Raw genomic sequence first — 56,857 nt, forward strand, 5'->3', positions numbered from 1 at the left:
TCCTGTCCCCGCTACTCAGTAGCAACGAAGGCCCGGAGGACTCGTCCTCCGGGCCTTCGTCGTTTGTTCGCAAGGACGGCCGGGAACGCTCCGGTACCATCGAGCGTCGCCAAGGACGACGGCTACGGGGTTTGTGAGGGGCGAGTGTCGGGAAATCGACAAAGCGCCGAAGCAATCTCGTCGGCTCAGGTCCGCCTCGCCGAAATCGGCCGGGGCAGGTGTACGCGGGTTGCGGGTGATGCGACGATGGGACACATGGGGGACGTTGCACGGCCGCTGACCGGCCGTCGGGTCGATGCGGCCCCCGTGGAGCGCCCCCGGCCCAGGGCCGGAGGACGACGCCGCGACACTCTGGGGGAGCGGGAGTCGGCATGAGGCTGATCGGCAGGAACGGGACGGGAGCAGGGCCGGCGGCAACCACCGAGGCGGACACCGAGACCTGGGCGGAGAGCCCCGAACGGCGGCCCGGCGCCCTGCCCGCGCAGCGCACCAGCGGTCTGGCCGAGCGCCGGCCCGCGGGCGGCTACGGCCCGGACTCCCTGGTGCACGTCCCGGCCGGCGGCCTCGCCGCCGCGCTCGGCGCCCACGGCGCGTCCGACGGCCAGGCCGGCCCGGACGTGGAGGGCGACCCCGGCTTCGACTCGGCGAGCTTCGAGACCGCGCTGGCCGCCCGCGAGCAGGCCGCCCTGGAGGCCCGGCACCGGCGCGCCGCCGACGACGGCGACCCGGACGCGGCCGCCCGGCTCGGCACCCTGCTGCTGCGCCGCGGCGACCTGGCGGACGCCGAACCCTATCTGCGGGCCGCCGCCGCGGCGGGCCTGCGCGCGGCCGCCAACAACCTGGGCGTGCTGCTGCACCAGCGCGGCCACCGGGCCGAGGCCGCCCAGTGGTGGCGCCAGGCCGCGGTGGCCGGCAGCGCGCCGGCCGCGCACGCGCTCGGCCTGCAACTGCGCGACCAGGGCGAGGAGGAGGCGGCCGAGTACTGGCTGCACTTCGCCGCCGACCACGGCCACCCGCTGGGCGCCTACGCGCTGGGCGACCTCATGGAGCACCGCCGGGACGTCCGCGCCGAGCGCTGGTTCAAGGTGTCCGCGGACGCCGGGCACCGGGAGGGCGCCTACCGGCTGGCCCGGATGCGCGAGGCGGCGGGGGACAAGGAGACCGCCGAGGCCTGGTACCGGATCGCCGCCGCCCGCAGCCACGCCCGGGCCGCGCTGCGGCTGGGCGTGCTGCTGGAGGACCGGTCCGGCGGGGAGCCGCCGCTGCTGGACGAGGCCGCCCGCTGGTACCGGCAGTCGGCGCAGAACGGCGAGCCGAGGGCCGCGTGCGCGCTGGGCTACCTGCTGCGCGACTCCGGGGACCTCGGTGCGGCCGCCGAGTGGTGGCAGGAGGCCGCCGAGGCGGGCGACGGCAACGCCGCGAACGCGCTGGGCGCGCTGCACGCCTCGCGCGGCGCGGCCGCCGAGGCGGAGCGCTGGTACCGCAGCGCGCTGGAGGCCGGCGACCACAACGGCGCGTTCAACCTGGGGCTGCTGTGCGCCGGGGCGGGCCGCGACCAGCAGGCCGAGCAGTGGTACCGCCGGGCCGCGTACGCGGGGCACCGGGAGGCCTGCAACGCGCTGGCCGTGGTGCTGCTGCAGCGCGGTGACGAGTCGGGCGCCGAGCCGTGGTTCTCCAGGGCGGCCGAGGCCGGCAGCGTCGACGGTGCGTTCAACCTGGGCGTGCTGCACGCCGGGCGCGGCGAGCAGCGGCAGGCGCAGGAGTGGTACGCGCGGGCCGCCGCGGAGGGGCACGGCGAGGCGGCGCTGCAGCTGGCGGTCGTGCAGGAGCAGCGGGGCAACGCGGTCGGCGCGCTGGAGCGCTACCGGCAGGCGGCGGCGGGCGGCTCGGCGGAGGGCGCGTTCCGGCTGGCCTCGGTGCTGGACCGGCGCGGGGACGCGGACGCGGAGGCCGAGCACTGGTACGCGTCGGCGGCGGACGCGGGGCACCGGCGGGCGCAGGTCCGGATGGGGGTGCGGGCGGCCGAGCGGGGGGCGCTGGAGATCGCGGAGAGCTGGTACCGGCGGGCGGCGGAGGCGGGCAGCCGCAGTGCGGCGTTCAACCTGGGGCTGCTGCTGGCGCGGCAGGACAGCGAGGCCGAGGCGATGCTCTGGTACACCCGGGCGGCGGACGCCGGGCACGGGCGGGCGGCGCTGCGGCTGGCCCTGCTGGCGCTGCGCCGGGGGGAGCCGGTGCAGGCGGAGGGCTGGTGCCGGCGGGCCGCGGACTACGGTCCGGCGGAGGTCGCCGAGCGGGCGGGCCGGCTGCTGGGCGCGCTGCACGCGGAGCTCAGCGCGTAGCGGTTCCGGCACGGCGGTTCGGCCGTGGTGGTCCCGGCGGCCCCGGCGGGACAGCTCGGCTCAGGGTCTGTTCGTGCACTGCGGACAGAGGCCGCGGTAAGTGATCTCGGCGCCGGAGACGGTGAAGCCGAACCGTTCGGCCTCGGGCAGCGCGGCCAGCGGGTCCCCCAGCGGATGGACGTCGCGGATGGCGCCGCAGCCGGAGCAGATCAGGTGCTGGTGCGCGTGGTGGGCGTTGGGGTCGTAGCGCTTGGCGCGGCCGTCGGTGGCGACCTCCAGCACCTCGCCGATGCAGACGAGTTCGCCGAGCGTGTTGTAGACGGTGGCCCGGCTGATCTCGGGCAGCCGCTCCACCGCGCGGGCGTGCACCTCGTCGGCGGTCAGGTGCACATGCTCGCCGTCGAGGACCTCGGCCACGACCCGGCGCTGCGCGGTCAGCCGCCATCCACGTCCACGAAGTCGTTCCAGCAGGTCACTCATGGATCAAGGGTAAGTGAGACTCCGAGTTTGGTTCCAGTGTTGACTTGGACAAAGTCCAAGTTAGGATCGGTTCGTCACGACCGGATCACGCGGAGGCCCCTCACATGACTACCCAGGACGAGCTGCGCCCCACCCTCACGACGGAGGCGGGTGCCCCCGTCGCCGACAACCAGAACACCGAGACCGCCGGTGTCGGCGGTCCGGCGCTGATCCAGGACCAGCTGCTGTTCGAGAAGCTCGCGCACTTCAACCGCGAGCGCATCCCGGAGCGCGTGGTGCACGCCCGCGGCGCCGCCGCCTACGGCACCTTCACGCTGACGGCCGACGTCTCGCGCTGGACCCGGGCGGCCTTCCTCTCCGAGGTCGGCAAGCAGACCGAGACCTTCCTGCGGTTCTCCACCGTGGCGGGCAACCTCGGCTCGGCGGACGCGGTGCGCGACCCGCGCGGCTTCGCGCTGAAGTTCTATACCGAGGAGGGGAACTACGACCTCGTCGGCAACAACACCCCGGTGTTCTTCATCAAGGACGCCATCAAGTTCCCGGACTTCATCCACACCCAGAAGCGGGACCCGTACACCGGCTCGCAGGAGGCGGACAACGTCTGGGACTTCTGGGGCCTGTCGCCCGAGTCCACCCACCAGGTGACCTGGCTGTTCGGCGACCGCGGCATACCCGCGTCCTACCGCCACCTGAACGGCTACGGCTCGCACACCTACCAGTGGCAGAACGAGGCCGGCGAGTACTTCTGGGTGAAGTACCACTTCAAGACCGACCAGGGCATCAAGAACCTCACCCAGGACGAGGCCAACCGGCTCGCCGGCGAGGACCCGGACAGCCACCAGCGCGACCTGCGCGAGGCCATCGAGCGCGGCGAGTTCCCGACCTGGACGGTGCAGGTCCAGATCATGCCGGCCGAGGACGCGGCGAACTACCGCTTCAACCCGTTCGACCTGACCAAGGTCTGGCCGCACGAGGACTACCCGCCGATCGAGATCGGCAAGCTGGAGCTCAACCGCAACCCCGACAACGTCTTCGCCGAGGTCGAGCAGTCGATCTTCTCCCCGGGGCACTTCGTGCCCGGCATCGGCCCGTCCCCGGACAAGATGCTGCAGGGCCGCCTGTTCGCCTATGCGGACGCCCACCGCTACCGCGTCGGCATCAACGCCGACCACCTGCCGGTGAACCGCCCGCACGCCACCGAGGCGTTCACCAACAGCCGGGACGGCCACCTCTACGACGGCCGCCACGGCCGCCGCAAGAACTACGAGCCGAACAGCTTCGGCGGCCCGGTGCAGACCGGCCGCCCGCTGTGGGCCCCGACCCCGGTCACCGGGGCCACCGGCACCCACGAGGCGCCCCTGCACACCGAGGACGACGACTTCGTGCAGGCGGGCAACCTCTACCGGCTGTTCTCCGAGGAGGAGAAGCAGCGGCTGGTCGCCAACCTGGCCGGCTTCATCGCCAAGGTCTCGGCCGACCGCGACGACATCGTCGAGCGGGCGGTCGAGAACTTCCGCAAGGCCGACGCCGACTACGGCCGGCGTCTCGAGACCGCGGTGCGGGAACTGCGCAAGCAGGGCTGACGCACCGCGCGGCGGGGCCCGGTGAGGGGCTCCGCCGAGCAGCGGGCCCCGGGTGCCGAGGAGAACCGGCACCCGGGGCCCGCGCCGTCCTGGGGGACACCCCCAGGACGGTCAGACGCTCAGACGGTCCAGGGCCTCCTGGTGGAGCAGGCCGTTGGAGGCGACGGCATCGGCGCCGCCCGGGCCCGGGACGCCGTCCAGGCCGGTGAAGCGGCCGCCGGCCTCCTCGACGATGACGCTGTTCGCCGCCATGTCCCACAGCGACAGCTCCGGCTCGGCGGCGATGTCCACCGCGCCCTCGGCGACCATCATGTAGGACCAGAAGTCCCCGTAGGCGCGGGTGCGCCAGCAGGCCCGGGTGAGGTCCAGGAACGGCTCCAGCCGGCCGCGCTCCTCCCAGCCGGACAGCGAGGAGTAGGAGAACGAGGCGTCCTCGATCCGGGAGACGCCGGACACGTGGATCCGGGAGGCCTTGGCGAGGCTGCGGCCCGCGTACGCGCCGAGGCCCTTGGCGGCCCACCAGCGGCGGTTCAGCGCGGGGGCGGAGACGATGCCGACGACGGGGCGCTCCACGCCGTCCGGGCCGTCCTCCAGCAGCGCGATCAGGGTGGCCCAGACCGGGACGCCGCGGATGTAGTTCTTGGTGCCGTCGATCGGGTCGATCACCCACCGGCGCGGGCCCGTGCCCTGCAGGCCGAACTCCTCGCCGAGCACCGCGTCGCGCGGGCGGGCCCGCTGCAGGATGCTGCGCACCAGCTCCTCGGCGGCCTTGTCGGCGTCGCTGACGGGCGTCAGGTCGGGCTTGGTCTCGACCCGCAGGTCGAGTGCCTTGAAACGCTCCAGGGTGACCGAGTCGGCCGAGTCGGCGAGGACATGGGCGAGTCGGAGATCGTCGTGGTAGTCGGCCATGCCGGAAACCCTAGCGCGGACCCGCCCCCGGACCCTGGCTCCGGCCCCGGCGGGTGTCCGTCAGTGGGCGGAGCCGCTGAGCTGGAGGCCGATCACCCCGGCGATGACCAGGGAGATCGAGACCAGCTTGAGCACCGAGGTGGTCTCCTCCAGGAAGAGCATGCCGTAGATCGCGGTGCCGGCGGCCCCGATCCCCGTCCACACCGCGTAGGCGGGGCCCACCGGGAGCGTCTTCAGCGAGATGGTCAGCAGGCCGAAGCTGCCCAGGGCGAAGACGCAGAAGCTGACGGTGGGCCAGAGCTTGGTGAAGCCGTCGCTGAGCTTGAGGTTGATCGCGAAGCCGGTCTCCAGCAGTCCGGCCAGGATCACCAGGGCCCATGCCATCGCGTGCTCTCCCTGCGGGTCGGGGGATCGGTCGGGATCGGTCGGGTCCGGTCGGCGGGACCGGGTGCCGGGTGGACCGCGATCCGGCCCGACTTTCCTATGATCACCACGAGCGGGCGCTCCGACACCTCGAACACCGGAACCGGATCGACGCACCGGCCGTCAGTCGTCCTCCCGGGCCTCCTTGCTGGCGAGCAGCCGGCGCAGCGAGTAGAGCCGGGCCTGGTCGGCGTGGCCGTCGGCGACCCAGGCGTCCAGCGCGCAGTCCGGCTCGTCGTGGCTGCACGCGCGCGGGCATTCGGCGGTGCCGGGCTCCAGGTCGGGGAAGGCCAGGATGACCCGGGACGGGTCGATGTGGGAGAGGCCGAAGGAGCGGAAGCCGGGGGTGTCGATCACCCAGCCGGTGTCCAGCGCCTTCTTCGAACCGGGCTTGGCACCGGGCGGCGGCGGCAGCCGCAGCGCGAGCGCCGACACTGTGGTGTGCCGGCCCCGGCCGGTGACGGCGTTGACGTGGCCGGTGACCCGCTGCCGCTCCGGGACGAGCGCGTTGACCAGGGTGGTCTTGCCGACGCCGGAGTGACCGATGAACACCGTGCTCAGCCCGCGCAGGTGCGCCCGGACGGCCTCGGCCCCGGCGCCCTCCAGTTCGTCCCTGCGGGTGACCACGTAGTCGATGCCGAGCGGGGCGTAGGACTCCAGCAGCGGTTCGGCCGGGGCCAGGTCGGCCTTCGTCAGGACGAGCAGCGGCTGCATGCCGGCGTCGTAGGCGGCGACCAGGCAGCGGTCGATCAGCCGGGGCCGGGGCTCCGGGTCGGCCAGCGCGGTGACGATGGCGAGCTGGTCGGCGTTGGCGACGACGATCCGCTCGTACGGGTCGTCGTCGTCGGCCGTGCGCCGCAGCACCGAGGTGCGCTCCTCGACCCGGACGATCCGGGCCAGGGTGTCGGCGTCCCCGGAGAGGTCGCCGACCAGGGAGACGATGTCGCCGACGACCACGCCCTTGCGGCCCAGCTCACGGGCCTTCATGGCGAGTACCTGGCGCTCCTGCTTGGTGCCCGGGTCGACCAGGCAGGTCACCCGGCCGCGGTCGACGGTGAGCACCATCGCCTCGTCGGCGTCCTCGTGCTTGGGCCGGATCCGGGTCCGCGGCCGGGAGCCCCGGCGGGCGGGGCGGTTGCGGATGTCGTCCTCGTCGGCGTCCTTGCCGTAGCGGCGCATGTGCCCAGTCCCCGCTCAGCCGCCCGCCACCGGTCCGGTGAGCAACTCGTCCCACATGGCGGTGAAGTCCGGCAGGGTCTTGGCGGTGGTGGCCACGTTCTCGACCTGGACGCCGGGCACGGCGAGGCCGACCACGGCGGCGGCGGTCGCCAGCCGGTGGTCCTCGTAGGTGTGGAAGACGCCGCCGGTCAGCTTGCGCGGGCGGATCCGCAGACCGTCCTCGGTCTCGCTGACGTCGCCGCCGAGGCCGTTGATCTCCTTGGCGAGCGCCGCGAGCCGGTCGGTCTCGTGCAGCCGCAGGTGGGCGATGCCGTAGAGGTGGGACTCGGAGTCGGCGAGGGCGGCGACGGCGGCGATCACCGGGGTGAGCTCGCCGACGTCGTGCAGGTCGGCCTCGATGCCGTGGATCCGGTCGCCGCCGGTGAAGCGCAGGCCCTCGTCGGTGAACTCGCAGCTGCCGCCCATCCGGGTGTACAGCTCGCGCAGCTGGTCGCCGGGCTGGGTGGTGTGCCGGGGCCAGTCGCGGACGGTGACCCGGCCGCCGGTGACCAGGGCGGCGGCGAAGAACGGCGCGGCGTTGGAGAGGTCCGGCTCGACCACCAGGTCGCGGCCGAGCAGGGCGCCGGGGGTGACCCGCCAGACGTCCTTCTCACCGCCGTCCTCGGGGGCGTCGACCTGGACGCCGGCCAGGCGCAGCATGTCGACGGTCATCCGGATGTGCGGCAGCGAGGGGACGGGGCCGCCGACGTGCCGGACCTCGACGCCGTTGTTGTAGCGGGCGCCGGAGAGCAGCAGCGCGGAGACGAACTGGGAGGAGGCGGAGGCGTCGAGCTGGACGGTGCCGCCGTCGAGGGCGCCGGTGCCGTGCACGGTGAGCGGGAAGCTGCCGCGGCCGCCGTCCTCGATCCGGGCGCCGAGCGCGCGCAGGGCGTCGATCACGCCGTGCTGGGGGCGCTCGTGGCTGCGCGGGTCGCCGTCGAAGTGGACCGGGCCGTCGGCGAGGACGGCGAGCGGGGGAAGGAAGCGCATGACCGTGCCGGCGTTGCCGACGTCGACCGAGGCGGGGCCGCGCAGCACGGGGGCGGGGATGACCCGCCAGGCCTCGCCGCCACCGGTGCCGCCGGTGTCGTTGTTGACCTGCTCCTCGATGGTGACGCCGAGGGCGCGCAGACCGTCGGCCATCAGCTGGGAGTCGCGGCTGCGCAGCGGGCGGCGGACCCAGCCCGGTCCGTCGGCGAGCGCGGCCAGCACCAGGGCCCGGTTGGTGACCGACTTGGAGCCGGGGATGGTGACGGTGGCGTCCACGGGGGTGGTCGCGACAGGGGCGGGCCACAGGGTCTCGGTCATGCCGCCAGTCTAGGGGCCGTGGTGGGGCTCGCCCGTTCGCCTCCGATGCGCGGACCGGGGCGGGCGGCGCGGGTCGGCACGTGGTCGGTACGTGGTCGGCGCGGGTCGGCGTGCGGGGGTCGGGCCCGGGGCTCAGAGCGGGCGCAGCAGCCAGTCGGCGCCGAGGGCGAGGGCGGCGAGGGCGGTGACGAGGAAGAGCGTGACCCAGGCGAGGCCGGGGACGCCGGTGAGCCGGGCGAGCTGGTCGGCGTCGGAGTCGTCGGCCTGCCCGTGCCGGCGCTGCCGCTGGAGTTCCAGGACCGGGCGGACGGCGCCGAACAGCAGGAACCAGGTGCCGAGGTAGGCGAAGCCGGCCTGGACCTGGGCCGAGCCGAACCAGGTGACCAGGAAGAACGCGCCGCCGGTGAGCAGCACGCTGAGGAAGCCGAAGGCGTTGCGGATCCGCACCAGCAGGGCCAGCAGCAGGGCGATGGCCAGCCACAGCAGCAGGGTGATCCGGTCGGCGGCGAGCAGGGCGGCGCAGCCGAGGCCGAGCAGGGCGGGGGTGAGGTAGCCGGCCGCGGCGGTGAGGACCATGCCGGGGCCGGTGGGGCGGCCCCAGGACAGGGTGAGGCCGGAGGTGTCGGAGTGCAGCCGGATGCCGGCCAGTTTGCGCCTGGTGGCGAGGGCGGCGAGGCCGTGGCCGCCCTCGTGGGCGATGGTGACGGCGTTGCGGGCGATCCGCCACAGCGGGCGGACGAGCACGGTGAGCAGCGCGGCGGCGCCGGCGGCGAGGACGAGCCAGCCGGGCGGGTCGGGCTGGGTGCCGGTGACGGCGCTCCACAGCTCGTCGAGGGTCCTGGCGTCCATGGGTCTCCTCCGCCTCGGTTCGGCCGCTCCTGCGGTACGGCAGCCTGTCATGGAGGGGACGGCGGCCCCGGGGCGGGTGGTTCTGGGGGGCGGCCGGAGCCGTGGCAAGCTGACGGCATGTGTGGTCGCTTCGCCGCGAGTAGCAGGCCCGAGGACATCGTCGAGCTGTTCGGCGTGCAGCAGTGGGATCCGGCCGAGACGCTGGACCCGAGCTGGAACGTCGCCCCCACCCAGAGCGCCCTGGTGGTGCTGGAGCGGCTGCCGAAGGGGGCGGCGCGGCCGGTGCGGCAGCTGCGGGCGCTGCGCTGGGGGCTGGTGCCGCAGTGGGCGAAGTCACCGGAGTCGGCGGTGAAGATGATCAACGCCCGTTCGGACACGGTGCACGAGAAGCCCTCCTACCGGCAGGCGTTCGCGGCCCGCCGGTGCATCCTGCCGGTGGACGGTTATTACGAGTGGCAGACGGTGCCGGCGGAGCGGGGCCGACCGAAGAAGAAGCCGTTCTTCGTGTCCCGGGCGGACGGCGCGCCGCTCGCGCTGGCGGGGCTGTACGAGTTCTGGCGCAACCGGGCGGTGCCCTCGGACCACCCGGAGGGCTGGTTGGTGACGTTCACCGTGGTGACGACGGAGGCGGAGGAGCTGCTGGCGCCGATCCACGAGCGGATGCCGCTGTTCCTGGACCCGGGGTCGTTCGACGCCTGGCTGGACCCGGGGCTCGACGACGGGGAGGCACCGGAGCTGCGGCGGCTGCTGATACCCCCGCCGCCGGGCGTGCTGCGGGCGACGCCGGTGTCGCCGGACGTCGGCAGCATCCGCAACAACCACGCCGGGCTGACCGAGCCCTATGTCGAGGTCGAGTACGAGACCACGCTGTTCTGACCCCACGCCGTTCTGACCCCACGCTGTTCTGATCCCCGCGCTTGTTCCGACCCGCGCGCGCACGCTTGGGCGTGCCGCCGCCGATCCGAGAGGACCGCAGTCGCCGTGACCGCCGACCCCGCCCCCGTCACCCGGGAGCTCGTGCCCACGCCCGCCGGGGACGCCCGGATCACCCTGCACCCGGCGGCCGCGCCCCGGGCGGTGCTGGCGCTGGGCCACGGCGCCGGCGGCGGGATCGAGGCGCGGGACCTGGCGGCGCTGGCCGCCGGACTGCCGGCCCGGGGGGTGTCGGTGGCGCTGGTGGAGCAGCCGTGGCGGGTGGCGGGGAAGAAGGTGGCGCCCGCGCCGCGCACCCTGGACACCGGGTGGACGCCGGTGGCCGAGCGGCTGGTGGCGGCCGGTCCGCCGCTGGTGGTGGGCGGCCGCAGCGCGGGCGCGCGGGTGGCCTGCCGGACCGGGGCGGCGACCGGGGCGGTGGGGGTGGTGGCGCTGGCGTTCCCGCTGCACCCGCCGGGGAAGCCGGAGCGCAGCCGGGCGGACGAACTGCTGGGTTCGGGGCTGCCGACGCTGGTGGTGCAGGGGGCGACGGACCCGTTCGGCGGTCCGGCCGAGTTCCCGGAGCTGCCGGCCTCGCACGAGCTGGTGGCGCTGGAGTACGGCAACCACGGCTTCGAGGTGCCGAAGCGGGCGCCGGTGGGGCAGGAGGAACTGCTGGAGCTGATCGTCGCCGCGGTGGGGGACTGGGTGCTGCGGCTGGTGTGAGGCGGACCCGGCGGGCGGTGCGGACAGGCGGTGCGCGCGGCGTGCGGCGGGCCGCGCGGAGGTGGCGCGGATCCGCCCGTGGGGGCCGGGAATGCGCGCGGGGCCGGCGTGGTTGACGCCCTTGTCAGCATGAGTCCCGGTGGAAGGCAGGGCAGATGGGTTCGATCGCGTGCCCCGAGCGGCTTGAGCAGCACGAGGCCGAGTCGGCGTTCGTGCCCTCCTGGTCGGACTGGATCGCCGCGGGCGAGAAGCCCGTCGGCCCGATATCCTCGCTTTCGGGGCGGCCCGCCGTGGGCCGTGTCCGTCATGCCGAGGAGGTGGGTCCGGTCGTCGGGACCGAGCACGAGGCCGAGCCGGGCCGGGGCCCGGACGAGAGCCTGCCCACGGGCGAGGCGCTCACCGGTGAGGAGCTGGCCGAGGCGATCGGTGAGGACACCTTCCGGGTGTCGGCCGAGGAGACCGAGGAGGCCCGGCGGGAGCGCTTCGAGCGCGACGCCCTGGGCTACCTGGACCCGATGTACTCGGCGGCGCTGCGGATGACCCGCAACCCGGCCGATGCGGAGGACCTCCTCCAGGAGGCGTTCGCCAAGGCGTACGCGTCCTTCCACCAGTTCCGCGAGGGCACCAACCTCAAGGCCTGGCTGTACCGCATCCTCACCAACACGTTCATCAACTCGTACCGCAAGAAGCAGCGGGAGCCCCAGCGCACCGCCGCGGAGGAGATCGAGGATTGGCAGCTGGCCCGGGCCGAGTCGCACATGTCGACCGGTCTGCGCTCGGCGGAGACCCAGGCCCTGGACCACCTTCCGGACAGTGATGTGAAGGACGCCCTCCAGGCCATTCCGGAGGAGTTCCGCATCGCCGTCTATCTCGCGGACGTCGAGGGCTTTGCGTACAAGGAGATCGCGGACATCATGGGTACTCCCATCGGTACGGTGATGTCCCGACTGCACCGCGGCCGCCGTCAGTTGCGCGGCATGCTGGAGGACTACGCCCGCGAGCGCGGGCTGGTCCCGGCCGGTAGCGGGGCAGGGCAGGAAGCGAAGGGCTCGGGTTCATGAGCTGCGGCGATCCGCACGACACCGAGTGTGGCGAGGTCCTCGACCACCTCTACGAATTCCTCGACAACGAGATGGCCGAGGGCGACTGCGACAAGCTGCGGGTGCACTTCGAGGAGTGCTCGCCCTGCCTGAAGCAGTACGGGCTGGAGCAGGCGATCAAGGCGCTGATCAAGCGTTCCTGCGGCTGCGACGACACCCCGGCCGATCTGCGCGGCAAGGTGCTGGCCAGGATCGATTCGATCCGGGCCGGGCAGCGGACGGGCGAGGCGCTGGTGGTCTCGGTCGAGACGACGATCGAGGTGCGCCGATCCGGACCGTGCCGCACAGGCGGCGGCCGGCGGCTAGCGCGGCGCGTCGCACGGCGAACGGCGTACATCGGGACGGCCCCGGGAGCATCCGCTTCCGGGGCCGCTCCGTGTCCGCGCCCCTTCCACTCGGATGCGCCGTCACTCGTTCGAGTGAGTTGGTGGTGTGCCAGCAGCGGCATTGCGCGATCATGCGTCCCCGTGCCGGAGTGGCGCCCTATCCTCCTGACGGACGCTCACCGTCGCCCGTCCGCCGCCCTTCCGGCGTGCGACCGGCCGACGGGCCAGGACGGCGCGGGCCAGGACGCGGGGAGGTCGAGATCGCTACCGACAGCGTGGACACGGACCTGCCGCAGGGCGCCGCGGGCTACCTCGTGGCGGTGCCGGTGGCGGCGCTCTGCTGCCTGCTGCCGCTGCTGCCGCTCCCCCCGGTGGCCGGGGCGCACTGGCTGGGCGCCCCGGTGGACTGGCCGAAGGTCGGACTGCTGGCCTTCCTGCACGGCTGCTGGGAGTCGCTCGCCCAGGGGCTGCCCAGCCCCTGCCTGCGCCTGGTCCGGCTGCTGCTGCGCCGTCCGCGGCCGCACGGCCGCCCGCCGGCCCGGCCCGATGTCAACGCCTTCTTCCCGGTGCTGTTCGCCGGGGTGCTGATGCTGCCGCCGGCCGCCGCCGCGCTGGTCGCGGCCCCGGCCGCGCTGCTCGGCGCCGCCGAGCCGACCTGCCGGCGCCGCCAGGTGTGGAACGGCTCGCAGCTCGCGCTGTCGGCCTTCGTGGCCTCGGTGGTGTTCCACCGGCTGGCCGGCCCGCAGCTGCTGCTCGGTTCCCGGTTCCCCGCCGCACTGCTGCCCGGGTGCGCCGCGCTCGCCGCGTTCTGCCTGGTCAACGGGGTGCTGGTGGGCGCCATGCGGCTGCTGGCCGAGGGCCCCCGGCGCCCCTCGGCGCACCGTCCCCCGGCACACCATCGCCGTGCGGCCGCCGTTCCCGGTCTGCCGGTGCTGGTGCACGCGGCCGGCGGGCTGATGGTGGCGGTGCTGTGGCAGGGGCCGTACGGCGCGTTCGCGGCGCTGCTGGCCCTGCTGCCGCTGTCCATCTCGGCATGGGTGTTCGCCCAGGGGCACCGGGAGCGCGACGCCCACCAGGCCACCGTCCAGGCGCTGGTCCAGGCGGTGGAGATCAAGGACTCGTACACCCGGGGCCACAGCGAACGGGTCGGCCGGGCCTCGGTGCTGATCGCCGGTCAGCTCGGCATGGAGGCCGAGCGGCTGCGCACCCTGCGGTACGCGGGCGTCCTGCACGACGTCGGCAAGCTCGGCGTCGCCACCGAACTGCTCCGCAGAAACGGTCCCCTCACCGAGGCCGAGCGGCGGGCGGTCGAGGTGCACCCGGTGCACGGCTACGAGCTGGTGCGCGGGATCGCCTTCCTCGGCGAGGCGCACGCGGGGATCCTGCACCACCACGAGCGGATGGACGGGCGCGGCTACCCGAGCGGGCTGGCGGGGGAGCAGATCCCCGAGTTCGCCCGGATCATCTCGGTCGCCGACGCCTTCGACTCGATGACCTCCACCCGCTCCTACCGGCGCGGGCGGCCGGTCACCGAGGCGGTCGCCGAGCTGGAGCGCTGCTCGGGCAGCCAGTTCGACCCGGTGATGGTGCGGGCGCTGGTCGACGCGCTGGCCGTGCACGACTGGCAGCCGGTGCTGCCGCCGCCCGACACGATCAGGGCGGTGCCGGACATCCCGCTGGGCGTCCCCGAGCCGGTCCGGGCCGCGCCGCGCGGGGTGCCCGCCCAGGGCGGCGGCTCCGTGCCGACGGCCGGGCCGTCGTGAGCGCGCGGCGGGGCGCGGGTCCGACGGCGGGCGCCGGGCGCGGCGGGGACTCCGAGGGGTGCGCCGGGGTGGTGTGCGCGGTGCACGGAGTGGCGCTCGCGCTGCTGGCCGCGTCCTTCGGGGCGGTCGCGGTGCGGGGGCTGTCCGCGCCCGGGGTGGCGCTGGCGTTCATGCTGCTGATCGCGCTGGGCGAGTGCGTCCGGATCACCCTTCCGGGCGATCGCGAGCAGGCGCCGATCGGGGCGGCGGGGGCGCTGGCGTACGCGCTGCTCGGTCCGCTGCGCGGGCTGCCGACCGGGCACGGGGTGCTCCAGGTGGTGGCGGTGACCGGCGCGGGCCTGCTGCTGGCGCTGCTGCCCGGGGCGCTGGCGCCGGCGCTGGGGCCGAGGCACGGGGTCCGCCGGCGGGTGCGGGCGCCCTGGCGGGAGCGGGCCCGCCGGGACGGCGCGGCGCGGCGGCTGCTCGGGGCGGCGTTCGCGGCCGCCGTGTTCCAGCCGCTCTACAACAGCGGGGTGGTGGACCGGTTCTCCGCCGACGGCCCGGCGTACGGGGCGTTCCTGACCGCCGTGGCCGCGCTGGCCGCGCTGTGCGACGCGGTGCTGGCGGCGGTGCTGCGGCGGGCCCGCAGCGGGCTGCGGTTCCCGGCCGGGCTGGAGGACGAGCTGCGCTCGCTGTTCGGGATCGGCTCGGCGATCGCGGCCACCGGGATGCTGGTCAGCCTGGCCGCCGGGGAGGTGGGCCTGTGGGCGCTGCCGCTGTTCTGCGCGCCGCTGCTGCTGGCGCAGGTGTCGTTCCGGCGGGCGGCGGCGGTGCGGGCCACCACCGGGCAGACCATCGCCAGTCTGGCCAAGGCCACCGAGGTGGCGGGCTACACGCCGCCGGGGCACGCCCGCCGGGTGGCCGACACGGCCTGCGCGGTCGGCCGGGAGCTGGGCCTGGGCACCCGGGAGCTGGCCCTCCTGGAGTACGCGGCGCTGATGCACGACGTGGGGCAGCTGTCGCTGGTGGAGCCGGTGCCGGGCGGGGCGACGGCGCTGCTGCCGGACGAGGAACAGCAGCGGATCGCCCGGCTGGGCAGTGAGGTGATCCGGCGCACCGGGGTGCCCCGGCAGGTGGCCGAGCAGGTCGCCCGGCTGGCCGATCCGCACCCCGGGCCGGAGGGCGGCGGGCGGGCGGTGCCGCTGGCGGCGCGGATCATCCGGGTGGCGAACGCGCACGACGACCTGCTGACGGCGGCCCGGGGGCGCGGGCTGGGGGAGGCGGTCGGCCGGTTGGAGGTGCTGGAGGCGCTGCGGCTGGGGCGGGGGCGGTTGTACGACGCCCGGGTGGTGGACGCGCTGGTCCGGGTCCGCGGCTGAGGGCGGGGCGGTCGGCGGCCCGGGGCGGCAGGTCCGCCGGGAGGGGTGCCGCGGGGGCGCTCGCGGGCGTCCGCGGGCGCTCGTCGGGTGGCGGCGCGGCGCGCGCGGGGCGGGCGCGGAGCGGGCGGGAGCCCGGGCCGGCCAGGTCCGGCCCGGGGTTGAGGAGCCGGGGCGGGGCGGGCAGGCTGGGGTGGGGGCCGGTTACGGGCAACCTCGGCGGTGGGGAGCGCGGGCGGCGGCCGTCGTGGTTGGATGCGGTCGTAGCGTGGAACACCGACCCGGGGCGCCGGGCCCGTGACGCGGGAGCGGACACGGGAGCGGACGCGGGACTTGAGCGGACGACGACGGCAGGGACGAACGTGAGGATCTTCCACCGGGCACGGCACCGGCCGTCCGCCACCTGGCGGCAGACGACCGATCGGGCATTCACGCTGATCGGCGACGGACGCTACGAGGACGCCGGCGCGCTGCTGGTGATGGCGGCCGACCTGGAGCCGTGGCTGTCGGACTCGTGGTTCAACCTGGCGCTGCTGCACAAGTTCCGCCGCGACTGGGAGCAGGCCCGGGCCGCCGGGCTGCGGGCGGTGGCGCTGCTGGACCGCGAGCAGGGCGCCCCCGACTGGTGGAACCTCGGCATCACCGCGACCGCGCTGCAGGACTGGCCGCTGGCCCGCCGGGCCTGGCAGGCGTACGGGCTGCGGCTGCCGGGCGGCCCGAACGCGCACGGCGACGGCCCGGTCAGCCTGGACCTGGGCACCACCCCGGTGCGGCTCTCCCCGGAGGGCGAGTCCGAGGTGGTGTGGGGCCGACGGCTGGACCCGGCCCGGATCGAGGTGCTGTCGATCCCGCTGCCGTCCTCCGGCAGACGCTGGGGCGAGGTGGTGCTGCACGACGGCGCCCCGCACGGGGAGCGGGTCACCGACGGGGTGGCGTACCCGGTGTTCGACGAGATCGAGCTGTGGGCGCCGTCACCGGTGCCGACCTACGTGGTGCTGCTCCAGGCGGCGACCGAGGCGGACCGGGACGCGCTGGAGCGGCTGGTCGCGGACGCCGGCTACGCGGCCGAGGACTGGACGTCCTCGGTGCGGCTGCTGTGCCGGGCCTGTTCGGAGAGCCGGATGGCCACGGACGACGGGCACACCGCCCACCACGACCCGCACGACGACGGGGACGCCGCGCACCCGGGCCACCTCAGCCATCTGAGTCCGGGCGCGGGCGGGATGTCCTGGCTGGCCGAACGCGAGTGCGGGATCGCCGCGCCCGCGCACCTGGTGCGGACCCTGCTGGACCGCTGGGCGGCGGCCGCCCCCGGGACCCGGGCGTACCGGGATCTCGAAGAGGTCTGCTGAGTACCCTGGTGAGGTACGCGTAGACCTATGGAAGCGGAAGACATGGCCGAGCAGCACGACCACGAGCACGAGCACGACGTGGAGGGGGCGGCGCCCGAGGCGCCCGTGAAGGTGGTCGGATCGGAGCCGGACCTGACCAAGGGCACCGCGCGTCCGATCACGGTCTTCGGCAACCCCGTGCTGCACCGTGAGGTGAAGGACGTGACCGCCTTCGACGGCGAGCTGTCCGCACTGATCGACGACATGTTCCAGTCGATGTACGCGGCGGAGGGCGTGGGCCTGGCCGCCAACCAGATCGGCGTCGACCTCAAGGTCTTCGTCTACGACTGCCCGGACGACGAGGGCGTGCGCCACATCGGGCACATGATCAACCCGGTGCTGGAGGAGTTCCCCAAGGACCGCCAGCGGGTCCTGGACGACGGCAACGAGGGCTGCCTGTCGGTGCCGACCGCCTACGCCGAGCTGCCCCGCCCCGAGTACGCCGCGGTGACCGGCCAGGACAAGGACGGCAACCCGATCCGCGTCGAGGGCACCGGCTTCTTCGCCCGGTGCCTCCAGCACGAGACCGACCACCTGTACGGCTTCCTCTACATCGACAAGCTGTCGAAGCGCGACCGCAAGGACGCGCTGAAGCAGATGGGCGAGGGCACGCCGCGCTACGCGACCGTCCCGAACGTGTAGTCGGAGCACGGAAGTCGGCGAAGGCCGGTGCGGGCAGGGCGCCCGCACCGGCCTTCGCGCTGTTCGCGGGCTATTGGACGAACAACCACTCCGGGCCGTAGGTGAAGCGGGGGTCGGCGGGGAGCTTGACGCCGTTGATCTTCTGGGCGGTGCGGCGCAGATCGCCCATCAGGCCGATGGCCGGGAAGATGTCCGCCCCGGTGGGGCCCCACGCGTCTTCGAGGGCGTGCAGCATCTCGCTGTACTGCTGGTTGAAGGTGTGCAGGAGGTCAGCGGTGGTGGCGTCGGGCTCGTTGCCCGGGGAGTTGGCCCAGCCGCCCCGCGGGACGCGGGCGACGGGGGAGGTGCCGGGCAGCGGGACGTCGGGGCCGATGAAGTCGTACTTCCCCGTCTGCTCGTCGCGGACGAGCTTCTTGCCGACGGCGATCTCCTTGAAGGCGTAGTAGTGGGCGAGTTCGCCCGGGGCGCCGGGGAAGGGGTTCTCCGGGGAGGCGTCGGTGCCCTCGCCCTGGCTCTGGATGATGTGGATGGCGCCCAGGACGTCGTCGATGGTGTTCATCGCGACGATGTTGTTGCCGGCGCCGTGGCCCGACCCGAGCGGGAAGGTCACCTGCTGGCGCCCGGTGAGCAGGTCGGCGAACTTGGGGAAGACATTGGCGATGCGCTGGTAGAAGGCGCCGATGGTGTTGCCGTCGGTGGCGAAGGCGAGCGGGTGCTCGGGCTTCTCGATGTCGGCGAAGAGGGCGGCCGACTCGCGGGTCAGGCCGCTGAGGTAGACCTCCAGCCCGGGGTTGACGCCGCCGGGCAGCTCACCGGGGTACTTGGGGACGGTGGCGGGGTCGGTGAGGACGACGGTGCCGCCGATGCTGGTGAGCATGTTGCAGACGAGGCCGAAGTGCGACATCTCGTCGAAGACGATCTCGCGGATGGTGTGCCGGACCGGCTTGTTGTTGTCCGGGTCGGTGATCGACCACAGCGCGGTGGCGTAGGGCGGGATGGTGGAGAGCTCCAGCATGATGGCGCGCTGGAGCGCGTCCTTGAGTTCCTGTTCGGTCCAGTCCTCCTCCGCCATGTTCATGAGCTGGACGATCGCGTCGCTCTCGTAGTCGCGGATTCCGGTCGTCACGGTGGGGCCCCTTTTCGTTCGGCTGTGCGGCGGACCGTAGTCGGGGGCGGGTCGTGTACGGACGCATGTCGCCGGTGCGGCCCGGGAGTTCATCCGGACGGGCGGCGTGAGGGGTCGCCAGGCGCGAAAGAGGCGCCCCCGCCCGGCGGCCCGGGCGGGGGCGCGTGCCTCAGGCGGCCGCCTCGGCGGAGATGTGGCACCAGACGAACTTGCCGATGCCGCCGGCGCGGGGGCAGCAGCCCCACTGGGCGGCCAACTCGTGGACGAGGAGCAGCCCTCGGCCGGCCTCGTCGGAGTCCGAGGCGTCGCGGAGGGCGGGCTTCTCGCTGTCGGCGTCGTGGACCTCGATGCGGAGGAGGCTGTCGGCGAGGCCGAAGCGGATCTGGATCAGGCGCCCCCGGGCCGTGCGGGCGTGCTGGACGGAGTTGGTGACCAGCTCGGAGAGCAGCAACTCGCCGGTCGGGAGCAGGTTTTCGCTGTCGGGGTGGTCGGCGAGGAAGGAGCGCAGCTCCCGGCGGGCCGCGCCGGGGGACTTCCGGTGGCGGGGGAGCCAGCAGGTGTGTTCGGCGGGGGAGGGGGGAGTGGCGGAGACGGTTTCAGGCATGGCGGGGCCACCTCCGAGGGGCGTGGGGTGAAGACGGCTGAAGAAGGCATGGGAATGCACGGGTGCCGATCCGCCATGATCACCTTGTGTCATATGGCGGACTACGTTGAGTAGCATGCTCCTGGCGACTTCTAAGGTGCAAGTCCCCACTTTGGAAGTGATCAAAGATTGTTGACGGATGGCAGGGGAGGGCAGACTGGCAGATCACAGAAGTGGGGAGGTCGCGACGGTGCCCGTGAACCGGAATCCGACCGTTCGGCAGCGGCGGCTGGCCCGAACGCTCAAGGAGATGCGGACAGAAGCGGATCTGACGATCGCCCAGTCGGCCAGGCAACTTGCCTGCGCCGAGAGCAAGATCAGCCGAATCGAGGCCGCGCAGTCGGGTATCCGTCTGGTGGATCTTCGGCTGCTGCTTGATCTGTACGGGGTAGCGGAGCCGGCGACGCGAAGTCGGCTGGAGGCCCTATCGCGCGAGGGGCGTCTGCGCGGATGGTGGGATCGGTACTCGGACACACTGTCGCCGCTCTATGCCGACTTCATCGCGCTGGAATCCGATGCGTCGGACATGTACAGCATCCAGACGTTTCTGGTGCCGGGGCTGCTGCAGACGGAGGACTACACGCGCGCGGTGGTCCGTGCCCAGATAGAGGATGCGACTCCGGAGCAGGTCGAGCGGCTCACGAAGGTTCGTCAGGAGCGACGTGCAGTACTGACGCGGGAGGCTCCACTGCGGATGTGGGTAGTCCTCTCGGAATCCGTGCTGAAACACCGGATCGGTGGCCGGTCGGTCATGCGGGAACAGCTCGATTTCCTGGTGGCGAGTGCCGATCAGCCGAACATCAACATCCAGGTCCTGCCGGAGGAGTCTGACGTTCATGCCGCGCTCTTCGGACCTGTCGCGATCCTGAGCTTCCCCGAAGCGACGGAGACGGACGTGGTCTACGTCGACAGTCTCCTCAGCACGCTCTACATCGAGGAGCCGGAGGAAGTGTTCAAGTACACCAACCTGTTCCGCCGTGCCCTGGCGGAATCGCTGCCGCGCACCGAATCGGTCGCACTCATCGAGCGCGCAAAGGACAAGGTCTAGAAATGGCGAGTATGTTCCTGCTGTCTGCGTCCGCTGCCGGACTCGGGTGGCACAAGTCGTCCTACTCGGGTGCGCAGAGCGACTGCGTTGAGGTAGCGGAGGTCGTTCCCGCCATGATCGTCGGAGCTGGTTGGCGCAAGAGCAGTTACAGCGCCCAGGCGAACGACTGTGTGGAGACCGGGCCTTTGGTGCTGGGCGGTATGGCAGTCCGTGACTCCAAGGACCCGGACGGGCCCGCGCTGATGTTCCCCGCGGATGCGTGGGCAGCCTTCGTGGGAGCGGTAAGGGGCGGGGAGTTTCCGACCGGCTGAAACAACAGAGGTGCCCCGCACGGGCTGTGGCCGTGCGGGGCACCTCTATCAGTTCTTCTGCTTCTTAGAAGTCGTCGTCGAAGGCGACCGAGCCCTCGACCGCGACCTGGTACGCCGACACCCGGCGCTCGAAGAAGTTGGTCAGCTCCTGCACGTTCTGGAGCTCCATGAAGCCGAACGGGTTCGTCGATCCGTACCGGATCGGCATCCCCAGCCGCGCCAGACGCTGGTCGGCCACCGCCTGGAGGTACTCCCGCATCGACGCGGTGTTCATACCCGGCAGACCCTCGCCGCACAGGTCCTGGGCGAACTGGAGCTCGGCCTCGACGGCCTCCTCCAGCATCTCCGTCACCTGCTGGGCCATCTTCTCGTCGAAGAGGTCCGGCTCCTCCTCGCGCACGGTGTCGACCACCGACATCGCGAAGTCCATGTGCATGGACTCGTCGCGGAACACCCAGTTGGTCCCGGTCGCGAGACCGTGCAGCAGACCCCGGCTCCGGAACCAGTACACGTACGCGAACGCGCCGTAGAAGAACAGCCCCTCGACACACGCCGCGAAGCAGATCAGGTTCAGCAGGAACGCCCGCCGGTCGTCCTTGGTCTGCAGCGAGTCGATGTGGTCGACCGCGTTCATGTACTTGAAGCAGAACTGGGCCTTCTGGTGGATCGACGGAATGTTCTCCACCGCCGCGAAGGCCGCGTTGCGGTCCTCCGGGTCCGGAAGGTAGGTGTCCAGCAGCGTCAGGTAGAACTGGACGTGCACAGCCTCCTCGAACAGCTGACGGCTCAGGTACAGCCGCGCCTCCGGGGAGTTGATGTGCTTGTACAGGCTCAGCACCACGTTGTTGGAGACGATCGAGTCACCGGTCGCGAAGAACGCGACCAGCCGGCCGATCATGTGCCGCTCGCCCTCACTCAGCTTCGCCAGGTCGGCGACGTCCGAGTGCAGGTCCACCTCCTCCACCGTCCAGGTGTTCTTGATGGCGTCGCGGTACCGGTCGTAGAACGACGGGTAGCGCATCGGGCGCAGGGTCAGCTCGAACCCGGGGTCGAGCAGCATCTTCTCGCGGTCGTCGGACATTACTGGCACGCCTCGCAGGACTCGGGGTTCTCCAGGGAGCAGGCCAGCGCGGCCTCTTCCTCGGGGGTGAGGGTCGGGGTGCCGACCGGGATCGTGTCGGCCGTCACCGTCACCGGCGCGGCGGCGCGGGCGGCACCCGAGGCGGCCTGGGCGATCCGGGTGGCCGGGCGCGAGCGCAGGTAGTAGGTGGTCTTCAGACCGACCTTCCACGCGTAGGCGTACATCGAGCTGAGCTTGCCGATGGTCGGCGCGGCCATGAACAGGTTCAGCGACTGGCTCTGGTCGATGTACGGCATCCGGGCGGCGGCCAGGTCGATCAGCGCGCGCTGCGGCAGCTCCCAGGCGGTGCGGTACAGCGAGCGGACCTCCTCGGGCAGCCAGCCGAGCTCCTGCACGGAGCCGTTGGCGTCGCGCAGCGCGTCCCGGGTCTGCTGGTCCCAGACGCCGAGCTCCTTGAGCTCGCGCACCAGGTACGGGTTGACCTGGAGGAACTCGCCGGAGAGGGTCTCGCGCTTGAACAGGTTGGACACCTGCGGCTCGATGCACTCGTAGACGCCGGCGATCGAGGCGATCGTGGCGGTCGGCGCGATCGCCAGCAGCAGCGAGTTGCGCAGGCCGGTCGTGGCGATCCGGGTGCGCAGCGACTCCCAGCGGTCGGCCCACTCGGGCGCGGCGCTCGGGAAGTGGTCGATGTGCAGCTCGCCGCGGGCGGCGCGGGTCTCCTCGTACGCCTCGTGCCGGCCCAGCTGCTCGGCCAGGTCGGCGGAGCGCTCGTAGGCGGTGAGCATGATGCGCTCGGCGATCAGCGTGGAGAGGTTCTTGGCCTCGGCCGAGTCGAAGTCGATCCGCAGCTGGAAGAAGACGTCCTGCAGGCCCATCACGCCGAGGCCGACCGGGCGCCAGCGGGAGTTGGAGGCACCGGCCTCGGGGGTCGGGTAGAAGTTGATGTCCACCACGCGGTCGAGGAAGGTGACGGCGGTGCGCACGGTGGCGTCCAGCCGGTCCCAGTCCATCGCGTTCAGCAGGTCGGCGGCGGTGGCGCCGGCGGCGACGTGGGCGCCGAGGTTGACCGAGCCGAGGTTGCAGACCGCGGTCTCGGAGTCGTCGGTGACCTCCAGGATCTCGGTGCAGAGGTTGGAGCTGTGCACCGTGCGGCCGGGCAGCGCGGTCTGGTTGGCGGCGCGGTTGGAGGCGTCCTTGAAGGTCATCCAGCCGTTGCCGGTCTGCGCCAGGGTGCGCATCATCCGGGCGTAGAGGGTCTGCGCGGGGATGGTGCGGACGGCCTTGCCGGCCAGCTCGGCCTTCAGGTACGCCTCGTCGAACTCGGCGCCCCACAGGTCGACCAGCTCGGGGACGTCGGCGGGGGAGAACAGCGACCAGTCGGCGTTGGCGTTGACCCGGCGCATGAACTCGTCCGGGATCCAGTGCGCCAGGTTCAGGTTGTGGGTGCGGCGCGCCTCCTCACCGGTGTTGTCGCGCAGCTCGAGGAACTCCTCGATGTCCGCGTGCCAGGTCTCCAGGTAGACGCAGGCCGCGCCCTTGCGGCGGCCGCCCTGGTTGACGGCGGCGACCGAGGAGTCGAGGGTGCGCAGGAACGGCACGATGCCGTTGGACTTGCCGTTGGTGCCGCGGATCAGCGAGCCGCGGGAGCGGATCCGGGAGTAGGACAGGCCGATGCCGCCGGCGTGCTTGGACAGCCGGGCGATCTGCGCGTAGCGGGAGTAGATCGAGTCCAGGTTGTCCAGCGGCGAGTCCAGCAGGTAGCAGCTGGACATCTGCGGGTGCCGGGTGCCGGAGTTGAAGAGGGTCGGCGAGGAGGTCAGGTACTCCAGCCGGCTCATCAGGCGGTACAGCTCGGCCACCTCGCGCACCGACTGCTCGGTGTCGCCGACCGCCAGGCCACAGGCGACACGGAGCAGGAAGTGCTGCGGGGTCTCGACGACCTTGCGGGTGATCGGGTGGCGCAGCAGGTAGCGGCTCTGGACGGTGCGCAGACCGAAGTACTCGAAGCGGTCGTCGCCCTTGGCGTCGATCAGCGCGTCCAGGGTGGCGGAGTGCTTGGTGACGAAGGCGGCGGTGGTGTCACCGATCAGGCCCTCGGCGTGGCCGACGGCGATCGAGGTGGAGAACGAGACCACCTGCTGGGTCGCCGCCTCGTCGACGATCTCCAGCGCGAGCAGTCGGGCCGCGAGCTTGGAGTACTGGGGGTCCTCGGCGATCATCGACGCGGCGGCGTCGACGGCCAGTCCGCGCAGCTCGGCGAAGTCCGAGCCGGCGTGCCGGCCGCGGAGCGCGGCGGCGGCGACATGACCGGGGTCCACCTGGGGGAGGTCGGCGCTGCGGTCGGTGAGAAGGCGCAGGAGCGCACCGCCGGGATCGGCGACCGTCGGGTCGGCGGGGACGGAGCTGGAACCCTGGGCGGGCAGGACGACTGAGGCAGCGGTGGTCAAGGCGCTTCTCTCCTGGCGGCGGTCGACGGCGGTGGATCGGGGGCCGGGCCGTTCGGGCAGGGGAGTACGCCGCGCGGGCCCGTGGGCGTCGCGCGCGATTCGTCCCCGGCCCGCCCGCGAGGCCCGGAAATGGTGCTGGTGCGCATGGCCTCTGCGGGGAGGCGCCGGCACGCCGTCGGCAGGTACTCGGACTCGCGGGCTCCCTGGGGAGGCGGCCGCACACCGCTGCGGGGCAGTCCCGGATTCGCACCGGGTTCCCCTGCTTCGACAGCAGGAGTGAGCATACATCTAGTGGCGCTCGTCCGACGAAGCCCCACATGTAGTGTCGCGAGGCTGCGTGTCGCGGGTCGGTTGCGATAGGCTGCGGGGGCTTTCGGCGCCCCTCAGAGCGGCCTGTGCCACTCCTGGGCGGGCTTGGTGGCGCACAGCCGCATCCGCACCTGGGGGCCGTTCCCGGTGCCCGTGGGGCCGGTCGCGGGGTTCTCCAGACACTTCCCGGAGTCCTCGTTGATCAGCTGCCCGCCGTCGGTGGCGCGCCACCGCTGGTCGGGTCTGCGGGTGCAGCCGGTGAGGACCGGGAACCCGAGGTCCGGGTCCTCCAGACAGCGTCCGGCCTGGCCGACCGAGCCGTCCTCGCCCATGGTCCAGCTCTGCGCCGGGGAGCCGTCGCAGGTGGCGGCGCCGACCGCGGCCGGGTCGCCGGCCACCCGGCTGTCCAGGCAGTAGCCGGGCACCGCGGAGGTGACCGCGCCGCTCGGGCGGCCCGCGGCGACCTCGAACGAGAACACGTCGGTGCCGAGGCCCGCGCCGCCCTCCCAGATCTCGAAGCCGGCCTGGACGGCGCACAGGTACGAGCCGGCCGGCACGTAGCCGCGCTGGACCGCGTCGCGGGTGAAGGCGCGCAGGTCGAGGTCGGTGACGACATTGGTGGCGGAGGCCGCCTCGTAGGTGATCAGGGTGTGGCTGCTCTTCTTCGGCGCCTCGTACACCCGGTAGGCCTGGCCGCCGCTGCGCAGCTCACCGGACTGCTTGCCGAACGGCGAGGTGCCGTTGCCGCGCAGCCAGATCATCACCTCGGCGCTCTCGGTGAACGAGCAGCTGCCCCGGGTGGTGCTGTACCAGAGGTCGTAGGAGGCGTTCCAGACGCCGCCGTCCACCTGGGTGGTGCGCCAGGTGCTGGTCGCGTACCGCAGGTTGTCGACGGCGATGGGCAGCGGGCTGACGCCGTCGTTGCCGAGCGGGGTGCTGATGTGGGGGTAGGCGCCGGGGCCGCGGGCCGGGTCGGTGAGGTTGCCCCGGGCGACGGCGCTGCGGGTGACGGCGAAGGCGGCGCTGTCGTTGCCGCCGTGCACGCACAGGCCGCCGGTGGCGTTCCACTCGTTGGGATTGATGACGTAGCGCCCGGAGTCCACCGGCTGCGAGGGGTAGCGGTTCTGCGCGGTGGAGCACAGTTCGCCCGGCTCCGCCGAGGTCAGCGGCGGCGGGGGCGGGGCGACGGCGGCGGTCGAGGGGGCGCTCTCGCGCGGGATCAGCACGGCGCACAGGCAGAGCACCAGGAGGGCGGTGGGCGCGAGCCACCACCAGGCGCGCGGCCGGGGACGCCCGGGGCCGGGCAGGAACGGGCGGACCATGCTCTTCGCCTCCCAACGGGGTACTGGTGTTCGGTGTACGGGCCGGCCGGTGCCCCGGCGGCCTCCTGCGGGCGGACGGGCCCGCGGTCGGTCGAGGCTATCCGGCGGCGCCCGACGGGGAGCTCCGGGGCTTGGTGGTGGCCGGCTTCCGGCTCGGGGCGGTGGACCCGGACGGCTTGGTGCCGGTCCCGCCGGTCGGCTTGGCGCTCGGCGAGGGCACCGCCGGGGCCGACGCCGAGGGCGTGGCGGCGGGCGGCGTGGTGGGCGGCGGCACGGTGAGCAGCGGCTGCGAGCGGACGGTCCACTGCCCGGCGTACCGGGGCGCGGCGACCCCGGCGGCGTACGCCGCGCTGGCCGCGGTGGACGCGGTGACCCGCCAGTCGACCTCCTTGACCGCCTCGTACCAGATCAGGCCGATGATGTCCGGGTGCCGGGGCAACTGCTCGAACATCTCGGTGATCCAGCGGGCCTTCTGGCCGGAGCTGTCGGTGGCGGCGGTCTCGGTGATCACCACGGGCTTCGGGCTGAAGGTCCGCAGCTTCTTCAGCGTCGGCTCGAAGATCTGCTCGAAGGAGGCGTACTTCTCCAGGCCGACGGTGCCGTAGTAGCCGGACAGGCCGATCCAGTCGACGTAGTCGTCACCCGGGTAGAGCGAGTCCAGCGAGGTGGCGTTCTCGTAGTCGATGTTCGGGCTCCACACCCAGACCACCTTGTCGGCGCCGGCCTGCCGGAAGAGGTCGTGGACGTGCTTCCAGGCCTGCACGTACTGGCCGCGGCGGTTGCCGTTGGCCTGCTCGGCCCACGGGTACCAGTAGCCGTTCATCTCGTGGGCGAAGCGCAGGGCGATCGGGTAGCCGAGGCTCTTGACGCCCTCCGCCCACTGCTTGATGTAGGGGTCGAACTCGCCGCCGATGATGCGGCTCAGCGCGTAGTCGGGCTGTTCGCCGCGGAGCTTGTCGACCTTGGACTCCTTGTGGAAGTCCCAGGGCTCCCAGGCGACCATCGGCATGATGCCGCGTTCGGCCACGGTGTCGAAGACCCGGCGGTCGAACCGCTTGTCCCACCAGCCGACGGAGAACTCCAGCACGTTCGGCCGGTGCTTCACGGCGGTGGCGAACTCCTCGACCGGGTCGAGGTCGTAGGGGCCGGCCTTGGTCATGAGGCCCATGAAGGCGCCGCCGGGTGCCGGGAACGGGGCCGCGGCCGGTTCGACGGGTGCCGGGGCGGGGCTGCCCGCGTCCTCGCCGCCCGTCGGGGCGGGAGTGGCGACGGGAGTGGCGACGGGGGTGTCGGTGGGAGCCGCGGCGGCGGTCGGGGCCGGTGCCGCCAGGGCGGCGACCAGCCAGTCCGGCATCGCCGTCGGCGCCTTGCCGGAGAAGGCGTACGGCTCGGGCGCGTGGCGGGCGTTGTACTTCGGCGCCAGCACGAAGGCGTAGCTGGCCAGCAGCGCGAGCGCGAGCAGGCCGACGATCCTGGGCACGGTGATCCGCAGCATCAGCGACCGCCCTTCCGGCCGCCGCCGGCCGGGGCCGGCTCCAGCAGTTCCGCGAGTTCCCGCTCGGGGCCCGTCCCGGGGCCTCCCGCGGCTGTTCCGTCCTCGTCCGGTCCGACGGGCTCGGCCTCGTCGCCGGCGTCGTCCGCGTCGTCGAGGGCGTGGTCGCCGGCGTCGTCGGAGCGGCGCGGGGCGGGCAGTCCGGCGGCGGCCCGGCGCTCGGCCCGGGCGACCCGGCGCGCGCTGACGAAGGAGATGACCGGCGGCGCGATGCCGGTGAACATGCTGACGCCCGCCCAGAACCGCAGCAGCCAGATGCCGTGGTGCAGGGCGAAGCTCGTGGCGAGCAGCCCGGCCGCGACGGCGGCCCACAGCAGGTGCAGCCGGAAGGTCGACAGCCGCTCGGCACTGCGCAGGTCGCCCTTGGCGGTCACCGCGTAGGCCAGCGGGCGGCGCAGCAGCGCGGCGATCGCGGCCGCGAGGTACACCGGTCCGGCGAACAGGGCCAGGCCCATGCCGGCCATGCCGATCTCGCGCCGCTCGTGGGCGGCCAGGTTGAAGCGCCGCAGCCAGAGCCAGAGCAGGAACCAGCTGCCCATGCTGGTACCCCAGAGCGAGGCCCAGAGCACGGTGTCGAGCTGGATCGAGGTGATCCCGCAGGCCAGGTAGACGGCGGTGGCGAGGCTGCCCAGGACGGTGGTCACGGCCACGCTGGGGTAGTAGAACTGGACCAGCCCGTACAGCACCCGCTGGCGCGTCCGCAGCCGGATGCCCTTGCGCAGCCGGGTCTTCAGCAGGATCTCCCAGATGCCGAACGCCCAGCGCTTCTGCTGGTTGAAGTAGTCGGTCCAGGAGGTCGGGCCCTCGCCCACGGCCAGTACGTCGGGGGTGTAGACGCCCTTCCAGCGGCGTCCGGTGGCCGGGTTCTCGGTGGCCTGCACCCGCATGCTGGTCAGGTGGTCCTCGATGATCGAGTCCTGGTAGCCGCCGATCTGCTGCCAGGCGGCGGGCCGGTAGAGGTGGTTGGTGCCGATCAGCAGCGGGGCGTCCATGCCGTTGCCGCCGCGCTCGACCAGACCGGAGAAGAGGTACTGCTGCACGGAGGCGCCGTGCGCGACCCAGTTGTCGTACATGTTGCCGTACACCTGGGGGGCGACCACGAAGGCGGTGTCGGGGTCGCGGAAGTAACCGAGGGTGCGTTCCAGGAAGCACGGCAGGGGGACGTGGTCCGGGTCCATCTGGGCCACCACGTCGTACTTGTGCTCGTGCTCGGCCCGCCAGGAGTTGTGGTTGCCGGACTTGGTCTTCGCCCGGAACTCGCCCTCGGTCCGGTTGTACTCGGGGCGGCCCTTGCGGCTGAAGTGGTGCACGCCGAGCCGGGCGGCCATCGCCTTCACCCGGTCGTCGTCGCCCTCGTCGAGGATCCAGACGTCGACCTCGCCGTCGTACTCGATCTCCAGCATGGCCGCGAGGGTCTGCTCGACGATCTCGATCGGCTCCTTGGACGGCACGATGGTGGTGAGCACCGCGACCTTGAGGCCGGGCCGGGCGGTCACGGGTATCGGGTCCTTGGCGCGGAAGGCGAACACCCAGACCGCGAGGTTCTGGACGAGCCGCACCAGTTCGACGGTGACCACGGCGCAGAAGCAGAGCCGGGCGACATTGACCCGCCAGTCCGGGGACCAGCCGACGCCCGGCCCGGGTATGTGCGAGGGCAGCAGCAGCCAGCCGACGAACACCAGGCCGGCCACCGCGTTCAGGGCGACCAGCAGGGTCAGGACGACCTTGACGCCGAGCGAGGAGACGGCGCGGTAGCGGACGGTGTCGACGCCCTCGCCGTCCTGCAGCGGGCCGGTGGCCTCGGCACAGGCCAGGTAGTTGCGCCGGGCCGAGGCGTTGCGGGACTGGCTGCGGGTCGCGCGCCGCTCGTGCGGGGCCTCGGGGAGGAGCCTGCTGTGGCGCCCTCGTCCGCGCCGGCCGCCGCTGGTCGTCGTCCGTTCGTCGGTGGAGTCCACCAGCCCAATCCCCCGTTGTGGGCCGTCCCGCGGTCGGGGCGGCTTCGGTTGTCCTCGTTCTGGCCGGTGCGTTCGTGGTGCCCGCCGTGTGGGCGACGGGCCCGATGGCCGCTAGTGAGCATAAGGGCACCCCCCGGTGACGGGTCACCGGGGGGCGGGGACATCGTCCGGACGCTGTTCGTCCGGACGTTTCCGAATCAGGGGGTGATCTTCACCGAGTTGGCGATCTGGTCCATCAGCGTCAGGGCCGGGGCCTCGGTGGCCTGGTCGAGGCAGATCTGCAGCACCGGCACGGTGGTGGCGCCGGCCGTCGGGGTCACCTCGAGGACGCCGCAGTAGGCGTCGGGGGTCGAGGAGCCGCTGGACATCGGCACGTGCCAGAGCGCCAGGTAGCCGTCCATGCCCTGGATCTTGACGGCGGACTGCTTCAGCGGCTCGGGCGGCGTGGGCGCGTCGGAGCCGAAGCGGGTGTTGTAGAGCAGCTGGCCCATGCCGAGGACCATGGACTTCGGGTCGGCCCAGCCGCCGTTGAAGACCCGGAGGTTCTGGACCACCAGGCCGCGGGTGCAGGCACCGCTGCCGTGGCCGACGCAGGCGTACGGGGAGACCGCGTAGCGCACGTCGGTGGGGTTCTTGGCGTCGCTCTGGACCTGCCAGTCGGCCGGCAGCAGGAAGTTCATCTTCGACTCCTGGCCGGTCACCGGCTTCCCGCCGGGGTACTGCTGACCGCCGGTCAGGGTGGCGCCCATGAAGCCGTTGGGGCTCTTGGGGTCGGCGGTGGAGGTCGGGCTCGCGCTGGCGCCGGCCTGCTTGGCGGTGCCCTTGTCGGCGGTCCGGTTGCCGACGACGTAGCCGGCGCCGGCCATGACCACGGAGAGCAGCACGGCGCCGACGCCGAGCAGCAGCTTGCGGCGGCCGGTGTTGGGCTCGACGGTCTCGAACACGACGGAGGTCGGCGTGAACGGCTGCGGCGCGGCCGGCGCGGCGGCGGGCGTGACCACCGTGGGCGTCGCGGAGACCGAGGGGGCGGGACCGAACGCGCCCGGCGCGCCCTGACCGGCGGCGCCGCCGGTCCCGGAGCTCACCGTCGCGGCGTCGGCCGCGGACTTCGGCCGGGTGCGGCCGCTCCACGCGGAACCGTCCCACCAGCGTTCCGTATTGGGCTGGCCGGAAGGATCGTCGTACCAGCCAGCCGGCGTGTTCCCCGTCGTCATGCGGCGGATCCTAGCAGCGCCCAAATCCGATCGTCATACCCGATGGTGGATCGCAACCTCGGCCTCGGAAGTCGGCCGGTCGGCGTCGGCCGGACGCTCAGAACGCCATGCTGTAGACCATCAGATCGATACCCGGCACCGGGGACCAGTCCCGCTCGGGGTCGCGACCGAAGCCGACCCGCTCGTAGATCCGGTGGGCGGTGGTCATCGCCGGCTGGGTGGAGAACGCCATCCCGGTCAGGCCGAGTTCGCGGCTGCGGGCGAGCGCGGCGCGGACCAGGGCCTCGCCGACGCCGCGCCCGCGGGCGGCCGCCGCGGTCGCCAGCATCCGGATCTCGCCCTCCTCGGGGGTGGCGATGTCCGCCCAGGTGGTGCCGCCGGCCGCGAAGGTGACGCAGCCGAGGACGGTGCCGGCGGCCGAGTCGACCGCGACCAGGAGTTCGGCCTCCTCGGCCCGGCGGGCCGCGTCGCGCAGCCGGTGGACGTAGTCGCCGTCGGGTGCGGTGTGGCCGTCGCCGACGAAGGCCTCGACGGTTATGCGGCCGGCTTCCTCGAACTCCTCGGGCCGGGCCGGGCGGATGACGATGTCCATTCGGCCAGTCTGCCGGAGCCGCCGGGGAGGACGGTGAGCGGGGGCCCGGCATCGGCGCCGGTGGGGGAGGTGGCGGTGGTCGGGGCGGCGGTGCGGACGGGGTCGGTGGCGGGGTCGGCGGACGGGCGGAGCGAGGCGGCGGGCATGGTGCCGTAGAGCCGGTCGGGCAGGGCGGGGTCGACGGGGTAGCCCCCCTGACGGTGCCAGTTGTCGCGTCCGGTGGCCTTCTGCGCGGCCACCTCGCGTCCGATCAGGGCACCGAGCAGGCCGAATCCGCCGACCGTCCCGAGCAGGGCCAGTGCGCTGGCGAGCGTGTCGGAATCCATGTCTCCACTCTCCCGCCGGCGCCGGTGCCGGACGAGTGGCAGGAATGCCCGAATGCATCGAAAAACTGCCATCGCCGGGGCTACCCTGTCGGCATGCTCAAGAACGTGGTCGCGGTCGTGATGGAAGAGGTCCACCCCTTCGAACTCGGGGTGGCCTGCGAGGTGTTCGGCCTCGACCGGACCGAGGACGGACTGCCCGGCTACGACTTCGCGATCGCCGGCGCCCGCCCCGGCCCGCACCGCACCCACGCCGGTTTCACCATCGACGTGCCGCACGGCCCCGAGCGGCTCGCCGCCGCCGACCTGGTGGTGGTCACGGCCACCACCGTCAGCCGGGAGTACCCGGAGCCGCTGCTGGAGGCACTGCGGGCGGCCCACGCCCGCGGCGCCCGGGTGCTGTCCATCTGCAGCGGCGCGTTCGTGCTCGGCGCCGCCGGACTGCTGGACGGCCGCCGCTCCACCACGCACTGGCGGTACAGCGCCGAACTGGCCGCCCGGTACCCGCGGACCACGGTCGAGCCGGACGTCCTGTACGTGGACGACGATCCGGTGATCACCTCCGCCGGAACGGCGGCTGGCATCGACGCCTGTCTGCACCTGGTCCGCCGGGTGCAGGGCGCCGAGGTGGCCCGGGGCATCGCCCGCCGGATGGTGGTGGCCCCGCACCGGGAGGGCGGGCAGGCGCAGTTCGTCTGCCGGCCGCTGCCGGAGGGGGACGGCGACTCGCTGGCCCCGCTGCTCGACTGGATGCGCCACCACCTGGACGAGGAGTCGACCGTCGAGCAGCTGGCCGCCCGGGTCCACATGTCGCCGCGCACCTTCGCCCGGCGCTTCCACCAGGAGACCGGCACCACCCCGCACCGCTGGCTGATCGGGCAGCGGCTGCTGTTCGCCCAGCGGCTGCTGGAGTCGACCAGCGAGCCGGTGGACGCGATCGCCGCCCGCTGCGGCTTCGGCAACGCGGCCACCCTGCGGCACCACTTCGGCCGCCGGCTGGGCACCACGCCGCTGGCCTACCGGCGCTGCTTCGCCGAGCCCGCCGCCAGGGTCGCCGTCCGGGTCTGAGCGCCGCTGCCCGCCGGTTCAGTCCGTGTGCTCCAGGTGCCCGGTGCCGTTCCAGTGCTCCGGCCGAAGCCGGCCGGCCTCGGCGCGCCAGAGGCTGGTGGAGCAGTTGCGCACCGGCTCCAGCGCGGTCAGCTGCTCCTCGGAGAGCCGGTCCAGCGCGTAGCGGAGCATGAGCACCGTGCAGTCGTGCGCGACCAGCAGGACCGGCCGCCCGGCGTCCTCGGCGCAGACGTCGCGCAGCACGCTGCGCACCCGCAGGGCCACGTCGGCCCAGGACTCGCCGCCGGGCGGGCGGTAGTACAGCTCGCCCATCTTCCGCCGCCGGGCCGCCTCCTCGGGGTACTCGGCCTCGATGGCGGCCCGGGGGAGCATCTCCAGCACGCCGAGTTCCCGGTCGCGCAGCCGCTCGTCGTAGCGGACGGCGAGCGAGACCGGCACGGCGCCGAGGCCGGCCGCCTGGGCGAGCGCGATCCGGGCGGTCTCGGCGGTGCGCACGTACGGCGAGCACCAGACGCTGCGCGGCCGGTCGGCGCTGGGCAGCCCGGCCCACCAGCGGCCGAGGGCCTGCGCCTGCTGCTGGCCGTGCATCGAGAGCGGGATGTCCGCGTCCCGGCAGCTGATCGGGACACTGAGCGCGCCGGCCGCCTCGGCGTGCTGGAACTCGACGTTGGCGGTGGACTCGCCGTGGCGGGTGGCGATCAGGACGGAGGGGACGGAGGACAGGCCGGGGGCCGCGGTGGCACCGGCGGGCCGGTGCGGGGCGGCCGTCCGGTGCCGTCCGTCGGTGTGGTGGTGCTGGCCGTTGAGGGTGGTGCCGAGTTCTGCCATTGCCGCCGCTCCCCGTGGGTCGATCAGTTGCCGGCCGGCTGTCGGTCCGGTCTGGTTGGTGCCCTGGTGTGGTGCCCAAATCACGCGGCCGTTCATACATATGATCGCGCCGTCCCCTCCAGTGTTGACGGAGGGGACGGCGCGAACACAGGGCGCGCACAGCACGTATCAGTGCGCTGCCACGGGCTCCGGCGCGTTCTTCGGCTCCACGTCGCCGCTCTCGGCGCTGTAGTCGCCCGGCCGGGTCTCGTCCGGCCCGTCGGGCGCCTTGACAGCGCGCAGGACCAGCGTGAGCACCACCGCGACCAGCAGGTTGAGGACGAAGGCGGTGAGCCCGATGTAGCCGATCTCGCCGATGCCGGGGATCTCGGCCGCGTTCCCGCCGAAGTGCTTGGTCTTCGGGCTGGCGATCCCGTAGGCCTTCCAGGTGCCGTAGACCATGCCGGCCGCCCAGCCGGCGAGCAGCGCCCAGTGGTGGAACCAGCGGGTGAACAGGCCGCCGACGATGGAGACGAAGGTCTGCAGGATCCACAGGCCGCCGAGCAGCTGGAGGTTGATCGCCGCCTGCTTGTCCATGCCGAGCACGAAGACCAGCGCGCCGACCTTGACCAGCAGCGAGACCAGCTTGGCGACCCGGGTCTCGTCGGCCGGGGTGGCGGTGGGCCGCAGGAACTCCTTGTAGACGTTGCGGGTGAACAGGTTCGCCGCCGCGATGGACATGATCGCGGCCGGCACCAGCGCGCCGATCCCGATCGCGGCGAAGGCGACGCCGGTGAACCAGTCGGGGAACATGTTCTCGAACAGCTGCGGCACCGAGAGCTGGGTGTTGAAGCCCTTGTCGCCCTTGCCGACGCCGGCCGCGATCGCCATGAAGCCGAGCAGCGCCAGCAGGCCGAGCATCAGCGAGTAGGCGGGCATGATCGCCATGTTCCGGCGCACGGTGTTGCGGGACTTGCTGGCCAGCACGCCGGTGACCGAGTGCGGGTACATGAACAGGGCCATCGCCGAGCCGAGCGCCAGCGTCGCGTACGTCCACTGCTTGTTCTCGGGCACGGCCAGCGAGCCGCCGGACTTGGGCGCGGCGAACTTCTCGCCGACCGTGTCGAAGATGTGGCCGTAGCCGCCGAGCCGGATCGGGATGTAGATCACCGCGACGATGATCACCACATAGACGAGGGCGTCCTTGACGAAGGCGATCAGCGCCGGCGCGCGCAGCCCGGAGGAGTAGGTGTAGGCGGCGAGCACCCCGAAGGCGATGAACAGCGGCAGGTCCTTGACGAACCAGTTCGCGTTCTCGCCGCCGCCGACGCCCAGCACGTCCAGCACCGCCTGGATGCCGACCAGCTGGAGCGCGATGTACGGCATGGTGGCGAGGATGCCGGTCAGCGCGACCATCAGCGACAGCGGCCGGGAGCCGTACCGTCCGCGCACGAAGTCGGCGGGGGTGACGTAGCCGTGCACCCGGGAGACCGACCAGAGCCGGGGGAGGAAGAGGAAGACCAACGGGTAGGCGATGATCGTGTAGGGGACGGCGAAGAAGCCCGCCGCGCCGGTCGCGTAGACCGCGGCGGGCACGGCCACGAAGGTGTAGGCGGTGTAGAGGTCGCCGCCGAGCAGGAACCAGGTGACCCAGGTCCCGAAGCTGCGTCCGCCCAGGCCCCATTCGTCCAGGTGGTGGGCGTTGTCGGCCCGCCGCCACCGGGAGGCCAGGAAGCCCATCACGGTGACCAGCAGGAAGAAGAGGACGAAGACCGTCAGCGCGGGCACGTTGACCCCGTTCATCGGACCTCACCCGCCTTCCCGGCGCGAGCGGCCCGGCGGGCCTTCTCGTCGCGGTTGATCAGCAGGTAGGCCGCGACCGTGAAGACGGCCGAGGCCGGCACCCAGAGCAGCTGGTACCAGTAGAAGAAGGGGACGCCGCCCGCCTCGGGGCCGAGCTTGTCGTACGAGCCCACCCAGAGCATCGCGACGATCGGCACCAGCAGGGCGAGCACGGCCAGCACCCGCTCGGGGGTCACCACCGGCAGGGCGTGGCCCGGTGGCTCTTCTGGCTCGGGCATGACAGGTCGGTCGGTGTCAAGGTCTGACGACATGGTTCGGCTCCGCTCCGGAGGGTCTCACCTCGCCGGCGCCGCAGCCCCGGGGGACCGCACAGCCCCGTGGCCCGCCGAGCAGCACCACTGGTGATCGGCAGTCAGTATGGATGCGGAATCTAGAGCATTGCGTGATCCATGTCACCGGATTCGGCGCAGATTCCCGCCATCCGGACCTGCCGCGCGCCCCTGGCGCACCACGGGCCCCGGCGCGTACGCCGGGGCCCGGAAGCAGTGGGGGTGGTGCGGGAGGGCGTTCGCTACGCCGGCTCGGGCCGCTGGAGGCGGGTGATGAACTTGTAGCGGTCGCCCCGGTAGATCGAGCGGACCCACTCGACCGGGTCGCCCTCGGCGTCGAAGGAGTGCCGGGACAACTGGAGCATCGGCAGACCGAGGTCGGAGCCGAGCAGTCCGGCCTCGCGCGGGTCGGCCAGGGTGGTCTCGATGGTCTCCTCGGCCTCGGCCACGGTCACCCCGTAGACCTCGCGCAGGGCCGTGTAGAGGGAGTTGTGCTTGGCCAGGTTGCGGCGCAGGGCCGGGAAGCGCTTGGCGGACAGATGGGCCACCTCGATGGCCATCGGGTCGCCGTTGGCCAGCCGCAGGCGCTCGATCCGCAGCACCCGGCCGCCGGGCTTGATGTCCAGCAGCGGGGCCAGCCGGTCGTCGGCGGTGATGTAGCCGATCTCGATCAGCCGGGAGGTGGGCTCCAGCCCCTGGGCGCGCATGTCCTCGGTGTAGGAGGTCAGCTGGAGGGCCTGGGCCACCTTGGGCTTGGCGACGAAGGTGCCCTTGCCCTGGATGCGCTCCAGCCGCCCCTCGACGACGAGCTCCTGGAGGGCCTGCCGGACGGTGGTGCGCGAGGTGTCGAACTGCGCCGCCAGTGCCCGTTCGGGCGGTACCGGGGTACCGGCGGGCTGGGTCTCGGTGAGCTGCAGCAGGTGGCGCTTGAGGCCGTAGTACTTCGGCACCCTGGCGGTCGGGTCCGTACCGCCCTGGGCGGCGGGGCTCTTCACCTGGGGGTCGTTGACCTGGGCCGTGCTGCCCCCGTCGCTGCTCATCGGACGTGTCTCCCGCTTCTCGCGGGGCCCCTGGGGGGCCTCGCCACTTCATTAACGGCTCACATCGTTGCATGTATGGCTACGGAACGAATACCTCATCACGCGATGAACGATGTGCGGTGTCGGCTTGATAACGGGTGGTCCTGATCGGTCGAACAGCCGTTGACAGGCCCATTGGTCTAGGCCAAGCTCCAGGCATCTGGTCTACACCACTAGGCCGGTCACTATGAATCCCCCCACCCGTTCGCTGGAGTCCGCGGCACCATTCCTCCCACCTCGTGTGGGTATGCCGCTGCCACCCGACGGGGGTAACCAGGCATCCCTCAGGAGGATGGCGTGAAGCGTCAGCTCATCGCGGCGGTCGGCGTCGCGGCCATGGTTGTTGGTCTCGCGGCCTGTGGCTCGGACGCCAAGAAGGACGACAGCAACAACTCCGCGTCCGGCAGCTCGTCCGCCGCGGCCGGTGGCAAGAAGGACTACAACGGCAAGACGCTCAAGGTGTGGCTGATGACCGGCTCGGCCCCCAAGGGCTGGGAGGACTCGGTGAAGGCCGAGTTCGAGTCCACCTACCCGGGCTCCAAGGTCGACTTCCAGATCCAGGAGTGGACCGGCATCGGCCCCAAGGTCACCGCCGCGCTCTCCGAGGGTTCCGTCGACGTCCTCGAGGTCGGCAACACCCAGACGGCGGGCTACGCCGCCACCGGTGGTCTGCTGGACATCACCAAGGACAAGGCCGCCATCGGCGGTGCCGACTGGGCCGCCAACCAGAGCGAGTCGGCGATCCTGGACGGCAAGCAGTACGCCGCCCCGTGGTACGTCACCAACCGCGTCGTCTCCTACAACAAGGACCTCTGGGCGAAGGCCGGTCTGAGCGTCCCGAAGACCCTGGACGAGTTCTACACCGCGCTGGACAAGCTCAAGACCACCGACGGCGTCGCCGACCCGATCTACATGCCGGGCCAGGAGTGGTACGTCTACTTCGGTCTCCTCACCAGCGAGGGCGGCAAGCTGGCGAAGAAGGACGGCGACAAGTGGACCGGCGGTCTGTCGTCCCCCGAGGCGCAGAAGGCCTTCGAGACCTACAAGAAGCTCCAGAGCTACTCGGCCACGGGTGCGAAGGACAAGGACGAGGCCAAGCCGCAGCAGAAGGACGTCTTCGGCAAGGGTGACGTCGGCTCGATCATCGGTCTCGGCTGGGAGCTCCCGGACGAGAAGGCCATGGCCAAGGACAAGATCGGCTTCTTCCCGCTCCCGGGCAAGACCGCCGACAAGCCCTCCGGCGTGTTCCTCGGCGGCTCGAACCTGGCCGTCGCCTCGGCCAGCAAGAACACCGACATGGCCAAGGACTTCCTGAAGGTCGCCCTCAACGACAAGAACGAGGGCGCGGTCGCCGCCTCGGGCCTCATCCCGAACAAGGCCTCGCTGAACGACAAGGTCGTCGGCGACTTCGCCTCGGCCGCGAAGCTGGCCGCGGGTGTCGGTGGCATCACCCCGACCACCCCGAACTGGGCGAGTGTCGAGAACGACCCGAACCCGATCAAGGAGTTCCTGACCGCGGCCCTGACCGGCGACTACGCCGCCGCCGCCAAGAAGGCGGACGACGAGATCGCCAAGCGTCTCAACGCCAAGCAGTAGCAGTCGAGCGGCGTCGCTCACCGGCCCCCGGCGGGGGGCCGGTGGGCGACGCCTGTCCGTCGTGGTCGGGTTGTCAGGAAGAGAGAACGATGGCTGTGCATTCGGAGCGGGTGCAGACACAGTCCCCGGAGTCAGGGAAGGCTGCTGTGGCCACTATTGAGACGAGCGCCGCCCGTGGCAACGGCGCCGGCACCGCGAAGAAGAGCGCCAGACGGGCGGACGGGCCGGGCCTCGGCTCACGGTTCGCGCCGTATCTGCTGCTCCTGCCCGCCACCGTGGCCACCCTGGGCCTGCTGGGCTGGCCCCTGCTGAAGACCGTCCTGGTCTCGTTCCAGAACCTGAACGCGCGCCAGCTCGTCCAGCACCTGACCGAGTGGAACGGCTTCGAGAACTACACCGAGCAGCTCAAGGACGAGCAGTTCTGGGCCGTCACCGGCCGCTCGGTCGCCTTCACCGTGCTGAACGTCTTCCTGATCATGGTCGGCGGCGCGCTGGTCGGCCTGCTGCTCAACCGGCTCGGCAAGAAGATGCGACTGCTGCTGTCGATCGGCCTGCTGTTCGCCTGGGCGATGCCGGTGGTCGCCTCGACCACGGTCTACACCTGGCTGTTCGAGACCAGGTTCGGCGTCGTCAACTGGGTCCTGGACGCCCTGGGCTGGCACTCGATGGCCGACTACAACTGGACCGGCAGCCAGTACTCGACCTTCTTCGTGATCCTCCTGCTGCTGGTCTGGGGCTCGATCCCGTTCGTGGCGTTCAACATGTACGCCGCGCTGACCACCATCCCCAAGGAGCTCTACGAGGCGGCCCGGATGGACGGCGCCGGATCGGTGAAGATCTTCACCGCGGTGATGTTCCCCAACCTCAAGCCGTTCTTCCTGGCCACGACCTTCCTCGAGGTCATCTGGATCTTCAAGGCCTTCACCCAGATCTACGCGATCAAGGCCGGCGGCCCCGACGGGCTCACCAGGACCCTGCCGATCCACGCCTTCCTGGAGGGCTCCGGCCGCCAGCACTACGGCACCGGTGCCGCGATCGCGGTGCTCACCATCCTGATCCTGGGCGTCCTGATGGCGTACTACTTCCGGATCATTCTCAAGCAGGAGGACGAGCTGTGAGGCGCTCGCTCATCGGACGTACCTGGCCCAACGTCGTCGCGGTCGTCCTCTTCGTCTTCTTCGCGTTCCCCGTTTACTGGATGATCAGTACGGCCTTCAAGCCGACGAAGGACATCATCAGCAAGACGCCGGTGTTCGTGCCGCTGGACGCGACCCTGGAGCACTTCAGGACCGCGGTCAACGTGCCGAAGTTCTGGACGTACACCGCCAACAGCTTCATCGTCACCATCCTCGCGGTGGTGATCTCGCTGGTGATCGCCACGCTGGCGTCCTTCGCCATCGCGCGGATGCGCTTCCGCGGCCGCAAGGTCTTCGTGCTGGTCATCATGGCCGCGCAGATGGCGCCCTGGGAGGTCATGACCATCGCGGTCTACCTGGTCTCCCGCGACAACGAGATGCTGAACAGCCTCGTCCCGCTCACCGCCTTCTACATGATGATGGTGCTGCCCTTCACCATCTGGACCCTGCGCGGCTTCATCGCGGCGGTCCCGAAGGAGCTGGAGGAGTCGGCCATGGTGGACGGCTGCACCCGCACCCAGGCCTTCGTGAAGGTGATCTTCCCGCTGCTGGCGCCGGGCCTGATGTCCACCTCGCTGTTCGGCTTCATCACGGCGTGGAACGAGTTCCCGCTCGTCCTCATCCTCAACAAGACCGACGGCCAGACCCTGCCGCTGTGGCTGTCCTCGTTCCAGACCGCCTTCGGCAACGACTGGGGCGCCACCATGGCGGCGTCGACGCTGTTCGCCCTCCCGGTGCTGATCCTGTTCGTCTTCCTGCAGCGCAAGGCGGTCGGTGGCCTCACCGACGGCGCCGTGAAGGGCTGATCCCATCGTGAGCATCCTCGTTCCCACCCTCCCGGCCTCCGACCAGCTGCACCGTGACGCGCTGACCGTGCTCCAGCCCGGCTTCGTCGGCACCGAGCCGCCGGAGTGGCTGCGCCGGCACCTCGCGGCCGGCCTCGGCTCGGTCGCGCTGTTCGACCGCAACGTGGCCGACCTCGGCCAGCTGGCCGCCCTCACCGCCGCGCTGCGGGCCGAGAACCCCGACCTGCTGATCGCCATCGACGAGGAGTCCGGCGACGTCACCCGGCTGGAGGCGGGCTCCGGCTCGTCCTGGCCGGGCAACCTCGCCCTCGGCGCGATCGACGACCCGGCGCTGACCCGGGACGTCGCCCGTGAGCTGGGCCGGGCCCTGGCCGCCGCCGGCGTGAACTACAACTGGGCGCCCACCGCCGACGTCAACTCCAACCCGCGCAACCCGGTGATCGGCGTCCGCTCCTTCGGCGCCGACCCGGAGCTGTGCGCCCGCCACACCGCCGCCTGGGTCGAGGGCCTGCAGTCGGCCGGCGTCGCGGCCTGCTCCAAGCACTTCCCGGGCCACGGCGACACCGCCGTCGACTCGCACCACGGGCTGCCGGTCATCGACGTCGACCTGGACGTGCTGCGCGCCCGCGACCTGGTGCCGTTCCAGGCCGCCATCGCCGCCGGGACCAAGGCCGTGATGACGGCCCACATCATGATCCCGGCGCTCGACCCGAAGCTGCCCGCCACGCTCAGCCCGACCGTGCTGCGCGACCTGCTGCGCGCGGCCCCGCAGGACGGCGGCCTGGGCTACCAGGGCCTGATCGTCAGCGACGCGATCGAGATGGGCGCCATCGCCGACACCTTCGGCATGGGCGAGGGCACCGTGCTGGCCCTGGCGGCCGGCGCGGACGCGATCTGCGTGGGCGGCGGGCTGGCCGACGAGGCCACCGTGCTGATGCTGCGGGACGCCATCGTGGCGGGCGTGCAGTCCGGCCGGCTCCCGGAGGAGCGGCTCGCCGACGCGGCCGCCCGGGTGCGCGCGCTGGGCAGCTGGGGCCGGATCGCGGCCCAGGGCGAGCGGCCGGAGGCGGACCTCGCGGTCGGCCTGCGGGCGGCCCGCCGGGCGCTGCGGGTGGTCCGGGCGCCGGGCCGGGAGGTCCTGCCGGTGACCGAGCGTCCCTACGTGGCCTCGTTCTCCGCCGAGCCCAACATCGCCGTCGGCGACGTCACCCCGTGGGGCGTGGCCGGCATGCTGGCCGACCGCTTCCCGGGCACCCGGACCCGTGAGGTCGGCCCGGAGGCCGCCGCGCCGCAGGTGCTGGACGCGCTGGTGGCCGAGGTGCTGGCCGAGGCCGCGGACCGCCGCCTGGTGCTGGTGGTCCGGGACGTCCACCGGCACGAGTGGATGTCGGCCGCGCTGGCCCGCCTGGTGGCGGCCCGGCCGGACGCCGCGGTGGTCGAGATGGGCCTGCCGCAGTCCGAGCCGGTCGGCGCGCTGCACATTGCCACCCACGGCGCGGCCCGGGTCTGCGGCCTGGCCGCCGTCGAGGTGCTCACCGGGCAGCCGGGGGCGATCGGCTGAGTCCCCGCCGGACCGTGACACCGGGGGCCGCGAGGCACCCCGCCGACGGGCCCGTCATGCGCATGGCGCATGGCGGGCCCGTCGGCGTCCCCGGGGTCGCGGCGGGCAGGTTGACCTGCCGATTCGACCGACCTGACGGTGTTCCCTCAAATCCGTCTTAAGACACCCTTAAGTCCTACTTAGGGTGACCATCGCGCAACTGATCGCCCACGGGGTACAACAGGTCTGCAACGGCCCTTCCTGCCAGGCCATTTGGCGTTGACACCAGCAGTGGTCTAGGCCAGGCTCCAGTCCATCCGGTTCGAATTTCAATTTCACCGGATGTGGTATTGGCCCACCCCGAAGCTCTTCGCCGCCCTCCCCGGACACCGTCCCGTCGGGCGCCAGCACGCTGCCGGCGGGCACAGCTCAAACACCTCGGAGGATGGCGTGGGAAAGCGTCGGTTCATGGCGTCGGTCGGCATCATGGCGCTGGCCGCGGGTTTGACGGCCTGTTCGTCGGGCGGTCCGGCCTCCAATGGCAAGTCGGCCTCGGCGGACCCGCAGTCCGCCACCGGCACCGTCACGGTCTGGTTGATGGACGATGCCCAGAAGAGCTGGCCCGACCTCGTCCAGCGGGTCAACGACGAGTTCGCGGCCAAGTACCCGAAGGTCACCCTGCGGCTCGCCTACCAGGGTTGGGCCGACAAGGTCGCCAAGCTCGACAAGGCGCTCGGTGACGGCACCGCCCCGGACGTGGTCGAGCTCGGCAACACCGAGACCATGAAGTACGTGCTCTCCGGCGCGCTGGCGCCGGTCGAGCGGAACACCTTCGACAACGCCGACAGCTGGATCAAGGCGCTCGCGAACACCTGCACCTACCAGGACAAGCTCTGGTGCGTGCCCTACTACGCGGGCGCCCGGGTCGCGATCTACAACTCGGCGGCCCTCCAGCAGGCGACGGGCAGCGCCGACTTCCCGAAGACCGAGGACGAGCTGCGCACGGCCCTGGACCGGATCGCCGACAAGAACAAGGCCGACCGCACCTACTCGCCGCTCTACCTGCCCGGCCCGTACTGGTACGCCGCGATGAGCTACGTCTCCGCGTACGGCGGCGCCATCGCCCGCTTCGACAGCGGCGGCAACTGGCACGGCACCCTCAACGACCCCAAGTCGCAGCAGGGCATCACCCACTTCGTCGACCTGGTGCGCAAGTACAACAAGGGCGATCTGACGCTCAACGAGCAGAACCAGTACGAGGCGATGGCCCGCGGCCACGCGGCGACCTTCTACGGCAACGGCTACGAGGCCGCCAGCGTCGCCGCGCCGGTCACCGGCGACCCGGGCCTCAAGGACGCCGTCAAGGTGGCCACGATGCCCGGACCGGGCGGCAAGCCGCTGCCGACCTTCATCGGCGGCTCGGCGCTCGCCGTCACCGCGAAGTCGCCCGCCGCGGCCCTGGCCACCGACTGGGTCCGGATGTTCACCAGCACCAAGTCCGAGCAGGCGCTGGCGGACAAGGACATCCTGCCGAACAACCTCACCCAGCTGAACCCGCTGAAGACCAAGCCCGCCACCGCCGCCGCGGCCAACGCGGTGCCGGACGCCTGGTTCACCCCGCTGGCCCCCGGCTGGGGCCTGGTGGAGAAGCAGAAGATCCTGCCGGACATGCTGACCGCCGTCCTCAAGGGCAAGTCGGTGGACCAGGCCACCAAGGAGGCGGACGCCGCCATCGACCAGCTGATCAACAAGGCCGGCTGAGCAGTCGCCGCCCCGGATCCGGAGCCCCTCCCCGCACCGCCGGGAGGGGCTCCGCACTCCCGGCGGCACCCCCGGCGGCCGCCTGACCCGGCGCGACCACGTCCTCGGATGTGCCGCACCCGGGCGGCCCCCGTAGGATTGCCGCAGCAATCACCGGAGCGAGTGTGCGGACTCGCCGCCGTAGAGGTCCCCGCCGGGCATTCCCGCCCGGGCGGGGTGGAACCATCTCATCGGAGGCACCCCACGATGTCCGACACGCAGACCGTCCCTGGCCGGATCATGGCGGCGGAGATGGCCGAGCAGCCGGCCGTCCTGCAGCGCATCCTCGACGAGGGCGCCCCCAAGATCTTCGAGATCGCCGGGCAGATCGCCGCCCGCAAGCCGCGCTTCGTCCTGCTGACCGCGCGCGGCACCTCGGACAACGCGGCGCTGTACGCCAAGTACCTGATCGAGATCCTGCTCGGCAAGCCGGCCGGTCTCACCTCGATGTCCACCACCACCGCGTACGGGGCCCAGCCGGACCTCACCGACGTGCTGGTGATCACCGTCAGCCAGTCGGGCGGTTCGCCCGACCTGGTCGCCTCCACCAAGGCGGCCCGCGAGGCCGGGGCCATCACCCTGGCCGTCACCAACAACGCGGGCTCGCCGCTGGCCGAGGTCTCCGAGTTCCACATCGACGTGCTGGCGGGCCCGGAGAAGGCGCTGCCGGCCACCAAGACCTACACCGCCGAGCTGCTCGCGCTCTACCTGCTGATCGAGGGCCTGCGCGGCGGCGACGGCGCGGCCGCCAAGGACCTGCCGGAGCTGGCCACCGGGATCCTGGCCCGCCAGGACGAGGTCAAGGCCCTGGCCGAGCGCTACCGCTTCGCCCAGCGCCTGGTCATCACCTCGCGCGGCTACGGCTACCCGACCGCCCGCGAGGCGGCGCTGAAGCTCATGGAGACCACCTACATCCCGGCCTCCCCGTTCTCCGGCGCCGACCTGCTGCACGGCCCGCTGGCCATGGTCGACAACGTCTCCCCGGTCATCGCGATCGTCCCGGACGGCAAGGGCGGCGAGGCCCTGCAGCCGGTGCTGGACCGCCTGCGCGGCCGTGGCGCGGACCTGGTCGTGGTCGGCCAGCAGGCGCAGGTCGAGTCCGCCTCGGCGGGCTTCGCGCTGCCGGCCGGCGTGCCGGAGGAGGTGCAGCCGATCCTGGAGATCCTGCCGCTGCAGCTGCTGGCCTACGAGGTCACCATCGCCCGCGGCCAGGACCCGGACGCCCCCCGCGCCCTCGCCAAGGTCACCGAGACCCACTGACGCGGAAAACGCCGAGACCCCCGTCCACAGCCTGTGGACGGGGGTCTCGGCGTTTCGCCCCTCGGGGCGGGGAAGTCCGGAAAGCACTACGGGCCACGGCGCCGACACGGGACCCTCAACCCATGCGGCACCGCAGCCCGGAGCTGTCGTCGGGCGCCGTGTATGACCGAGAACTGTGCGGGGTCCTCGCTCGGCGGCGTCCGACCGAGGAGGGGCCTCGCGCGGTCAGGGCAGTTGCGCGGTGGGCCTCTCCTTGGTGCCCTTTCATTGTGGACTAGACCAATCTGGCTTGTCCAGGCCGACCCGAAAATTGGTCTGGACAACTTGGGGGCCCGGCCGCGGCACCCGCCGGCCGGGGGTGCGACCGGGCCGTCCGCGCGCCCCTGGAGCTACGCTCACCCTGTGCCCTCGCTGAACGAACTCGTCCGCCGCCACACCACCCTGACCGGTGCCGATGTGGAGTGGCTGCACATGCTGGTCTCGGAGTGGCAGCTGCTCTCCGACCTGTCTTTCGCCGACCTGGTCCTGTGGATCCCCACCTGGGACGGCATCCGGTACGTCTCGGTCGCCCAGATGCGGCCCAACACCGGTCCGACCTCCTACCAGGACGACATGGTCGGCCACCTCGTCCCGCGCGGCCGCCGCCCCCTGCTGGACGCCGCCTACGACGAGGGCCGGATCGTGCGCGAGGGCGACCCGGAGTGGCGCGAGGAGGTGCCGGTCCGGGTCGAGTCCATCCCGGTGCGGCGCGAGGGCAAGGTGCTCGGGGTGATCGCCCGCAACACCAACCTGCTGACCGTCCGCACCCCCAGCCGGCTGGAGCTCACCTATCTGCAGAGCGCCTCCGACCTGGCCCAGATGATCGCCGCCGGCACCTTCCCCTACCCCGGGGTCGAACAGACCGACATGGACGCCGCGCCCCGGGTCGGCGACGGCCTGATCCGGCTCGACGCGGACGGCGTGGTCACCTACGCCAGCCCCAACGCGCTCTCCGCCTACCACCGGCTCGGCCTCACCGCCGACCTGGTCGGCAGCCACCTGGGCCGGGCGACCGCCGAACTGGTGCCGCCCTCCCGGGCGGCCGTGCACGAGGCACTGGTCAAGCTCGCGAGCGGCTGGGCGCCCCGGCAGACCGAGGTGGAGGTCCAGGGCGGGGTGGTGACCCTGCGGGCCATCCCGCTGAAACCCAAGGGCACCCTGACGGGTTCGCTGGTGCTCTGCCGGGACGTCACCGAACTGCGCCGCCGCGACCGAGAACTGATGACCAAGGACGCCACCATCCGGGAGATCCACCACCGGGTGAAGAACAACCTGCAGACGGTCGCCGCGCTGCTGCGCCTGCAGTCCCGTCGGATGGACTCGGACGCCGGCCGGGCCGCGCTGGACGAGGCGGTCCGCCGGGTCGGCTCGATCGCGATCGTGCACGAGACGCTCTCCCAGGCCCTGGACGAGAAGGTGGCCTTCGACGAGATCGCCGACCGGGTGCTGGCCATGGTGGTGGAGCTGTCCCAGGACGGCCGGGTGGCGACCCGGCGCAGCGGCAGCTTCGGCATCCTCTCGGCCGAGGTGGCCACCCCGCTGGCGATGGTGCTCACCGAGCTGTTGCAGAACGCGCTGGAGCACGCCTTCGGGCCGAGCGCCTCCGGCAGCCTGGAGGTCAGCGCGCTGCGCGGCCGGGCGCCGGCCACCGGGATGGGCTGGTCGGACAGTTGGAACGGCGGGGCGCGGCCGGAGGAGTACCTGCTGATCACCGTGCAGGACGACGGCAAGGGCATGCCGGAGGGCTTCGACCCGCAGCAGGCGGGCAACCTCGGGCTGCAGATCGTCCGGACGCTGGCCACCGGGGAGCTGGGCGGCACCTTCGACATGGTGGCGGGCCCGAACGGCGGCACCAAGGTGGTGCTGGAGATCCCGGTGCGCTGAGGCGCATCGGGGTGTGGGGGGAGCGTGCGACTGGCGTGAGCGCCGGTGGCCCGCTCCTTCACCACCGTCCGCTTCACCGTCCGCGGTGTGAAGACGGCAGAAGACGGCAGGAGACGGCAGAAGACAAAAACGAGGCCCTGTCGACCGGGGGGGGGGGGGTCGACAGGGCCTCTCAACCCGTTCCGGCCGTCGGGGGGAGTCGGCCGGAACGGGGGCTCTAGTGTGCGCCACTCGCCGGTGCGTTGCACACGGTGAGCGCCACAGCTCCACAATATTGCTCTAAGTGAACAGTATCAAGTGGCTGGGCGGGCAAGTGTCGCGGGACCTTGTCGAGCAAGGCCCTTTGTGCGGAAGGCTTCACCAGGAAGTGCAGGCGAAGCCTTTGATCATGTGTTGATCGTTGCGGTGGTCACTGCTGGTACTACGGCGTGTGATCAGGCGGTGCGGGTCAGGCCGTGCGGGCGCGGTTGCGGGCGGCGCGACGCTTCATCGCACGACGCTCGTCCTCGCTCATGCCGCCCCAGACGCCGGCGTCCTGGCCGGTCTCGAGGGCCCACTGGAGGCACTGCTCCATGACCGGACAGCGGCGGCACACGGCCTTGGCTTCCTCGATCTGCAGCAGAGCAGGACCGGTGTTCCCGATCGGGAAGAACAGCTCCGGGTCCTCTTCGCGGCAGACAGCGCGGTGGCGCCAGTCCATGGTCGTCCAACTCCTCCTGCCGACGGGGGTCACCCGCACGGCACATCGATGGCTTGTGAATGTGAACGCTTTCACGAATCCCGCAACAGCAAAAGAGACCAAAGGCCTATCGGGCCCGGGAGGTCTGTGCTGGGGAGGGATTCGGCGATTCGAGGGACACTCCGCGGTCGGCATCCAACAGGTTCTGAGGTTGCCGTCGCTGCGATGTGTCCCGATCGCCATGTAGAGGTTCGCAAACCTCGGGCCCGGATACAACCCCCTTCAGGGAGGAATTTTTGATTCTTCGGTGTCGCCTAGCTCACAGCCAGTACTTCTATGGAGTGAAGGGGGCTTGTGCGTTCGAGAAGAAGGGTGAAGGGCCCTTCTAGTCACACAATCACACGCAGTGCCCGCCGTACGCCTGTGAAACTGACGCGACTCCTGGACCCAAGGTGGTCCCCGTCGACCTGGAACGGGGCCGGTTCCTCCGAAACCAAGGTGAAGTGACGGACGTCGTGATAGGAGACGACGTGCTTGCCGGAGGGGCCCGGCGATGCGGCGCCGTCGCTCGAAGGCCCGTGCGACCGCAGGATCTGACGGACCGTTCGAGCAGTGCCGAACGCTGTCATCCGGGTGATGCCGAAGACGTCGAGGTCCGCGTCGAAGGAGGCCAACGGCGAGGGATAGACCGGGCGGTTGCCCAGGAACGTCCACGGCGAGGTGTTGCTGACTATCGCCAGCGCCAGGCCGGGCACCGGCCCGCGGCCCGCCAGTTCCAAGGAAACCGGGCCCGATCTGCGCTGCTCACGCTGGGTGACGAAGTGGCGGAGCGCCTGGGTGACATAGAGCGCGTGCGTGGACTTGCGCCCCGCCCGGCGCTGCTCCTCGACCCGGCCGACCACTCCGGCGTCGAAGCCGAGCCCCGCGGTGAAGGTGAACCAGCGGTCCGGCAGCCCCTCGGTCATCGCCTTGCCCAGCCCGATCGGGCGCTCCCGCCGGCTCTCCAGGGCGTTCAGCAGCGCGCCGGTCGCCTCCACCGGGTCGTTCGGCAGGCCCAGCGCGCGGGCGAACACATTGGTCGAACCGCCCGGCACCACGGCCAGCCGGGGGACCTTCTCGCCCGGGCCGTGCGAGAGCAGGCCGTTGACCGCCTCGTTGACGGTGCCGTCGCCGCCCAGGGCCACCACCAGGTCGACCGCGCCGTCCTCCACCGCCTCGCGGGCCAGGTCGCGCGCGTGGCCCCGGTACTGGGTCTGCGCCACCTCCAGCTTGAGGTCGCTGCGCAGGGCGTGGATCAGGACGTCCCTGGTGCGGCCGCTGGTGGTGGTCGCTTTCGGGTTGACGACCAGGAGAGCGCGCATGTGCTCAGCCTACGGGTCGGTACGGACCTCTCGGCGGCTACCCTGCTGGAGTGACCGCAGAATCCTCCGCACCCGTACCCGCGCCCGGTGCCGGCCGTCCGACCGCCCTCACCGTGGGCGCCGCCATCACGGCCGTCGCGGGCGCCGCGCTGGCCGTCGTGGGCGTCTGGGACATGGTCGCCGCGCTGTCCGGCCAGTCCAAGCAGCTCGCCCTGAACGAGTTCGGCGGCCTGGTGATCGTGCTGCTCGGCGTGCTGCCGCTGCTCGCCGCCCGGGCGCTGCTCCAGGGCCGCCGCTGGGGCCGCAGCCCGGCCGTGCTGACCAACTCGATCTGCCTGCCGGTGGCCTACTACATGTGGCAGAGCGGCGGCACGATGGCCGCCGTCGGGGTGGGCGTCGGCCTGCTCGGCCTGGTCGGCATCGGCGCGCTGCTCAGCCCGAAGTCGACGGCGGCCCTCTACGCTCCGCACGAGGGCTGAGCGCGGAGGGCCGCCGCCTTCCGGTGCCGCACCGACCGACGGCCGCCGCCCGGCGGCCGTCGGTCCTGCTTTCCCGGTCCTACTCCTCCACCAGCAGCTTCTCCCGCAGCTGCGCGAGCGTCCGGGCGAGCAGCCGGGAGACGTGCATCTGGGAGATGCCCACCTCGGCGGCGATCTGGGACTGCGTCATGTTCCGGAAGAACCGCAGCACCAGGATCTTCTGCTCCCGGGGCGGCAGTTGGGCGAGCAGCGGCTTGAGCGACTCGCGGTACTCGACGCCCTCCAGGGCCTCGTCGGTGGCGCCCAGGGTGTCCGCGACGGCCGGCGACTCGTCGTCGTTGTCCGGCACGTCCAGTGACAGCGTGGAGTACGCGTTGGCGGACTCCAGCCCCTCCAGCACGTCCTCCTCGGAGATCCCGAGGTGCTCGGCCAGCTCGTGCACCGTGGGGGAGCGGCCGTGCCGCTGGGAGAGCTCGCTGGTCGCCGTGGTGAGCGACAGCCGCAGCTCCTGGAGCCGGCGCGGCACCCGGACCGCCCAGCCCTTGTCGCGGAAGTGCCGCTTGATCTCGCCGACGATGGTCGGCGTCGCATAGGTGGAGAACTCGACCCCGCGCTCGTGGTCGAAGCGGTCCACCGACTTGATCAGTCCGATGGTGGCGACCTGGGTGAGGTCGTCCAGCGGCTCGCCCCGGTTGCGGAACCGCCGGGCCAGGTGCTCGACCAGCGGGATGTGCATCCGCACCAGCTGGTTGCGCAGCTCGACGCGCTCCGGGGAGCCCTCGGGCAGCGCGGACAGCCGGACGAACAGGGCCCGGGCCGCTTCGCGGTCCGGGGCACCGCTGCGCTGCGGAGCCTGGGCGGGCACCGCGGCGCGCAGCGCCCGGGCCGCCTCCTCGGCGGCCCCGTCCTCCGGGCCGTCGCTGTCCGGACCCCCGTCCGGGCGGTCGGCCGGCGGGAGGTCCGCGGCCGACGGCACGGGCGGGGGCGACTGATCGGGCGACGACTCGGGCGTCGGCTCGGTCGGCTGGCTCATCCGGTGGGCGTCCTTCGGGTGCGCTTCGTCGTTGGCGGCGAGGCCGGGGACGCTCGCCTGGGTCGGTACGGCAGGGCCCGCCGTCGCGAGGCCGGTACGGTCCAGATCACTCACGGCCATTCCCCCGTTCCGTTCCGGGAGCACCGGGACCGCCGGTCCCGGTTCGTCTCGATGGTCGTACCGCCGGGTGGGGGCGGTACCGGGAGCCGTCCGCCCGGCCCGGTGGTGCCGGGCGGACGGCCCTTGTTCGGTGCTGCTGCCGCGCTGCCGCGGCGGACCTAGTGGGCGGCGGAGCCGCCGCGCTTCTTGTGCAGGCTGATCGACACGGTCTTGTCCTCGGCGACCGTGGACTCGACCTCGCCGGCCAGTGCGGAGAGCACGGTCCAGGCGAAGGTGTCGCGTTCGGGTGCCCGGCCGTCGGTGGTGGGCGCCGAGACGATCACCTTCAGGGAGTCGCCGACCAGGCGGAACTCGCAGCAGAGGATCGAGCCGGGGACAGCCTGCTGGAGCAGGATGGCGCAGGCCTCGTCGACCGCGATCCGCAGGTCCTCGATCTCGTCCAGGGTGAAGTCCAGCCGGGCCGCGAGGCCCGCCGTGGCTGTACGCAGGACCGAGAGATAGGCCCCGGCCGCGGGCAGCCGGACCTCCACGAAGTCCTGGACTCCGGGCTCGCCGTCGATCTGGGACACCCTCACCTCCTGGGTGACGCGCTGTGCTTCCGGGCCGGTGGCCGCGGCACTGTCTGTTGCTTGGCTCAACTGCTTCGCCCCAACTGTCCAGAGGGGTGGTGCGGTACGTACCGGTCATACCCCTCGGGGGTCGCCCGGACGCCGCCGTCCGCCCGAGACGTTACCGCGTTCGTGCCCCGGAGCGGGAGTCACTCATGGTAAGGCATCGCGACTCAGGGTGGCAGGGGTCCGACGAGGAGCTTGTGCGCCCTCCGCGTACGCCCTTCGCGCGCCCGGTCCGGTGCACCGGTTCGGCGCCCCGGACCAGCGCCCCGGATCAGCGGGAGCCGGCGGCGGTGAGCGCCTCGCCGGTGAGGCGGTAGACGGTCCACCCGTCCATCGGGACCGCGCCGAGCGCCTTGTAGAAGTCGATCGAGGGCCGGTTCCAGTCCAGCACCGACCACTCGACCCGGGCGTAGCCGCGCTCGACGGCGATCCGGGCCAGTTCCAGCAGCAGCGCCTTGCCGTGGCCGCCGCCGCGGGCGGTCGGGTCGACGTAGAGGTCCTCCAGGTAGATCCCGTGGCTGCCGCGCCAGGTCGAGAAGTTGAGGAACCAGAGCGCGAAGCCGACCGGCTCGCCGGTGGTGTCGTCCTCGGCGATCAGGCCGAACACGGCCGGCTGCTCGCCGAACAGGGCGGCCCGCAGCTGCTCCTCGGTGGCGATCGCCTCGTGGGCGGCCTTCTCGTACTCGGCGAGTTCGTGGATCATGCGGTGGACCACGGGGACGTCGGCGGGGACTGCGGTGCGGATCATGGCTCCGAGCCTACTTGGGCCGCCCCGTTCCCGTCCCGGGCCGGGCCGGGGGCCCGGGACGGCCGGTGCCTCAGCGGGCCGGGACGGTCCGCAGGTAGGCCGCCAGCGCGGTGACCGCGGCCGGGTTGCGGGGGCTCTCGACCAGGTCGACGTAGTCCAGTACGAAGATCCGGTCGTTGCGGACGGCCGAGACGCCGGCCAGCGGCGGGAAGGACTTCAGGAACTGCCGCTTCGCCTCGGCGTCGGGGGTGCCGTAGTTGTTGATCACGATCACCTCGGGGTCGCGCTCGACCACGGTCTCCCAGCCCACGGTGGCCCAGGAGTCGGCGAGGTCCCCGGTCACGTTCCGCCCGCCGGCCTTGGTGATGATCTCCTCCGGGGCGGCGAACCGGCCGGAGGTGAAGGGCTTGTCCTCGCCGCTGTCGTACAGGAAGACGCCCGGGCGGTACGCGGGCTCGGGGACGGCCGCGATCTCCGCCTTGAACCCGGCGATCAGCCGGTCCGCCCGGTCCCGGACGTCGAAGATCTCGCCCAGGTTGGCGAGGTCCGTGTACAGCGCGTGCAGCGGGGACATCACGCCGCGCTCCGTGCCCTTGCCGCTGCGGCAGGACTCGCTGAGCACGTAGGAGCCGATGCCGAGGCCGGCCAGGGCCTGCGGGGTGACGCCCCGGCTCTCGTCGAAGCCGTAGTGCCAGCCGGCGAACACCAGGTCGGCCCTGGCCTCCAGCGCGATCTCCTTGGTGATCTGCTGCTTGGAGAGCCACGGGGCGCGCTGGTAGGCGTCCTTCCAGGCGACCTTGTCGACCTGGCCCTTGTCGTCCGGCATCACATAGCCGGCCATCCGGTCCTCCAGCCCGAGCGCGAACATCAGCTCGGTGATGCCGACGTCGTTCGTCACCACCCGGGCGGGCTTCTGCCGGAAGGTGGCCGGGGCGCCGCAGTTCTCGACGGTCACCGGGTAGTGGGCGGAGGCGGCGGCGCCGTCGCCGCGCGGGGCGATCTCGGCGCCGCAGCCGGTGAGGGCGAGGGCGAGCAGGGCGGCGGCGGCAACGGCCTTGGTGCGCATGGTGGGTCCTCGGGGCGGTGGGCGGTCGGTGGTACGGAGAACGGTCGGTCGTACCTGGAGACGGTCCGGGCCGGGCGTTCGGACGGGTCGGTCAGGGCAGGCGGTCGAACAGCAGCTGGACGGCGCCGGTGACCGGGTGCCGGACCGGCGTCGCGCGGACCTTGAACACCTCGGCCAGCAGCCCCGGTTCGAGCACCTCGGCGGGCGGTCCGGAGGCGACGATCCGCCCCTCCGCGAGCACGTACAGCAGATCGCAGTGCCCGGCGGCCAGATTGAGGTCGTGCAGCGCGGTGAGCACCGTCGTCCCGGCCTCCCGGACCAGTGCCAGCACCTCCAACTGATGGGTGATGTCCAGGTGGTTGGTGGGTTCGTCGAGCACCAGCACCCGGGGCTCCTGGACCAGCGCGCGGGCGATCAGCACCCGCTGCTTCTCGCCCCCGGAGAGGCTCAGGAAGCCCCGGCCGGCCAGGTGCCCGGCGCCGACCCGGCCCAGCGCGGCGGCGCAGTGCTCCTCGTCGGCCGCGGACGGGCCGGCCAGGGCGCCGCGCCGGTGCGGCAGCCGGCCCATGCCGACCACCTCGGCGACGGTGAAGTCGAACTCGGCGGAGTGCTCCTGCGGCAGCGCCGCCACCCGCCGGGCGGCCTCGCGCGGGGCGAGCCGGTGGATCTCCTCGCCGCCCAGCAGGACGGCCCCGGCGGCGGGCCGCAGCGCCCGGTAGACGCAGCGCAGCAGGGTGGACTTGCCGCTGCCGTTCGGGCCGACCAGGCCGACCACCTGGCCGGCGGCGGCGGTCAGGGTGACCTCGTGGACCAGCCGGACGCCGGCCAGGTCGACCGAGACCCGGTCGACGGCGAGGTCCAGGGCCCCGGTGCCGGCGGCGCTCACCGGCCGCCCCCGAAGGCGTAGCCGCGACGGCGCATCAGCAGCAGGAAGCAGGGCACCCCGACGGCCGCGGTGACCACGCCGACGGGCAGTTCGGCGGGGGCCAGCAGGGTGCGCGAGACGATGTCCACCCAGACCAGCAGCAGGGCCCCGGCGAGCGGCGCGACCAGCAGCAGCCGGCGGTGGCCGGCGCCGACCAGCATCCGGGCCAGGTGCGGGACCATCAGTCCGACGAAGCCGATCGCCCCGCTGACCGCGACCACGGTGCCGGTGACGGCCGCGGTCACCACGAACAGCGCGCGCCGCAGCCGGTCCGGGTCCACACCGAGCGAGGCGGCCGTCTCGTCGCCCATCGCCAGCGCGTCCAGCCGTCCGGCGGCGCGGGCCAGGTACGCCAGCCCGGCCAGTACGGTGACGGCGGCGATCGGCACCGAGCCCCAGGTGGCCCCGCCGAGGCTGCCGAGCAGCCACATCATGGCCGAGCGGGCGGCCTCGCCGCGGGCGGCGGCGAAGACCATCAGCGCGGTCACGGCGGAGAAGCCGTAGGACATCGCGGTGCCGGTGAGCACCAGCCGCAGCGGGGTGAGCCCGTGGGCGGTACGGGCCGTCAGATAGACCAGCACCATGGCCAGCAGGGCCGAGACGAAGGCGGAGGCGGAGAGCGCCCAGACGCCGAGCGAGGCGAAGGCGCCGAACATCAGCACGGCGTTGGCGCCGACCGAGGCCCCGGAGGAGATGCCGAGCACGAAGGGGTCGGCGAGCGCGTTGCGGACCATCGCCTGGACGGCGACCCCGGTGGCGGCGAGTCCGGCGCCGACCACGGCCGCCAGGACGGCGCGCGGCAGCCGGATCTCCCAGACGATGGCGTACGCGGCGGCCTCGTCGGCCTCCAGCCGACCGCCCGTCAGGCCGGCGCCCAGGAGCCGCAGGACCTGGCCCCAGCCGAGGCCGGCGGAGCCGACCGCGACGGCGCAGACCAGCGAGCCGAGCAGGGCCGCGGCGAGCGCGGCGGCCAGCGGGAGGGCGGGTGTCCGGCGGGGGCCCGGTGGGGCCGCGGCGGTGGCCGGTGCGGCCGCGGTGGTGCTGCTCACTGGTGGCACGCCTTGCCTCGGGCCGGGTGCGGCGAGGGGCGGCGCGTCCGGGCGCGGGTGTGCCGGGGCGCCATCCCCTCGCAGTCCGCGGCGAGTTGTCGGGAGGTCGGCGTCCCCGGGCGATCGGGCTCACGGCCGCGGGGGCCGCTTACCGTTGCGGGTCAGCGCCGGATTCGCACCGGCTTCCCCCGCGGGACGCCCTGGCAGCATAACAAGCACTCACCAGCTATGACCCTTACCGTTCGAACGGTCGTGCCCGTCCGGTCCCGAACGCGCGACCGCCCCCGTCCGGATCCGGACGGGGGCGGTCGCGCGTTCGGGCGGGGATCAGCCCTGCTTGGTCTCCCAGAAGATCTTGTCGACCTCGGCGATGAGGTCGAGCAGCGCCTGGCCGGTGGCCGGGTCGGTGGACGCCTTGGCGGCCGAGGCGGCCTTCAGGGTGTCGTTGATGAGCTGGTGCAGCTGCGGGTACTTCTCGAAGTGCGGGGCCTTGAAGTAGTCGCTCCACAGCACCGAGATGTGGTGCTTGACCGCCTCGGCGCGCTGCTCCTTGATGATGACCGCGCGGGCGCGGAAGTGCGCGTCCTCGTTGGCCTGGTACTTCTCCTGGGTGGCCTTCACCGACTCGGCCTCGATCCGGGCCTGGGCCGGGTCGTAGACACCGCAGGGCAGGTCGCAGTGGGCGTGGGCGGTGGCGCGAGGTGCAAACAGACGAGAGAACATGGGAGTCCTTCCTTAGATCGTCTTCCCGCGCCCGAGATTACCTGCCGGACCGTCCGGTTTCCCGGCCGGGCGGCCCGCCTAGGGCAAAAGACGGAGCCGGAACCGGATGAATCCGGACATCGGCGGCCGACGGCCGGTGCGGCAGACTGGTGCGCGACAGCGCGACAGCGCGACAGCAGGACAGCAGGACAGCAGGACGCGGCGGGAGCCGGACGGGACACGGCGGACGCGAGCCGGGAGGAGGAGCCGTGGCACGGAGCGCGGAACCGGAGGACGGTCCGCCGGGCGGCGGCGCGCCGTTCGGGCTGATCGACGTGGCGGGGGACTCGATGGTGCCGACGCTGCGCGACGGGGACCAGCTGCTGGTCCGCTACGGCGCGCGGATCCGGCCCGGCGCGGTGGTGGTGTTCCGGCACCCGTTCCAGCAGAACCTGCTGGTGGTCAAGCGGGCCGACGGCCGTCGCCCCAAAGGCTGGTGGCTGCTCTCCGACAACCGGCCGGTGGACAGCGACAGCCGCAGCTACGGAGCGGTGCCGGACGAGCTGGTGCTCGGCCGGGTGCTGCTGCGGCTGCGCCCGCGCCCGGCCTGGCTGGCGCCCGGACGGCGGCTGGAGCGGCTGCTGCTGGCCGCCCCGCTGGCGCGGGTGCCCGGGCTCGCCCGCCGCCTCGGCGTCTGGATCCGGCCGGAGGAACTCCCGGTCCGCTAGCGCCGCGGCAGGGCTCCCGGTCCGCTAGTGCCCGGCCGCCGCGGCCTCCTGGGCCTCCAGGCGCTTGCGGGCCCGGTAGGCGGCGACATTGGCGCGGGTGGCGCAGCGGTCCGAGCAGTACCGGCGGGACCGGTTGGTCGAGGTGTCCAGATAGGCGTTGCGGCAGGGCGCGGCCTGGCAGATGCCGAGCCGGTCGGCGCCCAGCTCGGTCAGGTGGACGGCCAGGCCCATGCAGGCGACGGCGCTGAAGTGCGCGGTGGCGGTCGGCGAGTTGTCGGCGAGGTGCAGGTGCCAGCGGGGCCGGCCGGCCGCGTCGAGGTAGTCGTGCCCGGAGACCAGCGGGCTGACCGGGAACTCCATCAGCAGGCTGTTCAGCAGGTCGACGCTGCGCACCTCCTCGCCCTCGGCGGCGGCCTCGAAGACCCCGCGCAGCCGGGTGCGGACGGCCCGCAGCCGGGGCAGGTCCGACTCGTCGGCGAGGGTGCGGGCACGCGAGGAGTCCGAGAACAGGGCGCGCACCCCGTCCACCGAGGTCAGCGAGTCGGTGCCGCGCTCGGGCTCCTCGGTGTTCACCAGCCGGACGGCCAGATCGGCGTACGAGGCGAGCTCCACGGTGGTCCTTCCAGAGATCGGTAACGGGCTGATTGCCTCTAGCCTATTACCCGCGGGGCGAAAGCGGGAAAAGCGCGGCGCCCGGCAGGTTCGGCCTGCCGGGCGCCGTCGACGGGTGTGCTCAGAGCACCTTGGAGAGGAAGGCGCGGGTGCGCTCGTGCTGCGGGTTGGAGAGGACCTCGCGGGGGGTGCCGGACTCGACCACCACACCGCCGTCCATGAACACCAGCGCGTCGCCGACCTCGCGGGCGAAGCCCATCTCGTGGGTGACCACGATCATGGTCATGCCCTCCTCGGCGAGCCCGCGCATGACGTCGAGCACCTCGCCGACCAGCTCGGGGTCG

General features: G+C 72.4%; 51 protein-coding genes, 2 pseudogenes and 2 riboswitches. Of the genes and pseudogenes, 22 read left to right on the forward strand and 31 right to left on the reverse strand.

Annotated features, from left to right (window positions below; genetic code table 11):
* Window positions 1-371 precede the first annotated feature (371 nt).
* On the forward strand, window positions 372-2,339 hold the full coding sequence (locus tag VR45_RS08725) for a tetratricopeptide repeat protein (RefSeq protein WP_078896334.1): 1,968 nt from the start codon (window positions 372-374) through the stop codon (window positions 2,337-2,339).
* A gap of 60 nt (window positions 2,340-2,399) precedes the next feature.
* Here VR45_RS08725 and VR45_RS08730 read toward each other — a convergent pair whose 3' ends face one another.
* A complete protein-coding gene (locus VR45_RS08730) occupies window positions 2,400-2,819 on the reverse strand; it encodes a Fur family transcriptional regulator (protein ID WP_045939097.1) in 420 nt (139 codons plus the stop codon).
* Between the two features lie 104 nt (window positions 2,820-2,923).
* Here VR45_RS08730 and VR45_RS08735 point away from each other — a divergent pair, with 104 nt between their 5' ends.
* A complete protein-coding gene (locus VR45_RS08735) occupies window positions 2,924-4,402 on the forward strand; it encodes a catalase (protein ID WP_045939098.1) in 1,479 nt (492 codons plus the stop codon).
* Window positions 4,403-4,513: 111 nt separating this feature from the next.
* Here VR45_RS08735 and hisN read toward each other — a convergent pair whose 3' ends face one another.
* From hisN to VR45_RS08760, 5 genes are all read right to left on the reverse strand, one after another.
* Window positions 4,514-5,311, reverse strand: coding sequence for a histidinol-phosphatase (hisN, locus tag VR45_RS08740; RefSeq protein ID WP_045939099.1), 798 nt, complete (start codon window positions 5,309-5,311; stop codon window positions 4,514-4,516).
* Window positions 5,312-5,371: 60 nt separating this feature from the next.
* Entirely contained in the window at window positions 5,372-5,695 is a 324-nt protein-coding gene (locus tag VR45_RS08745; RefSeq protein ID WP_045939100.1) for a multidrug efflux SMR transporter, read from the reverse strand.
* Between the two features lie 162 nt (window positions 5,696-5,857).
* Window positions 5,858-6,913 (reverse strand): ribosome small subunit-dependent GTPase A, encoded by a 1,056-nt coding sequence (gene rsgA, locus VR45_RS08750; RefSeq protein ID WP_045939101.1) that lies wholly within the window; start codon window positions 6,911-6,913, stop codon window positions 5,858-5,860.
* Window positions 6,914-6,928: 15 nt separating this feature from the next.
* Complete coding sequence (gene aroA, locus VR45_RS08755) at window positions 6,929-8,260, reverse strand: 3-phosphoshikimate 1-carboxyvinyltransferase (RefSeq protein WP_030392895.1); 1,332 nt, start codon at window positions 8,258-8,260, stop codon at window positions 6,929-6,931.
* Between the two features lie 132 nt (window positions 8,261-8,392).
* Entirely contained in the window at window positions 8,393-9,109 is a 717-nt protein-coding gene (locus tag VR45_RS08760) for a M50 family metallopeptidase (RefSeq protein ID WP_045939102.1), read from the reverse strand.
* A gap of 117 nt (window positions 9,110-9,226) precedes the next feature.
* Here VR45_RS08760 and VR45_RS08765 point away from each other — a divergent pair, with 117 nt between their 5' ends.
* The 8 genes and pseudogenes from VR45_RS08765 to def all read left to right on the forward strand — a co-directional run bounded on the left by VR45_RS08765 (window position 9,227) and on the right by def (window position 17,324).
* Window positions 9,227-9,985: an SOS response-associated peptidase gene (locus VR45_RS08765; protein WP_045939103.1), complete on the forward strand. Its 759-nt coding sequence runs from the start codon at window positions 9,227-9,229 to the stop codon at window positions 9,983-9,985.
* A 105-nt stretch (window positions 9,986-10,090) separates the two neighbouring features.
* Entirely contained in the window at window positions 10,091-10,747 is a 657-nt protein-coding gene (locus tag VR45_RS08770) for an alpha/beta family hydrolase (RefSeq protein ID WP_045939104.1), read from the forward strand.
* A 422-nt stretch (window positions 10,748-11,169) separates the two neighbouring features.
* Window positions 11,170-11,808, forward strand: coding sequence for a sigma-70 family RNA polymerase sigma factor (locus VR45_RS08775; RefSeq protein ID WP_030392891.1), 639 nt, complete (start codon window positions 11,170-11,172; stop codon window positions 11,806-11,808).
* Window positions 11,805-12,062 (forward strand): annotated as a pseudogene (gene rsrA / locus VR45_RS43780) (mycothiol system anti-sigma-R factor); the annotation flags it as partial. The gene VR45_RS08775 and the pseudogene rsrA, both read left to right, overlap by 4 nt.
* A 386-nt stretch (window positions 12,063-12,448) precedes the next feature.
* Window positions 12,449-13,936: an HD-GYP domain-containing protein gene (locus VR45_RS08785; RefSeq protein WP_045939106.1), complete on the forward strand. Its 1,488-nt coding sequence runs from the start codon at window positions 12,449-12,451 to the stop codon at window positions 13,934-13,936.
* Window positions 13,937-14,016: 80 nt separating this feature from the next.
* Window positions 14,017-15,294: an HD domain-containing protein gene (locus tag VR45_RS08790; RefSeq protein ID WP_045939134.1), complete on the forward strand. Its 1,278-nt coding sequence runs from the start codon at window positions 14,017-14,019 to the stop codon at window positions 15,292-15,294.
* A gap of 359 nt (window positions 15,295-15,653) precedes the next feature.
* Complete coding sequence (locus VR45_RS08795; RefSeq protein WP_045939107.1) at window positions 15,654-16,643, forward strand: tetratricopeptide repeat domain-containing protein; 990 nt, start codon at window positions 15,654-15,656, stop codon at window positions 16,641-16,643.
* 42 nt (window positions 16,644-16,685) lie between these two features.
* Entirely contained in the window at window positions 16,686-17,324 is a 639-nt protein-coding gene (gene def / locus VR45_RS08800; protein WP_078896337.1) for a peptide deformylase, read from the forward strand.
* Window positions 17,325-17,394: 70 nt separating this feature from the next.
* Here def and VR45_RS08805 read toward each other — a convergent pair whose 3' ends face one another.
* Together VR45_RS08805 and VR45_RS08810 are read right to left on the reverse strand one after the other, a co-directional pair.
* Complete coding sequence (locus VR45_RS08805) at window positions 17,395-18,450, reverse strand: ferritin-like protein (protein WP_052708942.1); 1,056 nt, start codon at window positions 18,448-18,450, stop codon at window positions 17,395-17,397.
* Between the two features lie 169 nt (window positions 18,451-18,619).
* Window positions 18,620-19,054, reverse strand: a complete 435-nt coding sequence (locus VR45_RS08810; protein ID WP_045939108.1) for an ATP-binding protein — start codon at window positions 19,052-19,054, stop codon at window positions 18,620-18,622.
* Between the two features lie 229 nt (window positions 19,055-19,283).
* On the opposite strand from VR45_RS08810, the gene VR45_RS08815 reads away from it, so the two are divergent.
* Window positions 19,284-20,141: a helix-turn-helix transcriptional regulator gene (locus VR45_RS08815; RefSeq protein ID WP_045939109.1), complete on the forward strand. Its 858-nt coding sequence runs from the start codon at window positions 19,284-19,286 to the stop codon at window positions 20,139-20,141.
* An 11-nt stretch (window positions 20,142-20,152) separates the two neighbouring features.
* Complete coding sequence (locus VR45_RS08820) at window positions 20,153-20,452, forward strand: DUF397 domain-containing protein (RefSeq protein WP_045939137.1); 300 nt, start codon at window positions 20,153-20,155, stop codon at window positions 20,450-20,452.
* Window positions 20,453-20,516: 64 nt separating this feature from the next.
* Here VR45_RS08820 and VR45_RS08825 read toward each other — a convergent pair whose 3' ends face one another.
* From VR45_RS08825 to VR45_RS08860, 8 genes are all read right to left on the reverse strand, one after another.
* On the reverse strand, window positions 20,517-21,533 hold the full coding sequence (locus tag VR45_RS08825) for a ribonucleotide-diphosphate reductase subunit beta (protein WP_045939110.1): 1,017 nt from the start codon (window positions 21,531-21,533) through the stop codon (window positions 20,517-20,519).
* On the reverse strand, window positions 21,533-23,959 hold the full coding sequence (locus VR45_RS08830) for a ribonucleoside-diphosphate reductase subunit alpha (RefSeq protein ID WP_045939138.1): 2,427 nt from the start codon (window positions 23,957-23,959) through the stop codon (window positions 21,533-21,535). The genes VR45_RS08825 and VR45_RS08830 overlap by 1 nt, the downstream gene beginning before the upstream one ends.
* A 183-nt stretch (window positions 23,960-24,142) precedes the next feature.
* Window positions 24,143-24,305, reverse strand: a riboswitch (cobalamin riboswitch).
* Between the two features lie 61 nt (window positions 24,306-24,366).
* The gene (locus VR45_RS08835; protein ID WP_045939111.1) at window positions 24,367-25,614 is read right to left on the reverse strand and encodes a ricin-type beta-trefoil lectin domain protein; all 1,248 of its coding nucleotides are present in this window, start codon (window positions 25,612-25,614) and stop codon (window positions 24,367-24,369) included.
* A 97-nt stretch (window positions 25,615-25,711) separates the two neighbouring features.
* Window positions 25,712-27,109 carry a glycosyl hydrolase gene (locus tag VR45_RS08840; RefSeq protein ID WP_052708943.1) on the reverse strand — a complete coding sequence of 466 codons (1,398 nt, stop codon included), beginning with the start codon at window positions 27,107-27,109 and terminating at the stop codon, window positions 25,712-25,714.
* On the reverse strand, window positions 27,109-29,121 hold the full coding sequence (locus tag VR45_RS08845) for a glycosyltransferase family 2 protein (RefSeq protein WP_052708944.1): 2,013 nt from the start codon (window positions 29,119-29,121) through the stop codon (window positions 27,109-27,111). Before VR45_RS08845 ends, VR45_RS08840 begins: the two co-directional genes overlap by 1 nt.
* Window positions 29,122-29,318: 197 nt before the next feature.
* Window positions 29,319-30,335: a DUF2510 domain-containing protein gene (locus tag VR45_RS08850; protein WP_045939112.1), complete on the reverse strand. Its 1,017-nt coding sequence runs from the start codon at window positions 30,333-30,335 to the stop codon at window positions 29,319-29,321.
* Window positions 30,336-30,432: 97 nt separating this feature from the next.
* On the reverse strand, window positions 30,433-30,927 hold the full coding sequence (locus VR45_RS08855; protein WP_045939113.1) for a GNAT family N-acetyltransferase: 495 nt from the start codon (window positions 30,925-30,927) through the stop codon (window positions 30,433-30,435).
* On the reverse strand, window positions 30,870-31,253 hold the full coding sequence (locus VR45_RS08860; protein ID WP_045939114.1) for a hypothetical protein: 384 nt from the start codon (window positions 31,251-31,253) through the stop codon (window positions 30,870-30,872). The genes VR45_RS08855 and VR45_RS08860 overlap by 58 nt, the downstream gene beginning before the upstream one ends.
* A 93-nt stretch (window positions 31,254-31,346) precedes the next feature.
* Between VR45_RS08860 and VR45_RS08865 the strand changes: the two genes are divergently transcribed.
* Window positions 31,347-32,318 (forward strand): helix-turn-helix domain-containing protein, encoded by a 972-nt coding sequence (locus VR45_RS08865; protein ID WP_045939115.1) that lies wholly within the window; start codon window positions 31,347-31,349, stop codon window positions 32,316-32,318.
* An 18-nt stretch (window positions 32,319-32,336) separates the two neighbouring features.
* On the opposite strand, the gene VR45_RS08870 is transcribed toward VR45_RS08865, so the two are convergent.
* The 4 genes from VR45_RS08870 to VR45_RS08885 form a co-directional block, all read right to left on the reverse strand.
* Window positions 32,337-33,146, reverse strand: a complete 810-nt coding sequence (locus VR45_RS08870) for a histidine phosphatase family protein (protein ID WP_107084139.1) — start codon at window positions 33,144-33,146, stop codon at window positions 32,337-32,339.
* Between the two features lie 168 nt (window positions 33,147-33,314).
* Window positions 33,315-34,928 (reverse strand): monocarboxylate uptake permease MctP, encoded by a 1,614-nt coding sequence (locus VR45_RS08875; RefSeq protein ID WP_045939116.1) that lies wholly within the window; start codon window positions 34,926-34,928, stop codon window positions 33,315-33,317.
* Window positions 34,925-35,206, reverse strand: a complete 282-nt coding sequence (locus tag VR45_RS08880) for a DUF3311 domain-containing protein (RefSeq protein WP_078896340.1) — start codon at window positions 35,204-35,206, stop codon at window positions 34,925-34,927. Before VR45_RS08880 ends, VR45_RS08875 begins: the two co-directional genes overlap by 4 nt.
* A 293-nt stretch (window positions 35,207-35,499) precedes the next feature.
* Entirely contained in the window at window positions 35,500-36,297 is a 798-nt protein-coding gene (locus VR45_RS08885; protein WP_030392873.1) for a GntR family transcriptional regulator, read from the reverse strand.
* A 336-nt stretch (window positions 36,298-36,633) separates the two neighbouring features.
* Between VR45_RS08885 and VR45_RS08890 the strand changes: the two genes are divergently transcribed.
* The 7 genes from VR45_RS08890 (at window position 36,634) to VR45_RS08920 (ending at window position 46,397) form a co-directional block, all read left to right on the forward strand.
* On the forward strand, window positions 36,634-37,932 hold the full coding sequence (locus VR45_RS08890) for an extracellular solute-binding protein (RefSeq protein ID WP_045939118.1): 1,299 nt from the start codon (window positions 36,634-36,636) through the stop codon (window positions 37,930-37,932).
* Window positions 37,933-38,021: 89 nt separating this feature from the next.
* Complete coding sequence (locus VR45_RS08895) at window positions 38,022-39,050, forward strand: sugar ABC transporter permease (RefSeq protein WP_045939119.1); 1,029 nt, start codon at window positions 38,022-38,024, stop codon at window positions 39,048-39,050.
* Window positions 39,047-39,874: a carbohydrate ABC transporter permease gene (locus VR45_RS08900; RefSeq protein WP_045939120.1), complete on the forward strand. Its 828-nt coding sequence runs from the start codon at window positions 39,047-39,049 to the stop codon at window positions 39,872-39,874. The genes VR45_RS08895 and VR45_RS08900 overlap by 4 nt, the downstream gene beginning before the upstream one ends.
* Before the next feature lie 7 nt (window positions 39,875-39,881).
* The gene (locus VR45_RS08905) at window positions 39,882-41,435 is read left to right on the forward strand and encodes a glycoside hydrolase family 3 protein (RefSeq protein ID WP_045939121.1); all 1,554 of its coding nucleotides are present in this window, start codon (window positions 39,882-39,884) and stop codon (window positions 41,433-41,435) included.
* Between the two features lie 447 nt (window positions 41,436-41,882).
* Complete coding sequence (locus tag VR45_RS08910) at window positions 41,883-43,175, forward strand: extracellular solute-binding protein (protein WP_045939122.1); 1,293 nt, start codon at window positions 41,883-41,885, stop codon at window positions 43,173-43,175.
* A gap of 246 nt (window positions 43,176-43,421) precedes the next feature.
* Window positions 43,422-44,474 (forward strand): SIS domain-containing protein, encoded by a 1,053-nt coding sequence (locus tag VR45_RS08915; RefSeq protein ID WP_045939123.1) that lies wholly within the window; start codon window positions 43,422-43,424, stop codon window positions 44,472-44,474.
* 402 nt (window positions 44,475-44,876) lie between these two features.
* Window positions 44,877-46,397 (forward strand): PAS domain-containing sensor histidine kinase, encoded by a 1,521-nt coding sequence (locus VR45_RS08920; RefSeq protein ID WP_234325888.1) that lies wholly within the window; start codon window positions 44,877-44,879, stop codon window positions 46,395-46,397.
* Between the two features lie 448 nt (window positions 46,398-46,845).
* Here the strand turns inward: VR45_RS08920 and VR45_RS08925 are convergent, their stop codons facing one another.
* Together VR45_RS08925 and VR45_RS08930 are read right to left on the reverse strand one after the other, a co-directional pair.
* Window positions 46,846-47,097 (reverse strand): WhiB family transcriptional regulator, encoded by a 252-nt coding sequence (locus tag VR45_RS08925; protein ID WP_014138019.1) that lies wholly within the window; start codon window positions 47,095-47,097, stop codon window positions 46,846-46,848.
* A gap of 368 nt (window positions 47,098-47,465) precedes the next feature.
* On the reverse strand, window positions 47,466-48,437 hold the full coding sequence (locus tag VR45_RS08930) for a diacylglycerol kinase family protein (protein ID WP_045939124.1): 972 nt from the start codon (window positions 48,435-48,437) through the stop codon (window positions 47,466-47,468).
* Window positions 48,438-48,487: 50 nt separating this feature from the next.
* Here VR45_RS08930 and VR45_RS08935 point away from each other — a divergent pair, with 50 nt between their 5' ends.
* On the forward strand, window positions 48,488-48,916 hold the full coding sequence (locus VR45_RS08935) for a hypothetical protein (RefSeq protein WP_045939125.1): 429 nt from the start codon (window positions 48,488-48,490) through the stop codon (window positions 48,914-48,916).
* A 79-nt stretch (window positions 48,917-48,995) separates the two neighbouring features.
* Here VR45_RS08935 and VR45_RS08940 read toward each other — a convergent pair whose 3' ends face one another.
* The 7 genes from VR45_RS08940 to sodN form a co-directional block, all read right to left on the reverse strand.
* Complete coding sequence (locus VR45_RS08940) at window positions 48,996-50,063, reverse strand: SigB/SigF/SigG family RNA polymerase sigma factor (protein WP_234325889.1); 1,068 nt, start codon at window positions 50,061-50,063, stop codon at window positions 48,996-48,998.
* Window positions 50,064-50,227: 164 nt separating this feature from the next.
* Entirely contained in the window at window positions 50,228-50,638 is a 411-nt protein-coding gene (locus VR45_RS08945; protein ID WP_045939126.1) for an anti-sigma regulatory factor, read from the reverse strand.
* 316 nt (window positions 50,639-50,954) lie between these two features.
* A complete protein-coding gene (locus tag VR45_RS08950; protein WP_045939127.1) occupies window positions 50,955-51,431 on the reverse strand; it encodes a GNAT family N-acetyltransferase in 477 nt (158 codons plus the stop codon).
* 70 nt (window positions 51,432-51,501) lie between these two features.
* Window positions 51,502-52,497: an ABC transporter substrate-binding protein gene (locus tag VR45_RS08955; RefSeq protein ID WP_045939128.1), complete on the reverse strand. Its 996-nt coding sequence runs from the start codon at window positions 52,495-52,497 to the stop codon at window positions 51,502-51,504.
* A 91-nt stretch (window positions 52,498-52,588) separates the two neighbouring features.
* Window positions 52,589-53,359: an ABC transporter ATP-binding protein gene (locus VR45_RS08960; protein ID WP_045939144.1), complete on the reverse strand. Its 771-nt coding sequence runs from the start codon at window positions 53,357-53,359 to the stop codon at window positions 52,589-52,591.
* Between the two features lie 20 nt (window positions 53,360-53,379).
* Window positions 53,380-54,396 carry an iron ABC transporter permease gene (locus tag VR45_RS08965; protein WP_234325890.1) on the reverse strand — a complete coding sequence of 339 codons (1,017 nt, stop codon included), beginning with the start codon at window positions 54,394-54,396 and terminating at the stop codon, window positions 53,380-53,382.
* 175 nt (window positions 54,397-54,571) lie between these two features.
* Window positions 54,572-54,689, reverse strand: a riboswitch (cobalamin riboswitch).
* Window positions 54,690-54,798: 109 nt separating this feature from the next.
* A complete protein-coding gene (sodN, locus tag VR45_RS08970; RefSeq protein WP_030392857.1) occupies window positions 54,799-55,194 on the reverse strand; it encodes a superoxide dismutase, Ni in 396 nt (131 codons plus the stop codon).
* A 248-nt stretch (window positions 55,195-55,442) separates the two neighbouring features.
* Between sodN and sodX the strand changes: the two genes are divergently transcribed.
* Window positions 55,443-55,901, forward strand: coding sequence for a nickel-type superoxide dismutase maturation protease (sodX, locus tag VR45_RS08975; protein ID WP_045939130.1), 459 nt, complete (start codon window positions 55,443-55,445; stop codon window positions 55,899-55,901).
* Between the two features lie 24 nt (window positions 55,902-55,925).
* Here the strand turns inward: sodX and VR45_RS08980 are convergent, their stop codons facing one another.
* Window positions 55,926-56,513: a CGNR zinc finger domain-containing protein gene (locus VR45_RS08980; protein ID WP_045939131.1), complete on the reverse strand. Its 588-nt coding sequence runs from the start codon at window positions 56,511-56,513 to the stop codon at window positions 55,926-55,928.
* A gap of 121 nt (window positions 56,514-56,634) precedes the next feature.
* Window positions 56,635-56,857: pseudogene (locus VR45_RS08985) on the reverse strand (amino acid ABC transporter ATP-binding protein); the annotation flags it as partial.

Origin of the sequence: Streptomyces sp. NRRL S-495, from assembly GCF_000966955.1 — a bacterium.
GTDB classification, from domain to species: Bacteria; Actinomycetota; Actinomycetes; order Streptomycetales; family Streptomycetaceae; genus Kitasatospora; species Kitasatospora purpeofusca.

Bases quoted from the DNA above. Each gene is read 5' to 3' on its own strand.
- VR45_RS08725 (WP_078896334.1), top strand. From the start codon at position 372: ATGAGGCTGATCGGCAGGAACGGGACGGGAGCAGGGCCGGCGGCAACC.
- VR45_RS08730 (WP_045939097.1), bottom strand. From the start codon at position 2,819: ATGAGTGACCTGCTGGAACGACTTCGTGGACGTGGATGGCGGCTGACC.
- VR45_RS08735 (WP_045939098.1), top strand. From the start codon at position 2,924: ATGACTACCCAGGACGAGCTGCGCCCCACCCTCACGACGGAGGCGGGT.
- hisN (WP_045939099.1), bottom strand. From the start codon at position 5,311: ATGGCCGACTACCACGACGATCTCCGACTCGCCCATGTCCTCGCCGAC.
- VR45_RS08745 (WP_045939100.1), bottom strand. From the start codon at position 5,695: ATGGCATGGGCCCTGGTGATCCTGGCCGGACTGCTGGAGACCGGCTTC.
- rsgA (WP_045939101.1), bottom strand. From the start codon at position 6,913: ATGCGCCGCTACGGCAAGGACGCCGACGAGGACGACATCCGCAACCGC.
- aroA (WP_030392895.1), bottom strand. From the start codon at position 8,260: ATGACCGAGACCCTGTGGCCCGCCCCTGTCGCGACCACCCCCGTGGAC.
- VR45_RS08760 (WP_045939102.1), bottom strand. From the start codon at position 9,109: ATGGACGCCAGGACCCTCGACGAGCTGTGGAGCGCCGTCACCGGCACC.
- VR45_RS08765 (WP_045939103.1), top strand. From the start codon at position 9,227: ATGTGTGGTCGCTTCGCCGCGAGTAGCAGGCCCGAGGACATCGTCGAG.
- def (WP_078896337.1), top strand. From the start codon at position 16,686: ATGGCCGAGCAGCACGACCACGAGCACGAGCACGACGTGGAGGGGGCG.
- VR45_RS08810 (WP_045939108.1), bottom strand. From the start codon at position 19,054: ATGCCTGAAACCGTCTCCGCCACTCCCCCCTCCCCCGCCGAACACACC.
- VR45_RS08820 (WP_045939137.1), top strand. From the start codon at position 20,153: ATGTTCCTGCTGTCTGCGTCCGCTGCCGGACTCGGGTGGCACAAGTCG.
- VR45_RS08825 (WP_045939110.1), bottom strand. From the start codon at position 21,533: ATGTCCGACGACCGCGAGAAGATGCTGCTCGACCCCGGGTTCGAGCTG.
- VR45_RS08835 (WP_045939111.1), bottom strand. From the start codon at position 25,614: ATGGTCCGCCCGTTCCTGCCCGGCCCCGGGCGTCCCCGGCCGCGCGCC.
- VR45_RS08840 (WP_052708943.1), bottom strand. From the start codon at position 27,109: ATGCTGCGGATCACCGTGCCCAGGATCGTCGGCCTGCTCGCGCTCGCG.
- VR45_RS08850 (WP_045939112.1), bottom strand. From the start codon at position 30,335: ATGACGACGGGGAACACGCCGGCTGGCTGGTACGACGATCCTTCCGGC.
- VR45_RS08855 (WP_045939113.1), bottom strand. From the start codon at position 30,927: ATGGACATCGTCATCCGCCCGGCCCGGCCCGAGGAGTTCGAGGAAGCC.
- VR45_RS08860 (WP_045939114.1), bottom strand. From the start codon at position 31,253: ATGGATTCCGACACGCTCGCCAGCGCACTGGCCCTGCTCGGGACGGTC.
- VR45_RS08865 (WP_045939115.1), top strand. From the start codon at position 31,347: ATGCTCAAGAACGTGGTCGCGGTCGTGATGGAAGAGGTCCACCCCTTC.
- VR45_RS08870 (WP_107084139.1), bottom strand. From the start codon at position 33,146: ATGGCAGAACTCGGCACCACCCTCAACGGCCAGCACCACCACACCGAC.
- VR45_RS08875 (WP_045939116.1), bottom strand. From the start codon at position 34,928: ATGAACGGGGTCAACGTGCCCGCGCTGACGGTCTTCGTCCTCTTCTTC.
- VR45_RS08880 (WP_078896340.1), bottom strand. From the start codon at position 35,206: ATGCCCGAGCCAGAAGAGCCACCGGGCCACGCCCTGCCGGTGGTGACC.
- VR45_RS08885 (WP_030392873.1), bottom strand. From the start codon at position 36,297: ATGAGCAGCGACGGGGGCAGCACGGCCCAGGTCAACGACCCCCAGGTG.
- VR45_RS08895 (WP_045939119.1), top strand. From the start codon at position 38,022: ATGGCTGTGCATTCGGAGCGGGTGCAGACACAGTCCCCGGAGTCAGGG.
- VR45_RS08910 (WP_045939122.1), top strand. From the start codon at position 41,883: ATGGCGTCGGTCGGCATCATGGCGCTGGCCGCGGGTTTGACGGCCTGT.
- VR45_RS08915 (WP_045939123.1), top strand. From the start codon at position 43,422: ATGTCCGACACGCAGACCGTCCCTGGCCGGATCATGGCGGCGGAGATG.
- VR45_RS08925 (WP_014138019.1), bottom strand. From the start codon at position 47,097: ATGGACTGGCGCCACCGCGCTGTCTGCCGCGAAGAGGACCCGGAGCTG.
- VR45_RS08930 (WP_045939124.1), bottom strand. From the start codon at position 48,437: ATGCGCGCTCTCCTGGTCGTCAACCCGAAAGCGACCACCACCAGCGGC.
- VR45_RS08950 (WP_045939127.1), bottom strand. From the start codon at position 51,431: ATGATCCGCACCGCAGTCCCCGCCGACGTCCCCGTGGTCCACCGCATG.
- VR45_RS08955 (WP_045939128.1), bottom strand. From the start codon at position 52,497: ATGCGCACCAAGGCCGTTGCCGCCGCCGCCCTGCTCGCCCTCGCCCTC.
- sodN (WP_030392857.1), bottom strand. From the start codon at position 55,194: ATGTTCTCTCGTCTGTTTGCACCTCGCGCCACCGCCCACGCCCACTGC.